The sequence below is a fragment of the Halonotius aquaticus genome, from assembly GCF_003605575.1.
GTDB lineage: Archaea > Halobacteriota > Halobacteria > Halobacteriales > Haloferacaceae > Halonotius > Halonotius aquaticus.
In genome coordinates this window covers 111,869-167,538 of sequence record NZ_QKNY01000005.1, presented here as the reverse complement: position 1 = coordinate 167,538, position 55,670 = coordinate 111,869, and the positions used below count along the sequence as shown (strand labels likewise).

The 55,670-nt window shown below is 62.3% G+C and carries 55 protein-coding genes, 1 tRNA gene and 1 pseudogene (2 of these 57 running past the window's edge); 20 read left to right on the top strand and 37 right to left on the bottom strand.

The genetic code is table 11. The annotated features are described in order from the left end of the window. A protein-coding gene (locus DM826_RS03935; protein WP_120101701.1) for a deoxyhypusine synthase crosses the window boundary here: on the top strand, positions 1-775 show its 3' portion. It extends 218 nt beyond the left edge of the window; only the last 775 of its 993 coding nucleotides appear in the window; the start codon falls outside the window, past its left edge; its stop codon occupies positions 773-775. Here DM826_RS03935 and DM826_RS03930 read toward each other — a convergent pair. After that, positions 772-2,463: a sensor histidine kinase gene (locus DM826_RS03930; RefSeq protein WP_120101698.1), complete on the bottom strand. Its 1,692-nt coding sequence runs from the start codon at positions 2,461-2,463 to the stop codon at positions 772-774. The two genes, DM826_RS03935 and DM826_RS03930, sit on opposite strands and share 4 nt — an antisense overlap. Positions 2,464-2,629: 166 nt before the next feature. Between DM826_RS03930 and hisF the strand changes: the two genes are divergently transcribed. Next, a complete protein-coding gene (hisF, locus tag DM826_RS03925; RefSeq protein ID WP_120101696.1) occupies positions 2,630-3,445 on the top strand; it encodes an imidazole glycerol phosphate synthase subunit HisF in 816 nt (271 codons plus the stop codon). Here hisF and DM826_RS03920 read toward each other — a convergent pair whose 3' ends face one another. From DM826_RS03920 to DM826_RS03905, 4 genes are all read right to left on the bottom strand, one after another. Continuing rightward, positions 3,446-3,730 (bottom strand): DNA-directed RNA polymerase subunit L, encoded by a 285-nt coding sequence (locus DM826_RS03920; RefSeq protein ID WP_120101693.1) that lies wholly within the window; start codon positions 3,728-3,730, stop codon positions 3,446-3,448. Between the two features lie 372 nt (positions 3,731-4,102). Continuing rightward, positions 4,103-4,738, bottom strand: a complete 636-nt coding sequence (locus DM826_RS03915) for a uracil-DNA glycosylase family protein (protein WP_120101691.1) — start codon at positions 4,736-4,738, stop codon at positions 4,103-4,105. Between the two features lie 47 nt (positions 4,739-4,785). Beyond that, positions 4,786-5,262, bottom strand: a complete 477-nt coding sequence (locus DM826_RS03910; protein ID WP_120101689.1) for a DUF5793 family protein — start codon at positions 5,260-5,262, stop codon at positions 4,786-4,788. A 139-nt stretch (positions 5,263-5,401) separates the two neighbouring features. After that, positions 5,402-5,596 (bottom strand): cold-shock protein, encoded by a 195-nt coding sequence (locus tag DM826_RS03905; RefSeq protein WP_120084710.1) that lies wholly within the window; start codon positions 5,594-5,596, stop codon positions 5,402-5,404. Between the two features lie 252 nt (positions 5,597-5,848). On the opposite strand from DM826_RS03905, the gene DM826_RS03900 reads away from it, so the two are divergent. Continuing rightward, a complete protein-coding gene (locus DM826_RS03900) occupies positions 5,849-6,106 on the top strand; it encodes a type II toxin-antitoxin system HicB family antitoxin (protein WP_120101687.1) in 258 nt (85 codons plus the stop codon). Between the two features lie 39 nt (positions 6,107-6,145). Here DM826_RS03900 and DM826_RS12785 read toward each other — a convergent pair whose 3' ends face one another. From DM826_RS12785 to tuf, 6 genes are all read right to left on the bottom strand, one after another. Further along, entirely contained in the window at positions 6,146-6,871 is a 726-nt protein-coding gene (locus DM826_RS12785; protein WP_133304630.1) for a hypothetical protein, read from the bottom strand. Positions 6,872-7,046: 175 nt separating this feature from the next. After that, positions 7,047-7,118: transfer RNA gene (locus DM826_RS03895), tRNA-Ala, on the bottom strand. A 49-nt stretch (positions 7,119-7,167) separates the two neighbouring features. Further along, entirely contained in the window at positions 7,168-7,731 is a 564-nt protein-coding gene (locus tag DM826_RS03890; RefSeq protein ID WP_120101685.1) for a rhomboid family intramembrane serine protease, read from the bottom strand. A gap of 462 nt (positions 7,732-8,193) precedes the next feature. Continuing rightward, a complete protein-coding gene (locus DM826_RS03885) occupies positions 8,194-9,228 on the bottom strand; it encodes a hypothetical protein (protein ID WP_120101682.1) in 1,035 nt (344 codons plus the stop codon). Between the two features lie 119 nt (positions 9,229-9,347). Next, on the bottom strand, positions 9,348-9,656 hold the full coding sequence (rpsJ, locus tag DM826_RS03880) for a 30S ribosomal protein S10 (protein ID WP_021060477.1): 309 nt from the start codon (positions 9,654-9,656) through the stop codon (positions 9,348-9,350). Beyond that, positions 9,657-10,922 carry a translation elongation factor EF-1 subunit alpha gene (tuf, locus tag DM826_RS03875; RefSeq protein ID WP_120101680.1) on the bottom strand — a complete coding sequence of 422 codons (1,266 nt, stop codon included), beginning with the start codon at positions 10,920-10,922 and terminating at the stop codon, positions 9,657-9,659. A 201-nt stretch (positions 10,923-11,123) separates the two neighbouring features. Between tuf and DM826_RS03870 the strand changes: the two genes are divergently transcribed. After that, on the top strand, positions 11,124-12,278 hold the full coding sequence (locus DM826_RS03870; protein WP_120101678.1) for a helix-turn-helix transcriptional regulator: 1,155 nt from the start codon (positions 11,124-11,126) through the stop codon (positions 12,276-12,278). A gap of 130 nt (positions 12,279-12,408) precedes the next feature. Beyond that, complete coding sequence (locus DM826_RS03865; RefSeq protein ID WP_120101676.1) at positions 12,409-13,353, top strand: hypothetical protein; 945 nt, start codon at positions 12,409-12,411, stop codon at positions 13,351-13,353. Between the two features lie 39 nt (positions 13,354-13,392). Here DM826_RS03865 and DM826_RS03860 read toward each other — a convergent pair whose 3' ends face one another. The 3 genes from DM826_RS03860 to DM826_RS03850 all read right to left on the bottom strand — a co-directional run bounded on the left by DM826_RS03860 (position 13,393) and on the right by DM826_RS03850 (position 17,270). Continuing rightward, positions 13,393-14,352 carry a homoserine dehydrogenase gene (locus DM826_RS03860; protein ID WP_120101674.1) on the bottom strand — a complete coding sequence of 320 codons (960 nt, stop codon included), beginning with the start codon at positions 14,350-14,352 and terminating at the stop codon, positions 13,393-13,395. Continuing rightward, complete coding sequence (locus tag DM826_RS03855; RefSeq protein WP_120101672.1) at positions 14,349-14,879, bottom strand: amino acid-binding protein; 531 nt, start codon at positions 14,877-14,879, stop codon at positions 14,349-14,351. The genes DM826_RS03860 and DM826_RS03855 overlap by 4 nt, the downstream gene beginning before the upstream one ends. 204 nt (positions 14,880-15,083) lie before the next feature. Next, positions 15,084-17,270, bottom strand: coding sequence for an elongation factor EF-2 (locus tag DM826_RS03850; protein ID WP_120101669.1), 2,187 nt, complete (start codon positions 17,268-17,270; stop codon positions 15,084-15,086). Between the two features lie 381 nt (positions 17,271-17,651). On the opposite strand from DM826_RS03850, the gene DM826_RS03845 reads away from it, so the two are divergent. Then, on the top strand, positions 17,652-18,389 hold the full coding sequence (locus DM826_RS03845; RefSeq protein ID WP_120101667.1) for a DUF5781 family protein: 738 nt from the start codon (positions 17,652-17,654) through the stop codon (positions 18,387-18,389). A 20-nt stretch (positions 18,390-18,409) separates the two neighbouring features. Here DM826_RS03845 and DM826_RS03840 read toward each other — a convergent pair whose 3' ends face one another. The 12 genes from DM826_RS03840 to DM826_RS03785 form a co-directional block, all read right to left on the bottom strand. After that, complete coding sequence (locus DM826_RS03840) at positions 18,410-19,711, bottom strand: hypothetical protein (RefSeq protein WP_133304629.1); 1,302 nt, start codon at positions 19,709-19,711, stop codon at positions 18,410-18,412. 144 nt (positions 19,712-19,855) lie between these two features. Further along, positions 19,856-20,485: a 30S ribosomal protein S7 gene (locus DM826_RS03835; protein ID WP_120101662.1), complete on the bottom strand. Its 630-nt coding sequence runs from the start codon at positions 20,483-20,485 to the stop codon at positions 19,856-19,858. Next, on the bottom strand, positions 20,485-20,913 hold the full coding sequence (locus DM826_RS03830) for a 30S ribosomal protein S12 (RefSeq protein ID WP_021040854.1): 429 nt from the start codon (positions 20,911-20,913) through the stop codon (positions 20,485-20,487). The genes DM826_RS03835 and DM826_RS03830 overlap by 1 nt, the downstream gene beginning before the upstream one ends. A 187-nt stretch (positions 20,914-21,100) precedes the next feature. Further along, positions 21,101-21,520, bottom strand: a complete 420-nt coding sequence (locus DM826_RS03825) for a NusA-like transcription termination signal-binding factor (protein ID WP_120101660.1) — start codon at positions 21,518-21,520, stop codon at positions 21,101-21,103. Between the two features lie 2 nt (positions 21,521-21,522). Continuing rightward, positions 21,523-22,731: a DNA-directed RNA polymerase subunit A'' gene (gene rpoA2 / locus DM826_RS03820; protein ID WP_120101657.1), complete on the bottom strand. Its 1,209-nt coding sequence runs from the start codon at positions 22,729-22,731 to the stop codon at positions 21,523-21,525. Continuing rightward, entirely contained in the window at positions 22,724-25,639 is a 2,916-nt protein-coding gene (locus tag DM826_RS03815) for a DNA-directed RNA polymerase subunit A' (protein ID WP_120101654.1), read from the bottom strand. The genes rpoA2 and DM826_RS03815 overlap by 8 nt, the downstream gene beginning before the upstream one ends. Before the next feature lie 12 nt (positions 25,640-25,651). Then, positions 25,652-27,478 carry a DNA-directed RNA polymerase subunit B gene (gene rpoB / locus DM826_RS03810; protein ID WP_120101651.1) on the bottom strand — a complete coding sequence of 609 codons (1,827 nt, stop codon included), beginning with the start codon at positions 27,476-27,478 and terminating at the stop codon, positions 25,652-25,654. Positions 27,479-27,481: 3 nt separating this feature from the next. Then, positions 27,482-29,050, bottom strand: a complete 1,569-nt coding sequence (locus DM826_RS03805) for a DNA-directed RNA polymerase subunit B'' (protein ID WP_120101648.1) — start codon at positions 29,048-29,050, stop codon at positions 27,482-27,484. Continuing rightward, positions 29,047-29,274 (bottom strand): DNA-directed RNA polymerase subunit H, encoded by a 228-nt coding sequence (locus DM826_RS03800; RefSeq protein WP_120101646.1) that lies wholly within the window; start codon positions 29,272-29,274, stop codon positions 29,047-29,049. The genes DM826_RS03805 and DM826_RS03800 overlap by 4 nt, the downstream gene beginning before the upstream one ends. Before the next feature lie 217 nt (positions 29,275-29,491). Then, positions 29,492-30,562, bottom strand: a complete 1,071-nt coding sequence (locus tag DM826_RS03795) for a phosphotransacetylase family protein (protein ID WP_120101644.1) — start codon at positions 30,560-30,562, stop codon at positions 29,492-29,494. Beyond that, a complete protein-coding gene (locus tag DM826_RS03790; protein WP_120101641.1) occupies positions 30,559-32,652 on the bottom strand; it encodes an acetate--CoA ligase family protein in 2,094 nt (697 codons plus the stop codon). Before DM826_RS03790 ends, DM826_RS03795 begins: the two co-directional genes overlap by 4 nt. Positions 32,653-32,809: 157 nt before the next feature. After that, positions 32,810-33,094 carry a DUF7545 family protein gene (locus tag DM826_RS03785; RefSeq protein ID WP_120101639.1) on the bottom strand — a complete coding sequence of 95 codons (285 nt, stop codon included), beginning with the start codon at positions 33,092-33,094 and terminating at the stop codon, positions 32,810-32,812. A gap of 92 nt (positions 33,095-33,186) precedes the next feature. On the opposite strand from DM826_RS03785, the gene DM826_RS03780 reads away from it, so the two are divergent. The 4 genes from DM826_RS03780 (at position 33,187) to DM826_RS03765 (ending at position 37,935) form a co-directional block, all read left to right on the top strand. Then, positions 33,187-33,729, top strand: a complete 543-nt coding sequence (locus tag DM826_RS03780; RefSeq protein WP_120101636.1) for an SRPBCC family protein — start codon at positions 33,187-33,189, stop codon at positions 33,727-33,729. Positions 33,730-33,825: 96 nt separating this feature from the next. Beyond that, a complete protein-coding gene (trkA, locus tag DM826_RS03775; RefSeq protein WP_120101634.1) occupies positions 33,826-35,163 on the top strand; it encodes a Trk system potassium transporter TrkA in 1,338 nt (445 codons plus the stop codon). Beyond that, positions 35,163-36,665 (top strand): TrkH family potassium uptake protein, encoded by a 1,503-nt coding sequence (locus DM826_RS03770; RefSeq protein WP_120101631.1) that lies wholly within the window; start codon positions 35,163-35,165, stop codon positions 36,663-36,665. Before trkA ends, DM826_RS03770 begins: the two co-directional genes overlap by 1 nt. Positions 36,666-36,801: 136 nt before the next feature. Then, positions 36,802-37,935 carry a CBS domain-containing protein gene (locus DM826_RS03765; RefSeq protein ID WP_120101629.1) on the top strand — a complete coding sequence of 378 codons (1,134 nt, stop codon included), beginning with the start codon at positions 36,802-36,804 and terminating at the stop codon, positions 37,933-37,935. 9 nt (positions 37,936-37,944) lie between these two features. Here the strand turns inward: DM826_RS03765 and radB are convergent, their stop codons facing one another. From radB to gap, 4 genes are all read right to left on the bottom strand, one after another. Next, positions 37,945-38,637 (bottom strand): DNA repair and recombination protein RadB, encoded by a 693-nt coding sequence (gene radB / locus DM826_RS03760; protein WP_205738789.1) that lies wholly within the window; start codon positions 38,635-38,637, stop codon positions 37,945-37,947. A 92-nt stretch (positions 38,638-38,729) separates the two neighbouring features. Further along, the gene (locus tag DM826_RS03755) at positions 38,730-39,233 is read right to left on the bottom strand and encodes a metallophosphoesterase (protein WP_120101624.1); all 504 of its coding nucleotides are present in this window, start codon (positions 39,231-39,233) and stop codon (positions 38,730-38,732) included. A 54-nt stretch (positions 39,234-39,287) separates the two neighbouring features. Beyond that, positions 39,288-40,508, bottom strand: a complete 1,221-nt coding sequence (locus DM826_RS03750; RefSeq protein ID WP_120101621.1) for a phosphoglycerate kinase — start codon at positions 40,506-40,508, stop codon at positions 39,288-39,290. An 85-nt stretch (positions 40,509-40,593) separates the two neighbouring features. Continuing rightward, positions 40,594-41,649: a type I glyceraldehyde-3-phosphate dehydrogenase gene (gap, locus tag DM826_RS03745; protein WP_120101619.1), complete on the bottom strand. Its 1,056-nt coding sequence runs from the start codon at positions 41,647-41,649 to the stop codon at positions 40,594-40,596. 231 nt (positions 41,650-41,880) lie between these two features. Between gap and DM826_RS03740 the strand changes: the two genes are divergently transcribed. Continuing rightward, complete coding sequence (locus tag DM826_RS03740) at positions 41,881-42,240, top strand: Hsp20/alpha crystallin family protein (protein WP_120101616.1); 360 nt, start codon at positions 41,881-41,883, stop codon at positions 42,238-42,240. Here DM826_RS03740 and DM826_RS03735 read toward each other — a convergent pair whose 3' ends face one another. The 3 genes and pseudogenes from DM826_RS03735 to nucS form a co-directional block, all read right to left on the bottom strand. Then, a complete protein-coding gene (locus DM826_RS03735) occupies positions 42,241-43,143 on the bottom strand; it encodes an ATP-grasp domain-containing protein (RefSeq protein WP_120101614.1) in 903 nt (300 codons plus the stop codon). 43 nt (positions 43,144-43,186) lie between these two features. Further along, a complete protein-coding gene (locus tag DM826_RS03730; RefSeq protein WP_120101612.1) occupies positions 43,187-43,717 on the bottom strand; it encodes a 50S ribosomal protein L16 in 531 nt (176 codons plus the stop codon). Positions 43,718-43,973: 256 nt separating this feature from the next. Further along, positions 43,974-44,696 (bottom strand): annotated as a pseudogene (gene nucS, locus DM826_RS03725) (endonuclease NucS); the annotation flags it as partial. Between the two features lie 92 nt (positions 44,697-44,788). On the opposite strand from nucS, the gene DM826_RS03720 reads away from it, so the two are divergent. From DM826_RS03720 to hemH, 4 genes are all read left to right on the top strand, one after another. Further along, complete coding sequence (locus tag DM826_RS03720; RefSeq protein ID WP_120101608.1) at positions 44,789-45,223, top strand: SRPBCC family protein; 435 nt, start codon at positions 44,789-44,791, stop codon at positions 45,221-45,223. Positions 45,224-45,350: 127 nt separating this feature from the next. Next, positions 45,351-46,670: a protoporphyrinogen oxidase gene (gene hemG, locus DM826_RS03715; protein WP_120101606.1), complete on the top strand. Its 1,320-nt coding sequence runs from the start codon at positions 45,351-45,353 to the stop codon at positions 46,668-46,670. A 110-nt stretch (positions 46,671-46,780) separates the two neighbouring features. Beyond that, positions 46,781-46,936 carry a rubrerythrin-like domain-containing protein gene (locus DM826_RS03710; RefSeq protein ID WP_120101604.1) on the top strand — a complete coding sequence of 52 codons (156 nt, stop codon included), beginning with the start codon at positions 46,781-46,783 and terminating at the stop codon, positions 46,934-46,936. Positions 46,937-47,111: 175 nt separating this feature from the next. Continuing rightward, complete coding sequence (gene hemH / locus DM826_RS03705) at positions 47,112-48,179, top strand: ferrochelatase (protein WP_120101602.1); 1,068 nt, start codon at positions 47,112-47,114, stop codon at positions 48,177-48,179. Here hemH and hemE read toward each other — a convergent pair. Next, complete coding sequence (gene hemE / locus DM826_RS03700) at positions 48,176-49,180, bottom strand: uroporphyrinogen decarboxylase (protein ID WP_120101599.1); 1,005 nt, start codon at positions 49,178-49,180, stop codon at positions 48,176-48,178. The genes hemH and hemE overlap by 4 nt on opposite strands. A 141-nt stretch (positions 49,181-49,321) precedes the next feature. Here hemE and DM826_RS03695 point away from each other — a divergent pair, with 141 nt between their 5' ends. Then, positions 49,322-49,774: a hypothetical protein gene (locus DM826_RS03695; protein ID WP_120101597.1), complete on the top strand. Its 453-nt coding sequence runs from the start codon at positions 49,322-49,324 to the stop codon at positions 49,772-49,774. Between the two features lie 32 nt (positions 49,775-49,806). Here the strand turns inward: DM826_RS03695 and DM826_RS03690 are convergent, their stop codons facing one another. Further along, positions 49,807-50,505 carry a metalloprotease family protein gene (locus DM826_RS03690; RefSeq protein ID WP_120101595.1) on the bottom strand — a complete coding sequence of 233 codons (699 nt, stop codon included), beginning with the start codon at positions 50,503-50,505 and terminating at the stop codon, positions 49,807-49,809. Positions 50,506-50,762: 257 nt separating this feature from the next. Between DM826_RS03690 and lrp the strand changes: the two genes are divergently transcribed. Continuing rightward, the gene (gene lrp / locus DM826_RS03685; protein WP_120101593.1) at positions 50,763-51,224 is read left to right on the top strand and encodes an HTH-type transcriptional regulator Lrp; all 462 of its coding nucleotides are present in this window, start codon (positions 50,763-50,765) and stop codon (positions 51,222-51,224) included. On the opposite strand, the gene DM826_RS03680 is transcribed toward lrp, so the two are convergent. Both DM826_RS03680 and DM826_RS03675 read right to left on the bottom strand, forming a co-directional pair. Then, positions 51,225-51,746, bottom strand: coding sequence for a magnesium transporter (locus DM826_RS03680; RefSeq protein WP_120101798.1), 522 nt, complete (start codon positions 51,744-51,746; stop codon positions 51,225-51,227). It abuts the gene before it with no gap. Between the two features lie 91 nt (positions 51,747-51,837). Beyond that, positions 51,838-52,410 (bottom strand): magnesium transporter, encoded by a 573-nt coding sequence (locus DM826_RS03675; protein WP_120101590.1) that lies wholly within the window; start codon positions 52,408-52,410, stop codon positions 51,838-51,840. A gap of 87 nt (positions 52,411-52,497) precedes the next feature. On the opposite strand from DM826_RS03675, the gene DM826_RS03670 reads away from it, so the two are divergent. The 3 genes in view from DM826_RS03670 to cruF are tightly spaced (at most 56 nt apart) and all read left to right on the top strand, a layout consistent with a single transcriptional unit that may run on beyond the window. Beyond that, positions 52,498-54,039 carry a phytoene desaturase family protein gene (locus DM826_RS03670; RefSeq protein WP_120101588.1) on the top strand — a complete coding sequence of 514 codons (1,542 nt, stop codon included), beginning with the start codon at positions 52,498-52,500 and terminating at the stop codon, positions 54,037-54,039. Then, on the top strand, positions 54,039-54,926 hold the full coding sequence (locus DM826_RS03665) for a prenyltransferase (RefSeq protein ID WP_120101586.1): 888 nt from the start codon (positions 54,039-54,041) through the stop codon (positions 54,924-54,926). Before DM826_RS03670 ends, DM826_RS03665 begins: the two co-directional genes overlap by 1 nt. Positions 54,927-54,982: 56 nt before the next feature. Next, on the top strand, positions 54,983-55,670 hold the 5' portion of the coding sequence (gene cruF, locus DM826_RS03660; RefSeq protein WP_120101796.1) for a bisanhydrobacterioruberin hydratase. Its footprint extends 218 nt past the window's final position; 688 of the gene's 906 nt are visible here — the first part of the coding sequence; the start codon lies at positions 54,983-54,985; its stop codon lies off the right edge, out of view.

The window sequence follows — 55,670 nt, the reverse complement described above, 5'->3', positions numbered from 1 at the left end:
CACCTGCACCTCAAACATCATCTCCTCGGGGCTGCGGGAGGTCGTCGCCTCGCTGATCCGCGAGGGCTACGTCGACGTGCTGATCACGACCTCCGGCTCGCTGACCGAGGACGTGATCAAGAGTGCCCGCCCGTTCAAGATGGGCGAGTGGGAGGCCGACGAGGCCGAACTCCGCGAACAGGGGATCAACCGCTTGGGCAACCTCTACGTCCCCTCGGATCGCTACGTCTGGCTCGAACAGTACCTCTATGACTTCTTCGATGACTTCTTCGCCGACGAGCAGGTGCGCACGCCGACCGCGTTCGCCCGCGAGCTGGGCGAGCGACTCGAAGACGAGGATTCGGTGCTGAAACAGGCCGCCGATCACGACGTGCCCGTCTACTGTCCCGCGCTGACCGACGCCGAGGTCGGCAACTTCCTCTACTACTACCGGCAGGCCAACGATGTCGACATCGGCATCGAGATCCTCGACGACTACGACAAGCTCATCGAACAGGGCTTGCTGGCCGACACAACCGGCCTGATCTCCGTCGGCGACGGCGTCCCGAAACACCACGCGATCATGACGAACCTGTTCCGCGGCGGCGCGGACTACGTGGTCTACATCTCGACGGGGATGGAGGGCGACGGCTCGCTGTCGGGCGCGCCGCCGGACGAAGCCGTCTCCTGGGGGAAGATCAAAGAACAGGAGACCAACTACACCCAGATCGAAGCCGAGGCGACGCTGGTGTTCCCGCTGTTGGCGGCTGCGGCGTTCCACAACCGCGACGATTAGGCTGGCGACCGATTGAGTCGCAGCGTGATTGTGGTGCCGTCGTCGCCGGTATCGTAGGTGATCGTCCCATCGATCTCTTCGACGACCATCGTCACGATCCAGAGGCCAAGCCCGCTCCCATGGGAGAGAACATCCTCCCGACCGCGCTCTAGCACGGTGAGCTCATTTGCTGGGATGCCGGGCCCGTTGTCGGCGATCGTGAGCACCACGGCGTCAGCCTGCTGATCGAGCGTTACCCGCACCTCCGCGTCGGCCGCGGGGTTGTGCTCGGCGGCGTTCTCGATGAGATTCTCCACGGCGGGTTTGATATCCGGTGTCACCTCGACCGTACACGCTGACGGGCAGTCGACGACGAAGGTTGTCTCGGGATACTGCTGGTCGTACTCGGCGACCGTCTGGCTCAGTAGCTCACACATCGCCACCGGGGTTGTGCGCCCGCGGTGTTCGGCGACATCCTTCATCGTCCGCGCCTTGGTGCTGATCGAAAGCAGATCATCGGCGGCCTCGAAGGCAGCGCGGGCCTGTGTTTCTTCCGTCCCATCAAGCTGGTCGATCAGGGCTTGGCTGTTCGCTTGGACGATGTCGACCTTGTTGCGGATGTTGTGTCTGAGCGCACGGGTGAGGATCTGCTTGAGGAGTGCCAGGTTTTCCTCTCGACGACGCTGAGTGGTGATATCCCGAACCGTGATCGCAACACCGTAGCTGTCGCCAAAGGAATCCAGCGGTGCGGCATACAGCCGATGGACTCGCTCATCGCCGTCACGGCTGAGGGTCACCTCGGTGTCGGTTGGGGCGGTGAGATCAGCAGGCACCGCATCGATAACCGCCGTCGGTAACACCGCATCAGCGCGCTCGCCGGCGGCCACCGCCGGAAACATCGCCGCCGCTGAGGCGTTAAAATCCACAATCCGCTGTTCGGGGTTGAGAACGACCACCGGCGCGGTGATCCCATCGATCACATCGGACATATCGACCGGCGTGTAGCCGAACAGATCATAGCGGTAGAGTCCGACCACGTAGGAGACGCCAACACCGGTCACGGCTATCGCCGGATAGTCGACCCCGGAGACCGCGTGTGGGATCGACGATTCGACCACCTCAACGAGGATCGCGCCGGACGTTGCGGCAAAAACGAGGGCGATCTGCCAGGCCTGCACGTAGTTTGCGGTCAACAGCTTATAGAGGATCAGCCCGGAGCCGATCGCAAACGCTGCCAGCGCAAGCACCTCGACAATCCCCGAGAGTGCGGTATCAGTCCAGGTGACGAACGCAAACGGCTCTTGGATGGTCGTCGGATCTGTGTTTGTCCGTGCTGCGATCGGTGGAAACGACTCCACGGCAAGCATGCCGATCCCAACGGCGGCCAGCGGGGAGGCGACCGATCGCCGCATGAGTACCGACCGGTAGCCGGCGTAGACCGCGGCGAAATACAACCAGACGAGGGTCATCAACACTTGGAAGAACTGCTCGATGAGGTGGAGTTCCCAGCCGAGGGCGACCGAACCGACGATCCTGAGCAGTACGGTCGCATTCCACGCGACGGTGACCCCAAGGAACAACAAAAATGCCTGTGCAGCGTGTTGGTCGCGGCGGTGGTACGTCCAGATGGCACTCCCAAGCCCGAGCACACACGCGAGACCGAACGCAAGCACGTGCCAGAAGAGCACGCTACCGAATTCGAAGAGCATTGGACGTAGTGGAGGGCGGGCTGTCCGATCGTACTTACTGCCGGTGTATAATTCCAGTCCTTTCGCAAATCGACGAGACGACGACCCTCCCCCGAAGACCTGCTGGTGGCAGTTCCCCCCGTTGCAGACGATTTTTACCCGGTGGTTGCGTAGGCGTTCGTATCAGATGACGCTCACAAAACGAATCATTCCCTGTATCGACGTCGACCTCGACGACGACGGCAACGCCGCCGTCTACACCGGGGTCAACTTCGAGGATCTCAAATACACCGGCGACCCCGTCGAGATGGCGAAAGCCTACAACGAATCCGGGGCCGACGAGTTCGTTTTCCTCGATATCACCGCCTCCGCCGAGGGACGCGAAACGATGCTCGAAACGGTCTCGGCGGTCGCCGACGAGTGTTTTATCCCACTGACGGTCGGCGGCGGCATCCGAACCAAAGACGACATCAAGGAAACCCTCCGCGCTGGCGCAGATAAGGTCTCGATCAACACCGGCGCGCTGGAGCGCCCGGAACTCATCACCGAAGGCGCCGAGGCCTTCGGCAGTCAGTGTATCGTCATCTCCGTCGACGCCCGCCGCCGGTACGACGACGAGGGCGAGCATTACGTCACCGTCGACGGCGAAGAAGTCTGGTTCGAATGCACCGTCAAGGGCGGCCGTGAGGGAACCGGTCGCGACGTGATCTCGTGGGCAAAAGAGGCCGAAGACCGCGGTGCGGGCGAGTTGTTCGTCAACTCAATCGACGCCGACGGCACGAAAGACGGCTACGATATCCCGCTGACGAAGGCGGTCTGCGACAATGTTTCGACGCCGGTGATCGCCTCCTCAGGCTGTGGCGGCCCGGAGGATATGGAGGAAGTCTTCGTCGAGGCTGGTGCGGATGCGGGGCTAGCGGCCTCAATCTTCCATTTTGATGAGTACAGCATCGCCGACACAAAAGCCTATCTCGCCGACAAAGGCCTCCCGATCCGGCAGTAACTACGCTGCCGCCTCGAAGGCGTCTTTGAACGCGTCGGTCGTCTCGCGAACCGCGCTCGCGCCGTCGGCCAAGGCGTCCAGCGGGTCGCGGCCGTTCTCGGTCGTAATCGACAGGACGGGTTCGGTCTGGCCGCCGGACTGCTCGGGGTTCATGTTGTAGGTCGCGGCGGAAACGCCGTCGGCCTCAAGCAGTTCCCCTTTCAGGACGTTCATGAAGGTGTGATCCTCGCCGGCGATCTCGATCCGCAGCTCCGTGTCGGTTTTCTCGATAACACGCAGTTCCATAGTCGTCGTTTGGGCGGTCGCCGTTTTACGCTTTCGTTGTCCGAGACGGGTGATCGAGAATAAAAAGACGTGCAGTCGACGACAGTCCGACGACACCGCAGGGCCGTGGCAGTTCACCCGCGGAAGGCGGCCCGCGAGGGGCCGTCTGACTGACCAAGCCACTGTGGGAGCACTAGTCCACAGCGTGTCGGCGACGCTGACGCGTCAACGCCAGTTCGCCGATGGGTGATTGCACGGATGGGCGCAAAAAGGCTTCCGACGGGCTAAATTTCGCCAGCCGACCGTGTAATTCTGGGCAAATACATATCCAATAACCAATATAGCGTGAACTGTCGGATTCAACGGCGGCTTGTCGGACGTTCGTCCGCTCGGCTATCGAACGTAGTAGGGATCACTGCCGGCGATAAACCGCCCGAGGTCGCTTTCCCGACGGAAGTCCGTCGCTTGGAGCCGATCAAGCGCGGTTTTCAACGCGTCGCCGTCGTCGGGGCCCCAGTCGGCCGGTTCGGCGATCGGCACCACGAGCCAGCCGCTGCCGCGGATCTCCGTCGCATGGAGGTCAGCCATCTCGGTTGCCGGCGTCCACGGGCGGGCGGTACAGGTTTCGAAGACGTGGCGGGTCGCCCGCTCACCGACCGGGAGCAGGACGTGGGCCGCGATCGCGCGGAGTTCGGCGTCAAAAAACGGCTCCAGCTCGGTGTACTCGCGGTCGGTTGGCTGGCCATCGGCCGGGGGAACACAGAGATGCAGATACGAGAGGTAGGTCGCGTTGACCGTCGGTCGATCACCGGTCGTTTCGAGCAGCCCGGTCGCTTCCAGGACTGATTGGAGGGCCTCCGCACCCGGCGTCTCAGTGAACGGCACGCCGGTGTCAACCCCGCCGTGGATGCCCGGATGGTCGCCGATCACGTGAAAGTCAGCGTTGGCATCGCCGTATCCGGGGACGAACCGCTCACAGGGCGGGTGAAAATCAAAGGGATTGCTCGTCCGGTCGGTGACATTGCGCACGGGAATCGGTTAGATGGAGGACGCTAACTGTCTATTGGTTTCGGTCGCTACAACTCAACGCCGGAGGGGATCAGACTCTGGCTGCGCAGCAGGTCACCCTCATCGTCATAGACGAGGAAGGTGCCCTTGTCGTAGGTCATCGTCTTGCCGTCGGCCAGCGAGAGCCGGATCCGGTAGCGGGCGTCGGTCGCGTCGGTCGACTGGCCGTACTCCCGAGCCGCGTGGATGAACTGGAAGACATCCTCGGCGTCCTCGTTGGTCTCGAAGATGAACTCGCCGGTCAGTCGGTTGGTAACGGCGACAACACCGGTGGCGTCATCGCTGTCATCGAAGGGATCGCGGAGTCGAAAGGCGACATCGATCTCCTCGCTGTCCAGTGGCGTCCCGTCGACGCCGGTCAGGCGGTCGATCAGCTCCTCGGCCGGCCCGGAGAACTCGATCAAAGCGAGTGGCTGTTCGGGGTCGCCGTCAGCCTCCACCCACTCAAGGTTGCGCACGTCGAGGTCGAAGTGTTCACGCCGCATTCGATACCTGCGTTTCGGTTTCCGTGGGTATCAAGCTGACGCCCGGTGACCACAGCAGCACCGCTGGACGGGTGAGAAATCAGGAAAATCTGATCGCGTCGATGCCGCGACGCTCGTTGCTGCGCGATTGGAGGCTGCCTTACAGGCGCTCGAGGTTCGTCGCTCGTGGGCCCTTCGGGGACTCTTCGATGTCAAACTCGACGTCCTGGCCCTCTTCGAGGTCCGGGCCGCCAACGTCTTCCATGTGGAAGAACACGTCGTCGTCAGCATCGTCAGTATCAATGAATCCGTAGCCGCCAGTGTCGTTGAAGAAGTCAACCGTACCGTTTGCCATTGCAACTTGACCGAAGAGCCGGAGGTATGTAAATCCCCCGTGAGAGTCGATAGCTCGGAACGTATGACAGCGCGGGACGATGCGAGCGGAAGCGACAGCAACCAAGCCAGACCACGCGAGCCGCTTATCGATCAGCAGCGCTGTCTGTGGATGCTGAACTCCGCGGTGTATGAGTAGCCAGTCTGCGTAGTCCAGGACGAAAGCGGCGGCGGCCGAACCCTTATTCCGGATTCCGACATAGGGTGCAGTAACATGGCCAGTACCACACGCGACAACCGCGCCGATGGGGTCGAATTCATCTACGAGGACGACGGCCGGATCACCGCCCGAGACCTCGAAACCGGCGTGGCGTCCTACGGCGAGACCAAAGCCGAAGCACTCGTCATGCTCGCCGAGGCACTGTCGCTCCATACTGGCGAGGGGGAGCCAGTGACCGACGAAACGCTCCGGGAGTTCGGACTCAACCCAGAGAACACGGGCGACGAGTCGCTCCCAGAATTCATGCAGTAGATGGTGCGGACGAATTTTCCGGAGTTGTGATAAAAATACTTAATCAATATTTGGGTAGATGGGCTCGCCACGATCCTGAATTAGTCCGAAATCGTCACATTTTGTGAGGTCAACATCTGATCTAAAAATCGTCTTGTAATCAGTCGCACCTGTTGCATTATTATATAATACTCTCATGACAACTTCCACTCTTTCATTGCCTCCATTTTGTATACTCCACATAATCTCTGTAGGCGTTAGAAATTCTCGTGCGTCTTCCTCTACTACCCACTCATCAGGTATTTTCTCTTTTGGCACCATGAACTGACAATTAAGAAATACATCTCGTTCCTCAGCACCAATCACGCCACCATCTTCGCTAAACGCTATTGGATCAATATGACCACCGTGGTCGAAAACTGAAGTTATATGTAGCAGTGCATCTTCCGTGTCGAAAACAAGTTCAGCACGAAGTCCATCGGCGGGCCCTTTGCCAAAATTAGATACTATTGCTAATAAAAACCCGCGAGGCTGGTATGAATTAGGATTCAAGTCTTCTTGATTAAGTACTTGTTCAACATCTGCACCAGAAAATAGTTGATAGTCTTCTATTCTAAGAATAGGTCTCTGTTGATTCTCTGTGAGTTCTGTTTGTTTAATCTGAATATCATGCTGTAATTTGTATAAATAAACCAGACCAACAGTAAGAACTAATGAGCCAAGTCCTGAAATAACAGAACTCCAATTTCGCAGCCAATCCAGTATGAGGTTAATCGCAGTTTCCACCGTTAGTTATCGAATGTTGTGGCAGTTCTCAAAAAGTTGAGGGAGTATACGAAGAAATATCGCTCCCTAATATTACAAAAGAGTATAACGGATGGACTCGTCGGGACTCCCGCGAGCGAACGCAGTGAGCGAGTGGGAGTAAGACGAGTCCACGAACCGAGCGAAGCGAGGTGAGTGGACTCGTCGGGATTTGAACCCGAGGCCTCTTCCTTGCGAAGGAAGCGATCTACCGCTGATCTACGAGCCCGCACTCTGTTTGAGCCCTGCAGCACACTTGTAGCTTCTGTTTCGCCCGACTACGCGTCAAGGACGCCCGCCGCACCAGCCACCAATCCGACGAACAGCCCGGTGAAATGCGCGACAAGTGCGACCCCCGGTCGCCCGGTCAACACCGTCACCGCCAGCGCAGCCACCGCGTAAAGGGCCACCTGCACCCGCGGAGAAAGCCGTAGCCGATCCAGCAGCGTCGTCGACACCGTGTTGCCGGCCAGCAGATAGCCGACCAGCCCGAAGACCGCGCCGCTGGCCCCGAGCACCGATGTCGCCGGGCCAACCAGTCCGCTGACGACGACCTGGGCAACCCCCGCGAGCGCGCCAACCACGAGGAAAAACAGATGAAAGCGTAGCCACGTCGTCCGGTGTTCGACCGCGATCCCGGCGACGACGAGGACGACGCTGTTGGCGATGAGATGCCCCAGCGAGGCGTGGGCGTAGATACTGGTAACGATCGTCACCGGATCGGCGGTGATCGGCGGTGCGAGGACGAACAGGCCGCCGAGGCCGACGAACGACAACGGCACCTGCAGGAGGAAGACGACCAAGACGACCCCGAGTGTGTCGATCGTCGGACTCCGACTCATAGGTGGTATTTAACGAGGGTGAACAAAAGGGGACTGTCAAGGGAGTAGTTAGCTACAGAACTGCGTGGAGAGGAGATACGTAGAAAGTCCTCGGCTCTCTCGGCTCCCGGGACTCGCTGCGCGTGGTTCGAGAGAGCTTGCTCTCTCGTCATCACGAAAATCTTCGATTTTCGCAGGCCGCCAGGAAATCGGTTTGTCGGTCGATTCGTCTGCTTCTTGTTCGTCTCTCTGCTCCATCGCCGACACCACGCTTTTCACCGTGCCAGCTAATATCGCGTCCGTGACCGAGTCACCCGTTCAGTGTCCCATCTGCGGCTGGACAGGTGCCGTATCGGATCTCGACACCACCGACACCGAGCCGGAATGCCCGGTCTATGAGGAACCGGTATCGCCGTAGCCATCACGGCGAGGGTGGATGCCTCACCGTGCCAGCGGTGGTCGTGGTGATCGATTCGCTTCGAGTCAGTCCCACTCGACCTCGTTCACATCGTCAGTGTCTCGTAGAATGAACGGGCCGATCGACAGCGTGTGTTTTGTGACGGTTGCGATCCGCATCACGTAGGCGATCAACAGCATAAACGGCAACAGGGCGAGCGTCGTCGCGGCCGCCACGGCGACGACAACGATGTCGATCCCGGCGAGAGTGCCGGCGTAGTCGGCGACATCGAAAAAGGCGATCATCACCGCCGAGACAAGCAGTGCGGGCACGGAAACCGCGAGAATCTGTCGGGAGAGGTTGATCAGATCCCACTGGAAGTACAGCGTTTTGAAGTGTTCCCGCGCCGGCCCAAAGAGCTTCAGCACCCCGATCAGTTCGTCGAGGGCGTCGCTGGCATCGGCATCAAGGCTGTCGTCGTACCGTTCGTTGATCCGGCGGGCGGCGAAGATTTTCCATGAGTAGTTGAAATTGAGTGCCGCAGACACTACATCGAAGCTGCCGAACTGCGCGCCATCAAGGCTGACCGACACCCGGTCGGCGTTGTCGGTGAGGCTATCGGTGAGCTCGGTGATCGCTGTCTGTAGCTCCGGATCAGGTGTGTCCGAGACAGCGTCGCGGAGCGCACCAGCCCGTTTGCCGGCCACATCGACAAGCGCGCGGAGGAACTGCGCGGGACGGGCGGGGCTGACCGCTGTGCCGATCTCCGTGGCAACGTCATCCCGGAACGTCATCGCGCCGTCCATGCGTTCGCGCTGATCGCCGACAGCACCGAGCTCCTGGGATAACACCAACTGGTTCAGCGTGAGCACGAGCGTAACACCCGTGATCGTCGCCGTCAACAACCCCTGAAACAGCGTTTCAACCGGATCACCCGAGCGAACCGCAGCCGCACCGCCCGGCGTGAGCGTCCCAACACCGACGAGCACACAAAAGACACCACCAAGCAACAGCCCCGTGACAAGCCAGCGGTCGGCTTCAAGCAACAACCACTGTTTCAGCCGGCTCCCTGCGACGCGGTCGCTCATGCGGTCGCTCGGCGTGTCGGCGTCGGCTGACATACGTCCGCTCCCGTGGCGATGATAAAAAGTCCAGCGACCACGGCAGCAGTGTTGTGACTAGCCAATCAAAAACAAGCGAAAACGATGGGCCGCGAAGGCCTTAGCGCGGCGACCGTGGCTCAGTCTTCGAGGACGATCTCGATGCTGACTTCGTTGGGCACCTGCACACGCATGAGCTGGCGAAGCGCGCGTTCGTCGGCGTCCAGATCGATCAGCCGCTTGTGAACGCGCATCTCCCAGTGCTCCCACGTCGCAGTGCCTTCGCCGTCAGGCGACTTCCGCGAGGGGATCTCCAGCGTCTTCGTCGGCAGCGGGATCGGCCCGCTGAGCGTGACGCCAGTTTTCTCGGCGATTTCCCGCACGTCGTCGCAGATGTCGTCGAGATCCTCGGGGTGGGTGCCGGCGAGGCGGACTCGTGCTTGCTGCATTTATCGCTCGTTGACTTCGAGGACTTTGCCGGCCGCGATGGTCTGGCCCATGTCCCGAACCGCGAAGCTGCCGAGCTCCGGAATCTCGCCGGAGGGCTCGAGGCTGAGCGGTTTCTGCGGACGCACCGTCACGATGGCGGCGTCGCCCGACTGGATGAAGTCCGGGTTCTCCTCGGCGACTTCGCCCGTCGAGGGGTCGAGCTTCTGGTCGATGGACTCGATGGTACAGGCGACCTGCGCCGTGTGGGCGTGGAAGACCGGCGTGTACCCCGAGGTGATCACTGACGGGTGCTGCATGACGACGAGCTGGGCCTGGAACGTCTCGGCGACGCTCGGCGGGTCGTCGGCCGGGCCACAGACGTCACCGCGTCGGATGTCGTCCTTGCCGATGCCGCGGACGTTGAAGCCGACGTTGTCACCGGGGCCAGCGCTCGGCACCTCTTCGTGGTGCATCTCGACGGTCTTGACCTCGCCGCCGACATCCGAGGGCTGGAAGGAGACATTGTTGCCCGGTTCCATCGTTCCGGTTTCGATCCGTCCGACCGGGACGGTACCGATGCCGGAGATGGTGTACACGTCCTGGATCGGGAGTCGGAGCGGCGCGTCCGTCGGCGGCTCGACTTCCGGCAGGTCGTTGAGGGCTTCCAGCAGCGTGTCGCCGCTGTACCAGCCCGTGTTGTCGGAGGCCTCGGCGATGTTGTCGCCCTCGAAGGCCGAAATCGGGATGAAGCTCGCGTTCTCGGTGTCGAAGCGAACCTGGTTGAGGAGGTCGGTGACCTCGTCTTTGACTTCCTCGTATTTGCCTTCCTCGTAGTCAACGAGATCCATCTTGTTGACGCCGATGATGAGCTCGTTGATACCGAGGGTGCGGGCGAGGAACACGTGCTCGCGGGTCTGGGGTGCGACACCGTCGTCGGCGGCGACGACGAGGACGGCGTTGTCGGCCTGACTCGCGCCCGTGATCATGTTTTTCACGAAGTCGCGGTGGCCCGGACAGTCGACGATCGTGAAGTTGTACTCGTCGGTGTCGAACTCTTGGTGGGCGATGTCGATGGTGACACCACGCTCTCGCTCCTCGGCGAGGTTGTCCATCACGTAGGCGAACTCGAAGCCGCCTTTGCCTTTCTCTTCGGCTTCTTCTTTGTGCTGTTCGATCACGTGCTCGGGGACGGAGCCTGTCTCGTACAGGAGGCGTCCCACAAGCGTGCTCTTGCCGTGGTCAACGTGGCCGATGATGGCCAAGTTCTGGTGTAGTTTGTCGCTCATGGGTAAAGTCACGCGCTAAGGCGTTCTGTGAGGGTTCTTTCGACAGTTCCCCGTAAAACCATTACGATACGTCGGCCGGGGGATACCGCTGCCTTCTTGCGGTTTGTGGGAGCACGTACCATGCCCAGTGGGTCACAGCCGGCGGCCCACACCGGAGCCGGACAGCAGGGGTATTAACTCATCAGCGGCCAACGACCCCCTATGGAACCGCGAACCGGGCTGTGCGTGGTGCTGCTCGTCGCTGCCGTGGTCGGTGCAACGACCGTCGCGGCCACACCGGTCAGTGGGCAGACAGGAGTGATCGCCCAACAGAGTGCCGTCGACGCCGACGACGTTCGGATCACCGTCACCCTCGGCGAGGACGGCACCGCCGAGTGGCGCCTCGCCTTCCGAAGCGTCTTGGCGAACGACGACGAGCAGGCTGCCTTCGACTCCCTGCAAGCCGATATCGCCGACGATCCGGCGGCCTACACCGATCCCTTCGCCGAGCGCATCCGCCGGACGGTCGCCACCGCCGAAAACACGACCGACCGAGAGATGGCCGCCGACTCGTTCAGCGTCGACACCGAAACCCAATCGCTCGGCCGGGAGTACGGCATCGTCACCTACCGCTTCACGTGGGAGAACTTCGCAACCACAAGCGGCGACACACTCCGGGCCGGCGACGCCATCGACGGCTTCTTTCTCGACGACCAAACCCGGCTTCGGATGCAGTGGCCCGACGGCTACACAGTCGACACAGTGTCGCCCGCGGCCGACGAAACACCGGACAACGCCGTCGTCTGGGACGGCGAATCAACCGATTTCGTGACAGGTGAGCCCCGAGTTGTCGTTGCCGCGAGCGGGAGTGGGCTCACCCCCGGCATGCTGATCGGGATCATCATCGTCATCCTGCTGGCCGGCGTCGGCGGCTGGTTCTACCAGCGGCGACCGAGCGACACCGACGACGACCCGCCAACAGCTGCTGTAGACACCGACGTCGGCACAGAAACCGACGCCGACATCGAGACCGATGTCGACACAGAGACCGACGCCAGCACCCACACCGATGCGAGCTCCACCGAGTCGGATACTGATACAGCCGCGTCGACAGCCGCCGCAGCCGACGATGAGCCCGATCCGGAACTCCTAAGCAACGAAGAACAGGTGCTACGCCTGCTTGACGACCACGGTGGTCGCATGAAACAGAAACAGGTCGTCGAGGAACTCGACTGGACCGATGCCAAGACGAGCAAGGTCGTCAGCGGGCTGCGGGAGGACGGAACCATCGACTCCTTCCGGATCGGCCGGGAGAACGTCCTCACCTACCCTGACGAGAGCCTGACCGGCGATGACGATGACGAGGCCGATGAGTAGCCGCTCAGGGCAATAAAGCCAAATCCCAGCAGTCGTCGCGGCGAACCGGTCGTAACTCGGCGAAAACGGCGGTAATTCGGCGACAGCACCGGCGGTTTATAAGCAGTACAGTCCCCTATGAGCAACTGTCATGAACCGACCCACGATCCTGTTTGGCACCGCCCTCCTTGCGACCCTGGTGGTGCTGGCGACTCTCGCTGGTGGCGTGACCGCCGCAGTTGGGCCAGCAGCGACAGCCCCGCAGGTCGCCGCAAACGAGACGACAACGACAGAAAATGCGACTGCACCGGGCGCACAGCTTGCCGGCGTCGTCGGGGTTCAACAGGCCGAGGTCGACGGCGATCTCGACAACCGAACCTTCGGCCTCAGGGTTGCCAACGCCGACAGCGACGCAGAGCGCGCCGCGATCATCGCCGAGCGCCAGAACAGCACGCGGGCCCAGCTAGCCAGCCAGACTGATCGGCTCGCTGACCTCCGGGAAGCGCGGGCAAACGGCACCATCTCGAACGCCGAGTACCGCGCCAGAGTCGCCACCGTCGCCGCGCAGGCTGCCGACACCGAACGCGACGCCGACCAGCTGAACCGTACCGCCCGCAAGCTTCCTGACGCGGTCAGAGAGCGCGCCAACATCAACGTCTCCGCCATCGAACAACTCAGAACCAACGCGCGTACGCTTGGTGGCCCTGAAACCGCCGCAATCGCCCGGTCGATCGGCGGCACCACCGCCCGAAACCCGATGGCCGGCGACACTCGTGGCCCGCCGATGGGGACACCAGGGAAAGAGCAGGCGGCCCCTAGCGGTTCGGGGCCAGTCGGTGAGCGCGGTGGACAGGCTGATCGCGGCCCCGCAAGACAGGGGCCAGCAAACACCAGTGAGCAAGCGCAGACACCAGAGGAAACCGGGAGAGATCGCAACGCGACCCCGGCTGAAACCGACGACCGTAGAGGAGGCGGGAACAACGAGAACGCCGGAAGGGACGATGACAGCGACGATACTGATGGTAGCAGGAGTAGCGACAACGCCGACAACAGTGGAAACAGCAACAACGCCGGCGGCGCGGCGAACAGACCGTAGCTATCTCAGAAACTCACAATCGAAGCTGACGCAGCCGACTTATTCAGTCAGCCGACTCACATCCGACAGCACCGCGGTCGCCGTTTCGGGGCCGCCGGCACCGCGGCCGCTGATGTTGAGTCGGCCGGCATGCGTCGTCTCCAGTTGGACGATGTTGAGCGTCCCCGTCACCGATAGCGGGCCGTCGTCGGGGACGAGTCGTGGGCCGACGCTGACGCCGTCCGGCGTCGCCTCGCCGATCAGCCGGATCGTCCGGCCGTCCTCGGCGGCGAGTTCGAGCGCGGTACCGGGAATGTCGGTGATTCCCTCAACCGTCGCGTCGTCGAGGGTGTACTCCTCGTCGCCGTCGGCCAGCACGTTCGAGAGGATGACGAACTTGAGGGCGGCATCGATCCCCTCCACGTCGAACGTTGGGTCGGCCTCGGCAACGCCGAGATCCTGGGCCTCCGCCAGCACGTGGTCGTAGTCCAGCCCCTCGGCGGCCATCCGCGAGAGGATGAAGTTCGCGGTGCCGTTGAGCACGCCGCGGGCGGCGGTGATGTGGTCGGGGCCGAAGTCGTCGATCGTCGAGCAGATCGGGATCGCACCGCCGACGGTCGCCTCAAAGCGGATCCGACCGTCGCTGTCGGCTTCCAACTCGCGGAGATCGCCGTACCGCTCGGCGACCGGCCCCTTGTTAGCCAGCACGGCGTGTTTGTCGCGGTTGAGCGCGTGGGCGACGTGGGAGAAACCCGGTTCGGCGTCGCCGAGCGTTGTCGGCGTTGCCTCGACCAACACGTCGTAGTCGGCATCGAGGGCGGCATCGGGATCGGCGTCACCGACGACGCCCTCGTCGGCTTTGCGGTCGAGGACGGCTTCGGTGTCGATGCCGTCGGGGTCGATGGCAGCCGACGACGAGTCGGCGACCGCGGTAACGGTGTGGCCGTACTCGTCAGCTAACTCGACGACTGAGCGACCGACCGCGCCGACGCCGAGGACGGCGAGTCGCGCGCCAGTCATTGGGTGCCCTCCGTGAGTGGTTCGATGACATGGAGATCCTTGCCGTCGGCGATCTCCCGCAGCGTGGAGAGCACCTCGTCGGTGGTTCCCGATTTGGTTTTGAGGCGTACTCGGGCACTCGAACTGTCGTCGTTGCCGCGGGGCGCCGACAACGAAAGATCGGTCAGCGATGCGTTGGCGCAGGCTTCGACCTGTTGGAGAGTATCCGAGAGGTCGGTGTCGACGAGGTGGCCGACCAGCAGGACGACCAGTTCTTCGTCGTATCGCTCGGAGCCAGCCTGAATCACGTTGACGCCGCCCTCTCGCAGGGAGTCGACGATCCGATCAAAACGATCCGGCGCACAGGAAACGTCGACCTCGACGGGGATGTGGCCCCGTGGGGTGACGTTGCCGCGCTCGTGGTAGATCGACATGAGGTTGCCGCCGGCTTCCGAGATCGGTTCGAGGGCTCGCAGCAACTCGCCGGGTTCGTCGACGAGTTCGAGCCGGATAGTGTGGGTTTGCACCTCGCTTGCGGTGTCGCTCATCGGCGACCACCTCCATGTGTGGGTGGACACGGTGTCGGTGTCGATCCCGACAGAGAGCCGCGGCTCCGTCGTGCGATACTGATCGGTCGGGAACGTGCCGTGTCCGTCGGCATACAGATGTCACGTTTTGACGGACGGTATAAGACTGCATCGAAGGCGGCTCTCTGACAGCAGATCAGCAAAAACAGCGCGTCGGCAACGACGTTAGATGTAGTCGATACTCGGCGGGAGTTCCTGCTTCATTCCCTTGCGCTCCCGGATCTCGCTGATGATCTCAGGCTGGAGGCTGTCGACTAGCACACGGAAGCCAGCGTTTTCGGTGTTCCAGGAGGCACGACCCTCGGTGGCCGAGCGGATGTCGGAGGAGAAGCCGATCATCTCTTCGACGGGGGCGATCCCCTCGATCACCATGAGGTCACCCTCTTGGTACATGTCATCGACGCGGCCGCGGCGACCCTGAATCTCGCCGGAGGCATCGCCCATGTACTCGGAGGGCACGTCGATGCGGACGTCCTGAATCGGCTCCAGCATCTTGATCTTCGCGTCGATCAGCGAGCGGTGGACTGCGTCGCGGACGGCCGGGATGACCTGTGCCGGGCCACGGTGGATGGTGTCCTCGTGGAGCTTGGCGTCGTGGAGGCGCAGCAGCGCGCCCTGGACAGGTTCGGCGGCGAGTGGGCCGTCTTCGAGGGCATCTTCGAGGCCTTCGATTACGAGCTCCATCGTCTCGTTGAGGTGCTGAATCCCTTTTGTCTCGTCGATGAGAACGTTGGTGTTGAAGATGTGTTCGACGTTCTGTGATGTCTCTTTGTCCATGCCGGCTTCCTGCAGGGCCTCACGGCGTTCGAGCTCCGGCATGTCCATCGAGGCCTTCCCGAGGTGGATCGCATCAACGATGTCCTGATCCATCGGCTCGGCGGTGATGTAGAACTTGTTGTGGCGGTTCGGCGAAACACCCTCGACCTCGCGGGATTCCTCCTGCGGTTGCTCCCGGAAGACGACGATCGGTTCGCCGGTGTGGACGTCGATGCCCTGATTGTCGCGGATCCGGTGGGTGATGACTTCGAGGTGCAGCTCGCCCTGGCCGCTGATCAGGTGTTCGCCGGTATCCTCGTTGATCTCGATCTGGATCGTCGGATCCTCTTTGGCGACCTGCTGGAGCACTTCGATGAGCTTCGGCAGGTCGTCCATCGTCTTCGCCTCGACGCTCTTCGTGATGACGGGCTCGGAGATGTGTTCGATCGACTCGAACGGCGTCATCTCGACGCTGGAGACGGTCGAGCCGGCGATCGCATCCTTCAGGCCGGTGACGGCGGCGATGTTACCGGCGGGGACGGAGTCGACCTCCTCGCGTTCGCCACCCATGAAGATCCCGACCGACTGGACGCGGTTGGTGCCCGCAGTCCCGGAGACATAGAGGTTCTGACCCTTTTCGATCGTTCCGGAGAACAGTCGTCCGGTGGCGATCTCGCCGGCGTGGGGATCCATCGAGATATCCGTCGACATGAAGACGACCTCGCCGTCCTCGTCGACCATCCGCATGCTTTCGGCGAGATCGGAGTCGGCGTCGCCACGCCAGACCGTCGGGATACGACGGGGCTGGGCGTCGACAGGGTTCGGGAAGTGCTCGGCGACCATGTCGAGAACGACGTTCGACAGCGGGGTTCGCTCCTGCAGTTCCATCCGGCCTTCCTCGCCGCTGCGTTCGAGCTCCATGATGTCGCCGAAGTCGATGCCGGTGCGCTCCATCGACGGCATCGAAACGCCCCACTTGTAGAGCGCGGAGCCGAAGCCGACGGTGCCGTCTTCGACGGAAACCGTCCAATCGTAGTCCTCCTCTTCGGTCATCCCGCGGATGAGCTCGTTGACATCGGAGATCACCGACAGCAGCCGCTTCTGCATCTCTTCGGGGCCTTCCTGGAGCTCGTTGATGAGCCGGTCGACCTTGTTGATGAAGAGTGCGGGTTTGACACCCTCGCGGAGTGCCTGTCGGAGGACGGTCTCGGTCTGCGGCATCGCGCCCTCGACGGCGTCGACAACGACGAGCGCGCCGTCGACGGCACGCATCGCTCGGGTCACGTCGCCACCGAAGTCGACGTGGCCTGGCGTGTCGATGAGGTTGATGAGGTGGTTGGTGTCCTCGTACTCGTGGGTCATCGACACATTTGCCGCGTCGATGGTGATCCCGCGTTCCTGTTCGTCCTCCTCGGTGTCCATCGCCAGCTGCTGGCCGGCGGTCTCGTCGGAGATCATGCCCGCACCTGCGAGCAGGTTGTCTGTCAGCGTCGTCTTCCCGTGGTCGACGTGGGCGGCGATGGCGATGTTCCGGATGTTCTCCGGCTCGTCCATCAGCCGCTCACACTCGTTGACGATCTTTTTTCGTCGGCCCATTATACAGACGCGTACCGGCAGGAGGGTGAAAAGCATAGTGTTTCTCCTCGCGGGGATTCGCCCGCATACGACGTTCAGGGGCCGAAAACCGACGGCTACGTGTGTGGTGGGTTGCCACAGGGTGCCGACGTCATGATGAGAGTCGATAGCGACAACAACTGAGCAAGCCACGCCCCTGGCGGACTGAAAGGGCGAGGCTCTCTCGACGAACCCGGACGACGCAAGCACTGCAGGAGCGAGCACCGCGAGCGACGAAGCGCGCAGCGAGTCCCGGGAGTCGAGAGAGCCGAGGGCTTTCTATCATAATTCGTTAGCAGTGACCATAACACGGTATTGGCCGCGAAACACCCATATAGCTGCCAGCCTTTGGTACAGTTACACATGGATGTCCGAGTACAGGGCACGGTCGCCCCGGATCCGTTTTTGAGCGCGGCGGATCTCCTCGAAACCGAATACAGCCTCTCACGACCGGTCGAGGTGCACATCCGCGAAAACCCCGATGAGCGAACGTGGGCGGCTCACTATGACGACCACCACATCCTCAATATCTCCCGACAAGCAGCCACCAGCGTCCTCGCACGGGAACTTGCCTTACACGAGTTTGCGCATATGGCCCGCTACGAGCAACGCCACGCCTCCCACACCCAATCGACCGAGGAGGCCCTGTTTCTCGCCTTGGCTGGCGAGTCGGTCGAACGTCAAAAGCTCGCCCACTGCTATCAGATCGCCAACCACATGAAGGACATCTACGCCGACGACATCACCCTCTCGCTTGCGCCCGCGAGCAAGCTTGTGGACTTTTTCGCCTCGAAGCTCGCAACCTCGATTTCCGACCACAACAGCGACGACAACGGATTTTCTCCAGTCGAAACAAAGGGGGTTGACCCGGAGATGACCGTCGTCAACGCCGCCTTCGCCTTAGCGTTGGTTGAGCGGCACGGACTCGTTGACGCCGAACATCGGCTCTATGAGCTGGCCGACACGGCGGCTGACGCCGCGCCAGGAGTCGATCTCTCTGCCTTCAAACGGCGATTCAAATCGCTGAGCGACGATCCGACCGAAAGTGAGTATCGGAAATCGCTGGTGGAGATGACGCGGGCGTACGCGACAGCGGAGTAACCAAAGAGACACAGATCGCCTCAGATCGTGAACTTGACGTCATCGGTGACCGTATCCTCGCCGTTGAGCGTAATCGTTGCAGTATGTTTATCCTTGCCACCGTTCTCGACACCGGTACCACTGGCTGAATCCCCGATTGTCACCGACAGCTCGCCGGCTAGATCGGTGTTGTAGTTGCCACTGAGATCAAACGTTGCTGAGGAACCAGTATAGTTGCCACTGTTGACATCAATCTCACTTTTGTCAATGCCATCGCTTAGTTGTCGCTCCATGACAACAGTGATATCAGCATCAGTCAGCCCATCGAGACTGAACCCTTTGTTGCCACCAGGGTAATCAACGGTAATCGTATCAACCTCGCCACTGTAGTTGACATACCCTGATTCCCACGTGTGGACCGAGTTCTTTTCGTTCTGTTTTGGCGGATCAAGTGTGATGCTAAACGCATCGGCGATCGTGACCGTTTGAGACGCTGTATTGTCGTCGCTGGCAACGACCACGTCAACACTGGGTGCATCGGTCTCTTCGGTCGTGTAGCTGAATGTATCAGAGCGTGAGTCGGTTGGAGCGAGGGTAAAGCTGTCAGAGCCGATTTCTGTAGTGTCAACACTCCAAGTGACGGTCTGAGTGTCAGTCGCGTCGCCGGTGTTTGAAACCTCAAAGTCGGTGCTGAAGCTGTTACCGGCGGACACAACATCTGGCGCACTGAGGATATCAACCGCGAAGAACGCTTCGCCGGTGTCAGTTGTTTTCAACTCTGCCGAGAACGTTGCTTCATCGCCACTGTCGGTAATGAATCTGAGCGTCGGTTCATACGTTCCTGCGCTTGGATTCTGGATGCCAGCGGTGTCGACACCGATTGTAATCACGGCACGGTCGTTGATCGTACGGTCGTATCCGCCGTCAAGATCAAATGTTGCTGTAGTACCGCTGTAGTCGTCGTTATTGATCCGAATATTTTTCAGATTATTGTTATTTGGGTTTTGCTCGAATTCAACAGTAACTTCATCATTGCTCAGGCTACCAAATCCCGCCCCATCAGTGCCAAAGTCATAATCCGCAACAATGCGGTCGACATCCTCAGTTGACGTGATATTATTGATCTCCCAGGTGTGGATCGACTCCACGCCAGCACTTGCAGGATTGGGAGTCAATGAGACGGTGTAGTCGGCTTGTTCAATAACTCGAAAATCACTCACTGCCGAAACGGCATCCTGTATTGCTGCGTTTGTCGCGGTCGCACCGAGACTCAGGCTTGCCAACAAGCCGCCGCCAAGGAGGAACGTCCGGCGTTTCATATGTAGAGTAGTGATCGTCTGCAACAGCCCGAAGCAGGCGTCTGCAGAGTAATCACTTGAGTAGCTATTATTTTGGCTGTGTCTACAAAGCTTTTTGCGTCATCTTTCGACCGACAAACCAGATCGCTGCACCCTGTCGGTTCGAAAACCCAGATTGGGTATTCCGCGTTAGCGGGCCGCGGCGGCGACGCGTTCGCGCTCTTCTTTCTGCGTGATCGCGTAGCTTTCGACATCGTTGTCGGCCGCGCCCATCAGTTGGCGGGCCAATGCCTCGGAGGCATCGGTTGCGGATTTGTAGCTGCCGTTGTGGGTGCCCTGGGCGATGAACTTCAGTGCCTCATCGACCCGTCGCTGGGGCGCCACGTCGACGGCTTTCGGCACGGAGATGCCACCGTATTTCAGGCGAACCGTCTCCTCTCGGGGGGCGGCGTTTTCGACCGCGGTCACGAGGATCTGCACCGGATTTTCCTCGGTCTGCTCGTGAATCGTCTCGAAGGCGTCTTTGACGATGTTGGCCGCCTGCTGTTTCTTGCCCGTGTTGTCCTCGGTCTGCATCAGCCGGTTGATCAGCCGCTCGGCGATCGAGATCTCGCTTTTCTCAAACTGCTTGGCGGCGTGGCGACCCATCGTGTGGGCGATCGGCGTCACGTTGATGTACCGTTTGGTCGAGGGATCGTTGTACTCGATCTCCGCGATCGACCAGACACCGAACAGTTTCGCGCCGTCGTCGATCTCGTCGGCCTCATCGGCCTCGTCGGCCGCCGCCTCGTCGTCAGGTGTGGCTTCGCTCTCAGACATTATCGGACGGGTTTCTCGGCGTTACCGCGAACGAGTTCGATCATCGAGACGCCGTTGACCTTCTCGACTTTGTAGTTGACACCCGAAAGGTCGCCCATTGCGCGACCCTTCGCGCCACCGATCCCCGCGATCGTGACCTCGTCGTGTTCGTCAATGAACGAGATCGCCCCGTCACCAGGACAGAACGCGGTGACCTGTTTGCCGTTTTTGATCAGCTGAACCCGGACACATTTCCGGATCGCGGAGTTCGGCTGCTTTGCCTCGATGCCGACCTTCTCAAGGACGATGCCGCGGCCCTGCGGCGCGCCCTCAAGCGGGTCGGACTTCTTTTTGAGCCCGCGCTCGCGTCGAGCGTACTCGGAGTCAGACCAGCGTCGCTGCTGCCGGTCTTTCTTGAGCTTACGGGCGGCGTATTTGCCGTTTGCCATGTATCCGCCTTTCCAGATGCGGCTACTTAAGCATCCCTTTTTCGAGCGGCGAAACGGGCTGAGATCGCTCCGCAGGGGTCGCTAATCGGATCTGCGACCGTTTCGGAACACTGTGTTGACGACCGGAGAATGGCGCGGAGTGCGTAAGCACCGCTTACACCGAGTTATCGAGCCGCCCAGACAGCCATCAGGTCAGCTTGATATCGTCGATATCGTAGTGGCGCTGGGCCAGTTTGCGGGCGGTTTCGATCCGCCGCCCGTCGCTGCCGATGGCGATCCCACGATCAGCCTCGACGACCTCGGCGTAGGCGATGCGGTCGCCCTGCTCGGAGATCGTCACCCCGCGTACTGCGGCAGGGGCAAGCGCGCTGGCGACAAACGCCGCTGGGGTGTCGGCGTTTTCGACCAACTCGATCTTCCGGCCCAGTTTCTCCTCAACGCGGTCGACAGTGTGGCCGTCCGGGCCGATCGCATCGGCCATCTCGCCGGCCGGGATCAACAGGACAACGCGGTCGCCCTCAATGAGGCAGTCCAGTGGGTTGATGTCGGTTTCCTCGGCGAAGAGCCGAATGTACCGCTTGGCGTCTGCCGACAGGGTGACCCGCATCGTCAGTCGTCAGCCGGCGACGTCTCCATCGACCCCATCCGGAGCTTCACGTCGCCGGTGCCGATCGAGACCGGTTTGCCCGCGATGACGTTCTCGATGATCCCGTTGAGATCGTCGCTTTCGCCGTGGATCGCGGCATCCAGCAGGTGGTTGACCGTGACCTCGAACGCAGCCCGGGCCAACACGGAGTCCTTTGAACCGGAGATACCGTGGCGGCCGATCGACTCGATAGTGCCCTCGTTGGTCATGATGTCAGCCACAAGCATCAGATGGCGGATGTTCACGTCGTCGAGCCCCTGTTCGCGGAGCGTGTCGATCGTCTCGTTGATGATCGCCTCGCGGGCAGCCTCGATCCCGAGTTCCTCGTGGATCTCGTGGATGTTGTTACAGGTCGAGCGACTGGCATCGACGCCCTCGATCCGGAGCACATCGCCGAACGCCGATCCCTCAGTGTAGAGGACGAACTCCTCGCCGTCGTCGAGTTCTTCCTTGCGGATGACGACGCGGCTGATCTCCTCGATCCCTTTGAAGACGATCTCCCGAAGCTCCTCGACCAACTGGAGCAGCTCCCGGTAGCTCGGTTCGCTGGGGCCGAACTCGATGGCCATCCCCTGATGACGGGTGTCGACGCCAAGAGCGTCTTCGATGGTTTCGGCGATCTCCGCGGCGACGGGTTCGGCGGCGTCGGCGGTCGGCCACCGCTCCAACAGCGTCTCCTCGTTGAGGTCGATCCGGACGACCATGTCGGCGACATTCGTCGACACATCACCCAACGCGAGGATCTTCGTCGCTTCAAGCGCCCACACGACCTCGCGGGCTTTCTCTCTGTCCTCGGCGTACTCGTCTTCGAGATACACCGTCATCATCGGCGTATCCGGCTCCTTGCGGGCGTCGACGAGTTCGATCAGCCGCGGAAGGCCCTGTGTCACGTCGATCTCGGCGACACCGGCGTAGTGGAACGTGTTCATCGTCATCTGGGTGCCAGGTTCGCCGATCGACTGGGCGGAGACGGTGCCAGCAGGCTCCAGTGGCTCGATCCGGGCGTCGAGATACTCTGCCTCGGCGGCACGAGCGATCTCATCGGCCTGCTCGGTGGTAACGCCCTCTCGTTCCTCGATGGAGTCGTAGACGCGCCGCCGCAGGCGACGCGGCAGTTCGGTGTCCTCAACGACGGCTTTGATGTCGTCGGTGACGTGGTCGTACTCAGTCATCCGACTCCACCTCCGAGGACAGCGCGGTATCAGTGTGCTCTGAGAGGTTCGTCGGCGACTCCGACGGCGTGAGGAACGCCTCTTTCTCGCTGTCGTTGTCGAATTCGGCGTCCAACACGCGGTCGGTGATCCCCTCAACGTCGACCTCGAAGTCCTCACTGGAGGAAACCTTCACCGGCGAGGTGCCGTCCTCGCCGAACTCGAATTGGACGACGCGATCGGAGGTATCCCGAACTGTCCCGTCGTACTGCACCTCAAGCTCAGACAGTGCGTTGATCAGGCGTCGCTGGAGGTAGCCGGATTTCGAGGTACGGACGGCCGTATCGACCAGCCCTTCGCGGCCACCCATCGCGTGGAAGAAGAACTCCCGCGGGGTCAGCCCGCCGCGGTAGGAGTTTTCGACGAAGCCGTGGGCCTCCGCCGAGAGATCGTTTGGCTCGTAGTGGGCCAGCGTGCGATCCTCGTAGCCACGGTTGATCCGCTCACCGCGAACAGCCTGTTGGCCGACACAGCCGGCCATCTGCGTGAGGTTCAGCATCGACCCACGCGCCCCGGAGCGGGCCATCACGACCGCCGGGTTGTCGTCGGCGAAGTGATCCTCGGCGATCTCACCCGCCGAGTCGCGGGCCTTACCGAGCGTCTGCATGATCTTCATTTCCAGCGTCTCATCGACCGTTCGGCCGGGCAGCGATTCAAGATCGCCGGCCCGGTAGGTCTCGATCAACTCATCGATGCGGCCGTAGGCGTTGTCGATGGCCTCATCGACCTGCTCGTCGGCGACCGGCGGAATCGACTCGTCGTCGATCCCGATCGAGAAGCCGAAGTGCATGATCGCCCGCATGGCGAGGGCCGCGACCTCGTTGATGAAGACGCGAGCACGGGTTTCCGAATACTGTTTGACGATCGTATCGACGATCTCGCCGCCGAAGGCACCGACGGCGTCCTCGTCGATCGTCCCTTGGAGGTGGTGGCCATCCTCGATGATGACCGTGTCGCCAGCCGACGAATCAAATTCGAGATCAAGCCCGTCCGGCAACAGCAGCGAGAAGACGGTGCGGCCGGTCCAGTAGGGGCCGGTCTCATCTTCACCGTCGGGTTCCGGCAGCTCATCGACCTGCGTTGCCCGCAGCAGGTCGAGCGCCTGGGTCTCGGTGAAGTGGGGGTTGTCGTGGGTGAGCAGATACGTCCCCGAGATGTGATCCTGAATCGCGCCGATGATGTTCTCACCGAATCGCGGCGAGAGAATCTGTTCTTGGACACGCATGAGCACGCGCGCCTCAGCCCGGGATTCCTCGGTCTGGAGGGCGTGCATGTTCATCTCGTCGCCGTCGAAGTCGGCGTTGTACGGCGGACAGACCGTCGTGTTGAGCCGGAACGTCTTGTACGGCATCACGACGACCTCGTGGGCCATAATCGACATCCGGTGCAGCGACGGCTGGCGGTTGAAGATCACGATGTCGCCGTCGATCAGATGGCGGTTGACCTCCCAGCCGGCATCGATCTTCGTTGCCAACTCTTCACAATTTTTCTCAGTTACCTTCAGCCGGCGGCCATCAGGTCGTTTGACGTAGTTCGCGCCGGGGTGGGTTTCCGGCCCGTTGGCGACGTACTGTTTGGCCTCCTCAAGGGTGCGGTCGGTGACGTTGATCGTGATCGTCATCTCGCTGGCGACGCGGTCGGGAACCCCAACCTCGTTGAGACTCAGCGTCGGATCCGGGGAGATGACCGTCCGCGCCGAGAAGTTGACGCGTTTGCCGGAGAGTGAACCGCGGAAGCGACCCTCCTTGCCCTTGAGTCGCTGGCTGAGGGTTTTGAGGGGTCGTCCCGAGCGGTGTCGGGCCGGCGGCGTGCCGGAAATCTCGTTGTCAACGAAGGTGGTGACGTGGTACTGCAGCAGTTCCCAGAGGTCTTCGATAATCAGTTGGGGCGCGCCAGCCTCACGATTTTCCATAAACCGCTGGTTGATCCGGATGATGTCGACCAGCTTGTGGGTGAGGTCGTCCTCGGATCGCTGGCCGTTGTCCAGCGTGATCGATGGCCGAGCGGTCACCGGCGGCACCGGCAGCACGGTCATGATCATCCACTCCGGTCGGGAGCCCTCGGCGTCGATCCCGAGGACTTCGATATCCGAATCAGGGATCTGCTCGAACCAATCCCGAATGTCGCTCGGCATCAGCTTGTTCATGTCCTCCTCGGTGAGGTCGACATCGAGCGCTTTCTCAAGGGCGCGACGGCCATCGTCCCGTGGCCGGAACTCGCCGCCGAGGATCTGGTTGATCCGGTCGAGTGGGATGCCCGTCTCATCCGAAAGGGCCTGTGGGCTCATCCCCTCGTCGTCTTCGTCGTCCTCGTCGGGCTGCATCGCCTCGGCGATGATCTCGGAGTACTCGCCCGACAGAACGTTTTGGACCTCGTAGTAGGTTGTCGGCTTTTCGTGTTTGATGTCGGCCTGGGGTTCCGCACAGTGCGGACAGCTGCCGGCCTTGCGGGCCTGTCGGACAGCCGCTTTGAGCACCGTATCGGGATCCTTGCCGAGATCCTCGGCGCGGTCGAGTTCCTCGCGGTACTCCTCCATCTCCATCTCGGTCAGCGTCAGCCGACCGCACTCCCGGCAGGTCGCCCGGAGCAGTCGCCGGATAAGCGTCGTAAAGCCGACGTGGATGACCGGCGCAGCGAGTTCGATGTGGCCGAAGTGACCAGGACAGGAGCCGGAGTGTTGCCCACAGGTACGACATTCAAGACCGGGGTCGATCACGCCGAGTCGTGGATCCATCAGCCCCATGTCGATTGGGTAGCCGTCGTCGTCGTAGGTGTCGGCCGTGATCACTTTCGTCGCCGAGATGTCACGGTACGTCTCGGGATCCATCAGTCCGAAGTCGATCCCGCCGAGCTGTTTTGGTGTTTGCATTGACATTGTAGCTTAGACCGCGTCTTCGAGTTCGAGGGTTGGTCGGATGCCGAGCGCCATCATCTCATCGAGGAGGAGCTTGAACGCGTAGCTCACGTCGAGTTCGTGGATGTTGTCCTCGCTGCCGGTCGCCGGATCATACACCCGGCGTTGCTCTCTGTCCTCGACGGCGATCATGCCGGTGTCCTCAGAGACGTAGACCGTCTCCTTGTCAGAGGACTCAAGCAGGCGTTCGTTGAGCACCATCGACGCGCCGTGGCCGATGATCGTATCGCGTTCCATCTCGCCGACACGGAGGCCACCCTCGCGGGCACGCCCCTCGGTCGGCTGCCGGGTCAACACCTGCACCGGCCCGCGGGAGCGGGCGTGCAGCTTGTTGGAGACCATGTGGTAGAGCTTGTGATAGAAGATCGTCCCAACGAAGATCTCCGCGTCGATCTTCTCGCCGGAAACGCCGGAGTACATAACCTCCTTCCCGGAGGATTTGAAGCCGTGTTCCTCCAGTGCGCCGCGAAGCTCCTCTTCGTCTTCACCCTGGAACGGCGTGCCGTCGACACGGCGGCCTTCCAGCGCGCCGACCTTCCCGCCAAGCATCTCCAAGACGTGGCCGACGGTCATCCGTGAGGGCAGCGCGTGGGGGTTCATCACGAGGTCAGGGACGAGCCCCTCCTCGGTGAACGGCATATCTTCCTGTGGGGCAAGGTGGCCGATAACGCCCTTCTGGCCGTGCCGGGAGGCGAACTTGTCGCCGAGTTCGGGGATGCGTTCGTCACGCACCTTCACCTTCGAGAGCATCGAGCCATCCTCGTTTTCCATGACGGTGACGGTGTCGACGACGCCGTCCTCGCCGGAGCGCATCGTGACGGAGGTTTCGCGTCGTTTCTGGGGGCTGAGTCCGCCCATATCGTCTGGTTCTTCGAGGAACCGCGGCGGGCTCGTTTTGCCGAGCAGCACCGAATTTTCGTCAACAACCGTTTCGGGGTTGACGAGGCCGTCCTCGTCGAGGTGGGTGTAGGCATCCTCACCGCGGGCACCGCGAACGTCCTGATCGGGGATCTCGAAGCGATCCTCCTGGCCGCCGGGGTAGCGTCGCTCCTCACCCTCGTAGGTGCGGAAGAAGTGCGACCGCATCAGCGCGCGCTCGACGGAGCCCTTGTTCATCACGAGGGCGTCCTCGATGTTGAACCCCTCGTAGCTCATGACGGCGACGACGAAGTTCTGGGCGGCGGGGCGGTCGTCGTAGCCGATCTGTTCGGTCGTCTGGGTTTTGACCATCGACAGCTGCGGGTAATGCAGGAGGTGCTGGCGGGTGTCAGGCCGGATGCGGTAGTTCGCCGACGGCAGCCCGAGTGACTGTTTCATCATCCCTGCGCCCATCGTAATCCGGGGACTGGCGTTGTGTTCGGGGTACGGGATCATCCCCGCGCCGATCCCGAAGATCAGCGAGGGGTCGATCTCAAGGTGGGTGTGTCGCTCGGTGAGGTCGTCCTCGTCGACGCCGACGAGGATGTCTTCCTCTTCCTCGGCGTCGATAAACTCGACGTAGCCGCGGTCGACGAGATCCTCGAACTCGAGGTCGTCGGTTTTGAGCGCCTCGATCTCCTCGTCGCCGAGCAGCGGTTCGCCATCCTCAACGACGATCAGCGGGCGGCGGGCCCGACCGGCATCGGCGTTGATGATGACCTCTTGGGTGCGGCCACGCACGGAGACGTTGACCATATCGGAGACGTCGCCGCGGCGGCGGGCGTCTCGTATCTGTTCGGCAAGCTGTTCCGGATCCGGATGGGTGCCGACGAGGCTCCCGTTGACGTAGACTTTTGCTTCTCGTGATTGAGCCATTGGTTAGTCGTCCGCAGGGGTTGTTCGTTCAACGCCGTCGATACCTGGGATCCCCTCGACTCCCATCGACGATAGTTCGCGCTTCAGTCCTTGCTCGTCCTCGATGTCCTGACTCAGCTCCATCGCCTGAGCGAAGTTTTTGACCAGCCCACAGTTCGGCCCTTCCGGCGTCTCGGAGGGACAGATGCGACCCCACTGGGTCGCGTGGAGGTCACGCGCTTCGAAGTGTGGCTGCGATCGGCTGAGCGGCGAACGGAGTCGCCGGAGGTGGCTGAGGACACCCATGTGGTCGGTGCGGTCGACCAACTGAGAGACACCGGAGCGGCCACCAACCCAGTTGCCGGTGGCGATCGGGTGTTCGAGCCGTTCGGTGAGTACGTCCGAGCGGACGACCGTGCTGACCGAGAGCTCACGATTCCGCATGTTGGCGCGTTCAAGCTGGTATTTCACATCCCGGGCCAGTTTGTTCAGCGCGGTGCGGAACAGATCGGTCATCAGATCGCCGGAGACCTTGAGGCGTTTGTTGGCGTAGTGATCCTTGTCGTCGGCTTCGCGTCGGCCGAGAGCGAGTTCGAAACAGGCCTCGGCCATCCGACAGAGGTAGTAGGCCTTGTTGGTGCGAACCTCCTCCTCGTCGACGCCTTCCTCGTGGAGGTGCGGCAGGAGGTAGCGGTCGATGACGTAGTTGGCGCGTTTGAGCTGGTAGTTTTTGCCCTGCCCGGAGGCGACGCGCTGACCGAGGGTTTCGATGGCGGCCTCGGTGGTCTGGACGTCGGCTTCCTCCAGATTCTCCAGCATGAACTTCACGATCTCTGGGTCATCTGAGACGCGGTGGACGATCTCCTCGTCGGATTCGAGTCCGAGCGCGCGAACGAGCGTGACGAAGTTGACGCTGCCCGACACCGATGGGAAGCTCACCTCAAGCAGCCCCTCGCGGTTGCGCTCACAGAGGACGAGCGCGCGGTAGCCACGTCGCTGGCTGAACGTCTTGGCGACCTGGATGTCGTCGTCGTATTTGGTGTCGTGTTCGGCGAGGATCTTGTTCGGCGCGAGATCTTCGCTGGTCATCAGCACCCGCTCGGAGCCGTTGACGATGAAGTAGCCACCGGGGTCGGCGGGGTCTTCGCCGATCTCGATGAGCTCTTCATCGGAGAAGTCGGCGATGTTACATTTGTCGGAGCCGACCATGATCGGCATGCGGCCGACCTTCGTCTCCGTGGAGTCGACGACGGTTTCGGGTTCCTCGTCGCCGCCGCGGATGATCGACATCTCCATGAACACCGGCGCGGCGTAGGTGATGTTGCGGAGTCGAGCTTCCTGTGGGAACAGCAGCTCCTCACTGCCGTCGGCTTCGCGCACACGTGGTGTCAGAATGCGGATGTCGCCGAGTTCGACGTAGACGGGCTCTTGACCCTCCTTGTCGCCGATGTCGGTCTCGATGGTTTCCTTTTCGACGGCGACCTGCTGCATGCCGCGTTCGAGAAAGGCGTTGAACGAGCGGAAGTGGTGTTCGGCAAGGCGATCCTCTGAGAAGTACTCTCTGGATACGTCGCGTCGATCTTGTCGGTTCATTCGACCACCAGCCGGTAGGAAATCGATGTGTCTGCTGTCCGGGAATCACGGACGATCTTGATGACATCGCCCGTCTCAGCCTCCTCCGGCAGAGCCGGGTCGTTGGCTTTGATCTCCGGAAGATCGGTACGATCCAACCCATACTCCTCGAGAACCGAATCGAGTTCGGCTCCCTCGATGGGGATGTGCTCGGGTACGAGTTCGTGTTGGCTTACGTCTACCATGGATACGTTGGGTTTCGGGTTGAAGAAACTACTATCACGAGATACTACAGTCGGTTACAAAACGAGGCCAGTTAAGGATTGCTAACTCGGGGTGAGCCCAACGGCTCATCGACCCCGGCTGTCCTGATACCCGTGTCAACGGACGACACCAATAAAGAGTTTGTGGCGGGGGTTCGCGACAGCCAGCAGCGGGCCAAACAGATGGCGACGACCGCGATCAGTCCGCGTCAGACGCACCCAACAGCGCGTCAAGGTCGACCCGCTCGGTCAGCAGGTCGGCCATTGTGTCGACGGTCTCCGCATCGCGGGTACGACCGCTGCGAACGACCGATTCGGCGCGCTCGACGGCGGTGAGGGTGTCGGTGTTGATCTGTAGGATCGGGGTGTTAGCCTCCTCGGCCCGGCCCAACACCGCCGACGACGGCCGGTGGCCGCCGGTCAAGATGAGACACTTCACGCCGGAGGCTTCCAAGGCGGCGGTGTGGATATCCGAGCGGTCGCCGCCGGTGATCGCCGCGGCGTTACGGGCCCGTCGGAAGTATCGGAGGGCTTCGTCGCCGCCCATTGCACCCACAAGGAAGCGTTCGACGTAGGCATCGGTCGGCGTATCGGTGAGCACATCCGCGCCGAGTTCCGCCGCGAGATCCTCGATGGTCACGCCGGCCAGCCGCTGTTCTTGCGGCACTGCACCGAAGACCTCGACGCCGCGACTCTCAAGGAACGGGATCACGTCGCTGTCGAGTTCCTCGAAGGCACTATCGGAGATGCGGTTGAAGACGACACCCGCCAGTCGATCCCCGAGTCGGTCGATCGCGCCGAGCAACCCATCGATATCGCCGGGCTGGGTGTAGTCGGCGACCAAGATCGCCTTCGCATCCAGCAGCTCGGCAACCTCCGGATCGGTCAACCCGACGATGCCGCCGGTCGACAGCGAGCCGCCGCCTTCGACGATCATCGTATCGCGGTCGGCCGCCAAGGCGTCAAACTGCGTTTTGACCTGTTGGCGAAGCTCGTCGGGATCCTCCTGGCCGCGGATCGCCCCATCGATGAACGTCGGCGAGTAGACAACGGGTTCGAGTTCGTGCATCTCGGCGTCGAGATCGAGCAGCTCCCGGGCCAACATGGGATCCTCGTCGAGGGTTTTGCCGACGTTGCTCTGCAGGCGGGTGCCTTTTGGCTTCATGTAGCCGACCGAGTGGCCACGGTCGCGGGCGATCGTCGCCAACGCCAGCGCGATGGCGGTCTTACCGGTGCTTTCTTCGGTTGCGGTGATGAGTAGTGTGTTCATAGGTTCTCGGGGTCGACGGTGAGTCTGATATCGACGGCGGCGACGCCGTCGGGCGTTGCGACCAGCGGGTTGATGTCGAACTCCATGATCGCCGGGAAGTCAGCGACCAGTTGGGAGAGCCGCTGGATCGTCTCGACGATGCCATCGAGATCGGCGGGATCGCGCCCTCGTGCGCCACGTAGGAGCGGTGCCGTCTTGATTTCTTCTGTCATTTCGCGGGCTTCGGTCTCCGAAACCGGGGCGACACGGAACGTCGTATCTTCCAGTACCTCGACGAAGATGCCACCCAGGCCAAACATCATCAGCGGGCCGAACTGCGGATCGCGGTTCATCCCGACGATGGTTTCGGTGCCCGAATCGAGATCGGCCATCTCTTGGACCTGGACGCCAAGCAGGTTGGCGTCAGGTTGGTAGTTGCGCGCGCGTGTGATCAGCGTCTCGTAGGTGTCGGCAACCTCGTCGTCGGCGACACCGACCGCGACGCCGCCGATATCGGATTTATGCAGGATATCGGGGCTGACGATCTTCATCACAACATCGCCGTCGATTCTCTCGGCGACCGCGCGGGCATCTTCGGGCGCATCGACGATCTCGCCGTCTGGCATCGGAATGCCGTAGGCCTCCAACAGGCCCATCGCCTCAACGCCAAGCCGGTTGTCCGATCGATCCTCAACGCGTTCAAGGATCTCTCGGGCAGCGTCTTTGTCCACGTCGAAGTCAGCGGGCTCCTCGTAGGTTCGCTGTTGGATGCCGCGGTACTCCCACAGCGAGTCGAGCGCCCCGATCGCTCGGGAGGGATCGAAGTAGTTCGGGATGCCGGCGTCGCTGAGGATCGCCGCCGAGTCGTCGACGCTCTCGCCGCCCATAAAGCAGGCCGCGACGGGTTTCCCGTGTTTTTCCCGCAACTCGACGGTTTCGGCGGCCAACTGCTCGTAGTCGAGGACGGCAGTCGGACACGACAACACCATCGCCGAGCCGACGTTTTCGTCGGCTAGTGCGATATCGAGGGCGTCGCGGAACCGCTCGACATCGGCGTCGCCGACGATGTCGACGGGGTTGTAGATGTTACCCTCCGGCGGAAGTTGCTCGGAGAACTTATCGAGGGTTTCCTGTTCGAACGACGCCATCTCCAAGCCCGAGTCGCCGACCGCGTCGGTCGACATCACGCCGGGGCCGCCGGCGTTGGTGATGACGGCGATATCGTTGTTCTCCGGGACTGGCTGATTGGCCAACATCTGGGCGGCATCGAACAGATCCTGTACCGACTCCGCTCGGAGGACGCCGGCCTGATCGAGGCCGGCCTCGTAGGCCTGCTCGGAGCCAGCGATCGTGCCGGTGTGTGAGGAGGCCGCCTGCGCACCGGCGTCGGTGCGGCCGGATTTCACGAGGACGATCGGGGTGTCTTGGGTCACCTCGCGGGCGGTGTCGATGAACTCTCGCCCCTGGCTGATCCCTTCCAGATAGCCGATGATCACGTCGGTATCGGGATCGTCGCCCCAGTGGTCGACGAAGTCGGTCTCATCAAGGACGGCTTTGTTGCCAAGCGAGGCAACATCCTTGAAGCCGACATCCTCGTCGTTGGCCCAATCGAGGACGGCCGTAATGAACGCCCCCGACTGGCTCATAAAGGACATGTTGCCGGCTTCGGGGCTGTCGGGCCCGAAGGAGGCGTTCATGCCATTGGCTGTCGACATGATGCCGAGGCTGTTGGGGCCGACCAGATTGAGGTCGTACTCGGCGGCGATCTCCTTCAGTTCGCGTTCTCGGCTCGCGCCGTCGCCGCCGGTCTCGCCGAAGCCGGCGGTAATGACGACGACATTTTCCACGCCGGCCTCGCCGGCCTGCTCGATCGCCGGGAGCACGATCTTTGGCGGGACAACGATGACGGCCATATCGGCCGCCGCCTCTCCGATCTCGTCGACACAGGAGAGGCCCATCACCTCCTCGTAGTTGGGGTTGACCGGGACGACCTCGCCGTCGAAGGCCGGCAACAGATTGTCGGTGACGGCGCGGCCGATCGACCCCTCACGTGCGGTCGCACCGACAACAGCGATGCGATCCGGCGCGAATAGTTCCGTTAGGGTGCCCATCACTCCGAACGTAGCCGCCGGATCTTCTTAAACGCCGGTGTGCCTGTCCTGACATGCCACACAGTCACACACCCCGGCGGCTGCTGGCGATTCGGTGAGTCACACTAGAGACAAGCCACCACACAAAACCGAATCGGGACGCTGTGAGCGGTGCCGATCAGTGACTGTGGCCCATCGCGTCTTCGAGGCTCATGCCGAAGCGCTCCTCGAAGAGTTCCTCGACGGCCTCGTTGAGTTCAACAAGTTCCGGCGACGGCTCACCCTCAGCGTGGTGGACAAGCGAGTGGGCGTGCTGGGCGAGGGCCTGCACGACGATATCGCTGATCACCGTCGTTGGCTCCTCGCCGGGTTCGGCGAGCGTCTCGACCAGTCCGGCCGGGACATCGAGCGTTTCACTGGAACCGTCCGGCCCTTCGATGGTGTAGGCCTCCGTATCAACCATACCGGGAGGTACGGCCGCAGCCATAAGGCCGTGTGGGTTCGACGCGGTGACTGACCTGCGGGCTTATTAGCCTCCCGGCCGAACAGCGGGGCGTGGATACGATCGTCGTTCGAACAACGGTGTACGCCGACGCCGAGGAGGTCTATGAGTTCTTGCTCGATTTTCCGGGGTATGCAAACTACTCCAAGTACCTCACCAACGTGCGGGTGCGAACCGGCGACGGCGGCGTCGGCACCCAGTATGCCCTGCGGTTTGCCTGGTGGAAGCTCAGCTACACCGCCCACTCGGAGGTTGTCGCTGTCGACCCGCCCGAAGAGATCGACTGGCGGATCACCAAGGATATCGACGCCAACGGCCAGTGGGCGATCGACCCGCTTGAGACGCTGCCCGCGGATGCCCCCGACGATGCGACGGCAGCCTGTCAGGTAACCTTCCAGGTCGCCTTCGATCCTGACTCCGCCGACGCCGGCGTGTTGAACCTGCCCGCGCTCGTCTCCTTCGGCTGGGTGCTCGAACGGGCGATCCCGTTGATCCGCGGGGAGGCCGAACGCGTCGTCCAGCGGGCGGTCGCCGACCTCGAAGCCCGCAACCGACCGGTCGACCTGACGATCGAGACTGACTCACGGTATCTCTGAGCGCTGCCCAGCCGACGAATCGACGCGGAACTCACCCAACAAGGGAATACCTAAACCGTCGCCGTCGATACCCACCCCCATGAGAGGGACAGGCCGATGAACGTCCTCATCGTTGGCGCGGGCCAGGTCGGCGAAAGCATCGCGGCTGATCTCGCCCCCAGCCACGACGTGACAGTCGTCGACCAGCGAAGCGACCGAACCGAGGAACTCACCTACGGCTACGACGTCCTGACCGTCACGGGCGACGGCACAGATATCGACGTCCTTGAGGAGGCCGGCATCGAGAGCGCCGAGATGGTGATCGCCAGCACCGACGACGACGAAACGAATATCGTCGTCTGTTCGACAGCCGCCGCGCTGTCGGAGGCGCTCACGATCGCCCGGATCAAACACACAAAGTATCTTGAGACGTGGGAGCGCGCCGACCGCGTGTTCGGCGTCGACTACATGGTCTGTACGAATCTGCTGACCGCCCGATCGATCGGCCGGGTCGTCGGCCTGCCGGCAGCGATCGATGTCGACCCCTTTGCGGGCGGACGCGTCCAGATGGCCGAATTCGAGATCAGCGAGCAGTGCCCGATCGTCGACCAAACAGTCCAGGAAGCCGATCGGTATGACTCCCTGACGTTCGCCGCGGTCATCAGAGACGACGAGGTCATTGTCCCCGACGGGAGTACTGTCATCACCGCCGGCGATCGCGTTGTCGTCATCGGCAGCCCCGAAAGCGTCCACAACTTCGCCGACGGGCTTGATCCCGACCACGGGGCCGGTGCCGACGAGGAAGTCGCCATCTTCGGCGGCAGCGAGATCGGCTACCACGTCGCCCGGCTGCTGAGCGAGCGGGGCTTCGGCCCGCGGCTGATCGAGCAGGATCCCGATCGGGCCCGCGAACTTGCCGAGGAGTTGCCGGCGGCACAGATCATGGAGTCCGATGCCACCGACATGGAGTTTCTCGAACGCGAGCACATCGACGAGGCCGATGTCGTTGTCGCCGCCCTCGAAAGCGACGAAAAGAACCTGCTGGTGTCGCTGTTGGCCCGCCGCCTTGGGGCCGACCGAACGATCGCTGTCATCGATACGCCGGCCTACGTTGATCTCTTCGAGGCCGTCGGGGTCGATGTGGCGATCAACCCACGGGTCGTTGTCGCCGAGGAGATCACCCGCCTTACACAGTCAGATAAGACCGAAAACGTCGCGCTCATCGAAAGCGACAAAGCGGAGGTCATCGAGATCGAGGTCGACGCCGACAGCGTGCTGGCCGGCCGGCCGATCCAGGAGTCGATCGCCGATCTGCCGGCGGGCGTCGTTATCGGGGCGATCACACGCAAAACCGAGTTTGTGACACCGCGCGGTGACACCGAGATTCAGCCGGGCGATCACGTCGTGCTCTTTGTCGGCGCCGCGGCCATCGAGGAGACAACAGCCGCGCTCTAATGCACCGACTTCGCGTCAACTGGCGGGTGAGTCTTCGCTTGCTTGGTGGCGTGTTGAAATGGCTTGCTGTCCCGCTTGCGATCCCGCTTGTGGTCGCGGTCATCGATGGCGACCCGCTTGTCCCGTTTCTCGCACCGATCGCGGTGACGCTGGCGGCCGGCGTTGGCCTCGAACAGCTAGAGACCGAGAAAAACATGTACACCCGGGAGGCCTACCTGATGGTCTCGCTGTCGTGGCTCTGTGTGGGGCTGGTCGGCGCGATCCCGTTTGTGTTGGCTGGCAACGGGCTGTTGGCGGCGCCAAGCAACGCCATCTTCGAGAGCATGAGCGGGATCACGACCACCGGTGCGACGATCATCGACGATTTCGGCGCACACTCGCGGTCGATCCTGCTGTGGCGGCAGGTGATCCAGTGGCTCGGTGGCCTCGGCATCTTGGTGTTGGCGATCTCGATCCTCTCACAGCTGTCTGTCGGTGGGGCCCAACTGATGGAGACCGAATCACAGACCCAGGATGTCCAGAAGCTGACGCCAAAGATCGCCGGCACCGCCCGGCTGATCTGGCGGCTGTATGCGGGGATCACGCTGCTTGCGACCGGCGGGCTGTTCGCCCTCGGAGTCGCCGGGATCGCCCCGGGGATGGATCTTTTCAATGCGGTGTCCCATGCGATGACGGCGGTGGCGACCGCAGGGTTTTCCCCACAGCCCGACAGCGTTGGCGCGTTTGCTCCCGCCGCGCAGTGGCTGCTTGTCCCGTTTATGTTCATCGGCGCGACGAACTTCATCCTCCTGTACTTCTTTGTCAACGGCGATTGGGGCCGGCCGCTCCGCAACGAGGAGTTTCGGTTTTACCTCGCCCTCGTTGTCGGCGCGTCCGTGTTGATGACGCTGCTGTTGCTCGTTGATGCCGATGTCGCGACCGGTGGCCTCGAAGAGACGGTGCGGGTGGCAACGTTTCAGATCGTCTCGCTTTTGACGACAACCGGCTTTGCGACCGTCGACTTCAACACGTGGTCGCCGGCGGCCAAACACCTGCTGTTTGCCTGTATGTTTCTCGGCGGGATGGCCGGCAGTACGACCTGTTCGATCAAGCTGCTGCGGTGGCTGATCGTCCTCAAGGCGTTTCGCCGGGATTTGTTTACGACGATCCACCCGGAGGCGATCACGCCGGTTCGACTCAGCGGCACCGCTGTCGACGAGGCGACGATCCGGGATATCTACGCCTACACGCTGTTGAGTCTCGTCATCTTCGCGCTGGCAACGCTTGTCGTCGTCATCGACAGCGCGCGGGTCGGACTGGAACTTTCGGAGTTCGAGGCGATGAGCGCGGCGGCGGCGACGTTTTTCAACATTGGCCCAGCCTTCGGGATTGCCGGCCCGTTCAACAGTTACAGCCCGTTTTCGACCGTCACGAAGGCGGCGATGACGCTCCTGATGTACGTCGGCCGGATCGAGATTATCCCGGTGGCGGTGTTGTTCACCCGGTCGTTCTGGCAGTCCTGACCGGGCGGTCGAGCCGGCCACCGCACGATCAAGAAGCCGGCGACGAGGGGGCGACGGTGCAACCAACAGCCCACGATACGTCGGCCGGACTGTAACAACGTTAAATACCCCCGCCGGTGTAGGTTCAGGATAGACCATGGATATTACTGACATAGTCGCCGAGGAGTTCGTCGAGGTCGACGCCGACGAACGACTGGCGAAGGTTCGTGCGGCGTTCGATCAGGCAAACCCGAAAGGCGTTATCGTCACCGAAGACGGCGACTACGCCGGGGTGATCGGCGAATCCGAGCTGGTAAAATCCCGGATTCAAGATGACACGAAAGCCTCGGTGCTGATGACCTCCGCACCGCGCGTCGACTACCACGAGGATATCCGCGAGACCGCGCGGCTGTTGGTCGAAGGCGATGTCAACGTCGCGCCGGTGTTCCGCGGCGAGACCCTCGATGGCATCATCACGACCGACGCGATCCTTGAAGCCGTCCTCGAAAACCTCGATGCACTGACCGTCTCCCAGATCTACACCGACGAGGTGATCACGGAGACGACGGCAGCCACGGTCGGCCAGGCGATCAACCGCTTGCGGGAGCACGGCATCTCCCGGCTCCCGATTGTCGACGACGCCGACACGCTAACTGGCGTCATCACGACCCACGACATCGTCAACTTCGTCGTCCGCGACGAAAACCGCCAGGAGAAAGGCGACCGCAGCGGCGACCACGACCGCATGCTTGATCTCCCGGTTGAGAATCTGATGACTTCACCAGTGTTGACCGCCGAACTGGAGGATTCCGTCGACGGGGCCGTCGAGGTCATGTTCGACAACGACATCTCCGGGTTGGTCGTTACCGACGACGACGGCGGCGTCAGCGGCATCATCACGAAAACGGATGTCTTGCGCGCGCTGACGTTCACCGAAGAAGAGTCGATGGACGTTCAGATCACGAACGTCAAACTGCTCGACAGCATCGATCGGGCGGAGATCGTCGAGTCGATCACCCAGGTCGTCGACAAATACCAGGCGATGAACGTGATCCACGCTCACGTCCGGTTCCACGAACACAAAGAAAAGCTGCGTGGGACGCCGCTGATCCAAGCACAGATCCGCCTCCGGACGAGCCACGGCCAACTCGCCGGCTCCGGGGAAGGCTACGGCGCGAACCACGCCTTCCACGTTGCGCTCGATAAGCTCGAACGCAATGTCTTAGAGCGGAAGGGTGTCAACGCCGACGCCAAACAGCGCGGGCAACTCATCCAAAATCTCGAACTGTAGGCGCGGCGGTCAAAACTCGTCGACGCCGGTAATGCCGGCGTCAGTAATCTCGAAGGTCGCCGTCTCGCCGGCGGCTTTCGCCCGGTGTTTTTCTACGGTCGCGCGGCGTTTCCCACCGCGGAACCGATCTAACCGAACAACGACGCCCGTCCAGTGTTCCAGCGTGTGGCCACCCAACGCGCGTACCCGATCGGCGTCGGGGTCGGTGTACACCTGGTTTGTGATCACGACCGCGATATCGTGTTTGCGCGCGATCGACAGCAACTCCGTGATCTGACGAGCGACCGCCCGCAGGGAGTCGCCGCCCTCCTCGTCGCCGGCGCGGTTGAGCCGGTAGAAGCCGGTCGCGCTGTCGAGGACGATCAACTCGACGCGCTCAGCAAAGTCGGCAGCATCCCGAACCGCTTCCTGTTGTTCGTCGAAATCGACGGCATCGGAGATGATGAGCCGCGAGGCAACAGTGTCGAGGGCCTCGTCGGTGCTGTGTTCGATCAACTGCTGGAACCGATCGACCGACAGCCCCTCGGTGTCGATATACAGCGCGCTGTCGCCGGCGACGGCAACCCCGACGGCAGCCGACAGCGCGATGTTTGTTTTGCCGGCCGCCGGCGGCCCATACAGTTGGGCGACGGTGCCGCGTTCGAACCCGCCGCCGAGCAGCGTATCAAGGGCGTCACAGCCGGTTGAGACTGGCTCCGTCACAGGCATCGATTGGCATGGTCGGCGCAAAAGCCCCGCGGTCTGTGACAACGCCCCGAGTGGTACTCAAAACAGCACCCGGACATCGGCTATCGCTAGTCGAGTTGGTGGTGGGTAATCGCGTCCGTTCCCGACTCCTCGGTGTCGAGAATGGCGACGTGGAACGCGTCGTCAGCCCCTTCGATCGGCAAGCCGCCGGGATTGACGCGAACCGTGTCGCCGTGGGATGTGATCGTTCGTTCGTGGGTGTGGCCATGGAAGACGTAGTCGTAGGTGCCCGCCTCGGCCAACGCCTCCCGAAGCACCGTGTTGGTACCGTGGTAGACCGCGATCTCAACACCGTCAAATGTGAGTTCGCCACACTGGCCGAGATACGTGCCAAGCTCGTCGACAACGTTGCCCAGAGCCCACTCGCCGTCGTTGTTGCCGCGGACAGCTGAGAACTCGAAGCTGTCGGTGTCGAACGGCGTTGCCGAAAACGGCGCGATGATGTCGCCGCAGTGAATGACGTGGTCGACGCCTTCGAGTTCGAACAGCGAAACCGCTTGCTGGACGTGTGCGAGGTTGTCGTGGGTGTCGGAAACAATGCCGAGTTTCATGGCTGACAGATCGGGAGCGACGAGTAAGAAAGTACCGCGGAGGGGGTAGTGCGATTAGTTCGCGGCGTCGATCAGGAGTTCGACGCCCGGCAGGTCGTCGCCCGTGAGCGCGCGGATGTACGCGCCGCCGGCGATCGAGACGTGGTCGAAATCGTCTTCGTCCATCCCGTACATCTCGATGGATCGGGAGGTGTCGCCGCCGCCGACCACCGAGAAGCAGTCGGTTTCGGCGATCGCTTTCACCGCGCCGACTGTGCCGGTCGAGAAGATTTCGTCCTCGAAGACGCCGAGGGCTCCTTTGAGGAAGACCGCATCGGAGTCCCGAATGATCGGATCGTATTTCTCGACCGTGGCCTCGGAGATATCCATGTAGTCGTAGTTGGCGGCGTCGAGTTCCTCGTTGGTGTGCTCGGCTCGCTCGCCATCGTCGTCCTCATAGGCGAGGCCTTCGGGGAGTTTGATCTGGTCGCGTCGCTCCTCGTAGAGCTCCTGGATGATCTCCTCGTTGTTCTCCCACTGAGTGTCGTAGAGATCCAGATCCTCGTGGCGATCGTAGCCGACATCGTAGCCCGCCGCTCGGAGGAACAGGTGGCTGGCGATCCCGCCCATACAGAACGTGTCGATCTTGTCGCCGAGCGTCTCCATGACGCCGATCACGTCGGTCGCTTTCGTGCCGCCGACGACCATCGTGACCTGCCCGTCGAACTCGCGGTTGGCGATGGCGGTGTTGGCCTCATACTCGGTTTCCATCACGCGACCCGCAAAGGCCGGCAACACGAGCGGGAAACCGACCAGCGAGGCGTGTTTCCGGTGGGCCGCCGAGTAGGCGTCGTTGATGTAGGCGTCAAAGTGCGGCGCGAGCGTTTGGACGAACTCGGTTTCGGCCTTGACCTCGGGGGCTTCCTCGGGCAGTTCGTCATCGCTCATCCGGGTGTTTTCCAGGAGGAGCACCTCGCCGGCCTCAAGGGAATCGATCGCGTCGAGGGCGTCGTCGCCGTAGATGTCGTCGACAAACTGGATCTCGCGGTCGATGTAGCCGCCGAGAATGTCGGCGTGCTGGTCAAGGGAGACGAAGGTGTCGTTGCCGGGCCGGCCCTGATGGGCCATCAGCACGACGCGATGACCTGCTTCAGCGAGTTCTTTGACCGTTGTCGCGTGGCGCTGAAAACGGCGGTTGTCCTGTACGTCGCCGTCCTCAACCGGTGAGTTGAGATCGAGGCGGACGAGGACGCGCTGTGCGTCGTCGAGATCGTCGATGGTGTTGAAGGATGCCATTGGTGTGTCGGAAATCGGGTGGGTCGGTGAAAAGGTGCGTGGGTCGCCAGCCCTGCTGGCGGCCGGCCGGGGGTCGCTGGTCGGCTTAGGATTCGTCGACGAGGAACTCGGCCATATCGAGCATGCGGTTCGAGAAGCCGTACTCGTTGTCGTACCACGTCAGGATCTTCACGAGGCCGTTGTCGCCGATGACGTTCGTGGAGTTGAGGTCGGCGTACGAGGAGAACGGCAGGCCGACGATATCGCTGGAGACGACCTCGTCGTCGGTGTAGCCGAGCACGCCGGCGAGTGGGCCGCTGTCGGCGGCATCGCGGAAGGCGTCGTTGATCTCCTCAGCGGTCGGCTCGGCGGCGAGATCGACGACGAGTTCGGTGATCGAGCCCGTCGGGACGGGGACGCGGATCGCCATCCCGTCGAGTTTGCCCTCAAGCTGTGGGAGCACCTGGGTTGCGGCCTGGGCGGCACCCGTCGAGGTCGGGACGATGTTTTCGGCGGCGGCGCGGCCACGGCGGGTCTTACCTTTCGGCGCGTCGATGAGCGTCTGGCTGCCGGTGTAGGCGTGGACGGTCGTCAGCGTGCCGGTCTCGATGCCGAACTCCTCGTCGAGCACCTTGGCGACCGGCGTGACGGAGTTGGTTGTACAGGAGGCGTTGGAGATGATGTCCTCGCCGTCGTAGTCGTCGGCGTGATTGACACCGTAGACGAGCTGTGGGACGGGTTTCTCGCCTTTCGGCGGCGCGGAGATGACGACCTTGTCCGCGCCAGCCTCAAGATGTTGGGCGGCGTCGTCTTTCGTTCGGAAGATGCCCGTACACTCGAAGGCGACATCGACGTCTTCCTCGCCCCACGGCAGGTCAGAGGGACTCTGAACGTTGTGCAGCGACACCGAGGTACCACCGATGGTGAGCTCGTCGCCGTCGAGTTCGAGTCCATCGAGGGTGCCCATGATGGTGTCGTACTTGCCGAGGTACCGCATCTGCTCGAAGTCCATCACGTCGTTGATACCGACGAGTTCAACCCGTGGATTGTCGAGAATCGCACGGAACGTGTTGCGACCGATTCGACCGAATCCGTTCAGGCCGACACGAACCACGTCGTCTTCGGCGACTTCCGCACCAGCATCTAGATATGATTTACTCATACGCGAATAGCGATTCTACAGCTACTTAAAATAGCCCGGATCGTCGCGGCGTGTGTGAACAAATCACAATAAATAGCTCCTGAGCTAGCAATAGCTACCCGGTGACAACGACCACACACGGCCCTCGGTGGCGATCCCGAGGCAACAGCTGTCATCGGTATAGTGCAAAACACACATTTCTGCTCAGCGGGGACAGAACGCTTTTGTCGAGGGGGAACGATACATTGGTGTATGCATAGCGACGACCGCGACGACCCGTTCGGCGATATCTTCGATGAGATCGAGCGGATGATGGGCGAAATGAACGGCCCCGATGAGGCGGGGGCCGACACGCACATCGATGTCTATGAGACCGACGACGCCGTCCGGCTCGTCGCGGATCTCCCCGGGGTCGACAAAGGCGATCTCACACTCCAGTGTGACGGCACGACACTCACGATCCAAGCGACAACCGGCCACCGAGAGTACGACGAGCGCGTCCGCCTGCCGGCGACGGTCGACGAACACTCCGCGGACGCGACGTTCAACAACGGCGTCTTGGAGGTCACGTTTGATCGGGCGGAAGCGTCTGCGGCGATCGACGTCGAGTAGTTACGACCTGTTTTCGGCAGTCTCACGAATGCGTTCGGCGAGTCGATCATAGAATCCATCGTCGTACTTATCGGCGGTATCGATCGTTGGGCGGGCGTTTGTTTCGTTGACGACGAGTCGCTCGTCGGTTGCCAACAGGTCAACACCAAGATACGGGATGTCGAGTGTGGCAGCCGCTCGTTCGGCACGCTGGCGGTGAGCATCCGGCAGGTCGACACCGGTGGCCTCGGCCCCGCGGTGGACGTTGTGTTTCCATCGACCCTCAGCGAGGTCGTCGGGCAGGCGACGCTGGACGCCGCCGACGCAGTCGCCGTCGATCACCATCGCCCGGTAATCACGGGCGTCGGGCAGATACTCCTGAATGAGATAGGATTTGTCACCGGTGGCGCGAAAATCGTGGATCAGATCGAGATAGTCGACGACGCCGAGCAGCGAGTCGATGTCGCTGGCTTTGGCGACACCGACACCGCGGGTCGCCGAGTTTGGTTTGACGACAACCGGGAAGGAGAGCTCGGCGACAGCGTCGACAACGGCCGACTCAGCGACCGGATTCGAGAGCATTACCGAGTGGGGAACCGGGATGTCGGCCGCATCGAGGGCGGCGAGAACACCGCTTTTGTTTCGGGAGGTGAGGACAGCCTCTCGGCCGTTAACCCACGGGATGTCGAGTCCGGCGGTGATCGCCGCCCCCTCCATCAGCCGGCCAGGATAGACAAGCCCAACGTCGAACTCGGTGACAGCGGTGTCGTCGTCAGCCGCAGGGGTGGCAGCGACAGCATCGTCGGTCAGTGGGATCGCCCGTTCTTTCGCCTGGAGATGAGCGGCGGCGATCCCGCGGTCAGCCAACGGCTCACGCAGACGGTGGAACGTTTCAGCAGTTGTCGTGACCGCCAGCCGAAGCATACGCTGGCGTTAGTGAGAACAGCGAAAAGGGGTGTCGATCCGCTTAGGAGACGAGCAGTTCCTCGCCGCGTTCAACGTTGATCCGGCATGGCGGGGAGATCTTGTTGTACGCGCGACGGAACGCTTCCTTGACGACCGGCGCCTGCTCGGCGGTACAGTAGGCGGTAAAGATCGGCTCGTCAGCGCCGATGCGGGCGGCGGTGCCGACGATCTTCCCGAAGGACTGTCGCATCCCGTCGGAGACACGGTCGGCCCCGGCACCGGTTGCCTGTTTGTTCTCCCGGATGACCTGGTGGGGGAACTTTCGGAGCTGCATCTTGTACTCGCCCTCCCCGAGTTCCTTCAACAGGTGGCGGTTCGCCGAGAGCCGCGAGGACTCAAGGGAGCCGTGGCGAAGCTGGACAGATTCCTCGGATTCGAGGGTGATCTTGACCGGGTAGTCGTCCGGATCAGCCTGCAGGTCACCCATATCGTGTTGGGCGATCTTCGAACCTGGAATCCCGGTGATGTACTCACGTCGTGTGTACGAGGGCTTGTCGATATCCCTGTACATCGAGGCTGGTTTCTCTCCCATGGTTACTTGTCGTGGCGAACGCCGCTGGCCCGAATAAAGCCTTCGAATACAGCCCACTGGCGACGTCTGTGAGGCGTTGACACGGCCAAATTCGTCAGTTTGACTCCTCGTCGGCGGGCACCGTTCCAGCGGCCTCGCTCTCATCGTTCCCAGTAGCGTCGCCAGCGGAGTCGTGTGCGGAATCGTCGACAGCGAGGTCGAAGGCGTTGGTTTCAGCAGGTTCGGTGTCGAGGGTGTTATTTTCACCAGCGTCGCCAGTCGACGACGGCGGTTCGACAGCAACAAACTCCAACTCGTGTTCCGCAAGCAATCGCCGAGCCCGATCGGTCACCGACGGCGCGACCAAGATCCCTCTCACCGCGGCGTTATCGCCTTCTTCACGCTCAATGGCCGCGACGTATCGCTGGAGTTGACTCGCGGCGCTCGGACCGACCCGGCGGCGTTTGAGTTCGACGACAACGGGCCGGCCATCGCTGTCGCGGCCGAAGAGGTCGATCGGGCCGGCGTCGGTCGGCCGCTCGGTCGCCAGCGGCTCGAAGCCGGATTCGATGAGCGCGGGGCGATCGAGCAGGGCGTTTCGCAGGTCGGCCTCGCTGCCAGTGACGGAGAGGTCGCGGCGGCCGCTGACCGACATCGCTGACAGCTGTTCGACCGTCTCGAAACGGACAGCCAGCGTTTCGTCGGGTGAGGTGTGGACGCTGCGAACCCGAAGTCGACCATCGCGGACGGCAGCGTGGTGCTCCGATCCCGGCGGCTGCCAGTTGACCGGCTTTTGATTCTCGTCGGTGTGCACCAGCGCCGTCCCATCCGGTTTGAGGACCAGCAGCCGACGACCCACGCCGAGTGAGGAAGCTGCTCGGCCGTCGTACTCGACGGTGCAGCGGCCAAACACCGTGATGAGGTCGCCGCGCTCGAAGGCGTCCTCAAGCGCCCAGAGGGCTTCCCGGTGGGTCGGCTGGTGGACGGTCGTCGCGGTCACTGCTGACGATTACAGCCGGGAGGGACAAAAACGGCCGGGCGACGGCGACAGACGCACGGAATCACTAAGGCCTGCCTCGTCGTAGGGTCGCTATGGTAGCGGTAAGCGATGGGATCGCGATCGACGCACCTCCAGAGACGGTCTTCGAGTACCTCGATGAGCCGGCCAACCACCGGACGATCACGCCGGCGATCACCGGGATCTCTGATATTGAACCCCTGGACAACGGCGGCAAAGAGCTTGATTTCACCTATCGGATGGTCGCCGTCGAAGTCGAGGGGCATCTCGTCCAGACCGTCCACGAGCCGCCGACCTGCCACCGGTTTGCGATGGACGGCGGGCTCTCGGGGGAGCTGACCTTCGATATCGAGACCACCGACGACGGGAGTTGGGTCACCTACACCGCCGAGTACACGATCCCCGGGCAAGTGATCGCCAAGGTCATCGAGCCGTTCGTCCGGCGGTACAACAAAGGCGAGTTGGAGTCGACGCTGGCGAATCTCAAAGCCAAGATCGAAGCGGCGTGAGCGCCCCAACGCGGAAGCGTTATTCGCCGAGCGCGGCTAGCGTCCCCACAATGAATCGACAGCCGTGGACATATCTCGGCCGCGCTGGCCGAGCGGCCGACCGACGCCGGCCACGAGGAAGCTGACAATGCGGGTCGGCGTTGTCGGTGCCGGCATCTCCGGGCTCACCCTCGTCGATGCGCTTGTCGACCGCGGGGTCGACGTTGTCGCCGTCGAGTCACGCGCCGAGGCCGGCGGCATCGTTCGCAGTCAGCGAATGGATGGCCGGGTCGTCGAACTCGGCCCCCAGCGGCTCCGGCTCACCCCAAGTATCGAAGCGCTGGTCGACGACCTCGGTCTCCGCGAGGGGCTTCGCATCGGCGACGACGACCAGCCGCTGTACATCTACCACGACAACGCCCTCCGGGTCGCGCCGCTGTCGACCAGGGAGGCGGTGACGACGAGCCTGTTGAGCCCACTGGGTAAGCTGCGGATTCTCGCCGAGCCGCTGACCGCCCCCGCCAAGCCGGGCGAGACGGTCGACGAGTTTCTCGTTCGGCGGTTTGGGAAGCAGGCTGCCCGGCGGTACATGGGCCCGCTGTACAGCGGCTTGTACGGCACCGATCCCCGCGAGATGCTGCACGAATACTCGCTGGGGCGGGCACTCGACAACGCAGGCGTTGGCCGCAGTCTGCTGTGGTGGGTGGCGAAACGCGTCGTCGACGGGCGAGAGGCCCCGCCGATCTGTACGTTCGACGACGGGCTGGGCACGCTGACCGACGCGCTGTACGAAGCCCACAGCGACGTGATCGACCTCGACACCGCTGCAGTCGAAATCAAGCCCCACGGCGGTGGCGTCGACAGCAGCGGAGAGGTCAGCAGCGTTGACAACGACGACCCCAGCGGCTTCGAGATCGTCACCGACGCCGGCAGCGAGATCGTCGACGAGGTAGTGGTGACGACACCGGCACCAACGAGCGCAAAGTTGGTCGACCCACTCGACAGCGACCTCGCAGCAACACTGGAGGAGTTCCGATACAACCAGATCACGATGGTGTTTCTCGATTCTGGCTTCGATCAGGAGGGGATCGGCGCGTTGGTGCCGCCGGACGGCGAACTACCGATCAGTGGCACCACCTGGAACGCGAGCTTTCTGGATCGAGACCGGCTGTTCACCTGCTATGTCGACCCGAACAGCGATCCGGAGCTGCCGAACCGCACCGACGAGGAGGTCGGCGAGTTGGCTGCCGACGCCTTCGAGGAGTTGACCGGCGCGGCGGCGACACCGATCGGCGTCCACACGTGGACACCGGGGATGCCGGCCTACGACGGCTCCTGGACAGCGATGGACGACCTTCAGCCGCCTGACGGACTGCGTTTCTGTGCGAACTTCGTCGGCCGACCCGGGATTCCCGGGCGAATCCGCAGCGCGAAGCGAATCGCCCGCGAGATCGACGAGCGTGAGTGAGTAGTACCGGCAGGGCGGCGCCGTATTCCGCAGAAGCGGATAGAATCGAGGCGCGTATATATTCCCTATTACAATTAATATTATATTCCTTCGCGGCATATCGCCGGTGCATGCCTCAGGGAAACGACGTTGAACATTCGAACGACCCCGAAAGCGCATCTACGTATGAATGCCTCCAGTGCGGTGCAATCGTTGAGTCGGACGCACACCCGAATACGTGTGAATGTGGTGGGCAGTTCACCAATCGCGCGAAATCACTCGAATAGCGGGCGCGGTCGGTTCCGCGAACCCATCGAATAAATTAGCACAACACAGCCCGACCGCAACGCGACGCTGACACCCGCTTATTTTTGTGCCACAAAAGCAGGGCAAACGCCGTGACAGCAGTGGTACAACTGTCACATGCGAAGTTGCTTTACCGGCGACGCCCCAACCGCTCGTATGGCAACTGCGATTGTCCTGTTAAACTTCGGTGAGCCAGCAGACCCCGACCGAGAAACCGTCCTCGAATACCTGACGCGGATCTTCTACGACAACGCCTCCCTAGAGGATGCCGAATCCGAGGAAGAAGCCTGGGAGCGCTCCCGCGAACTCGCTCAGCGCCGCCTCCCCGGGCTGATGGAGGAGTACGAGGAGATCGGTGGCTCGCCGCTGCAAGGCCAAGCAGGCGACCAGGCCGACTCACTGGAGGCGACGCTGGCCGATCGTGGTCACGACGTTGAGATCTACCACGCGATGCAGTTCATGGAGCCGCTGATCGACGACATCCCCGCAACGCTGGCCGACGACGGTATCGACGAGGTCATCGCCCTGCCGATCTACCCGCTGTGTGGCCCCTCGACAACTGTCTCGTCGATCGATTCCCTGGAAGAGGCCATCGACGACCACGACGACTACGACCCCGCATTCAGCGCGATCACCGGCTGGCACCGCGCCCCGACGTACAACCGAATCCGCGCGGAGTCGATCGGCTCGTTCCTTGAGGAGAACGATATCGACCCGAACGATCCCGACACGGCGTTTGTCTTCTCGGCGCACGGCACGCCGATGAAATATCTCGACGAGGGGTTCAGATACGACCAGTATGTCGAGGAACACGCCGAGGCCGTCGCCGGGATCGTCGGCATCGACGACTACGAGATCGGCTACCAGAACCACGCCAACCGTGGCATCGAGTGGACAGCCCCCGAAACCGAAGAGGTCGTCGAGGGACTCGGCGAGGACTTCGAGCGCGTGGTCGTCGAACCGATGAGCTTCATGCACGAGCAGTCGGAGACGCTCGTCGAACTCGATGTCGACCTCGCCGAGGATGCCGCCGAGGTTGGCCTTGACCTGTATCGAGTGCCTGTCCCCCACGACGATCCGCGGTTCCCGGAGCTGCTGGCGGATATCACCGAGCCGTTCCTCTCACAGTTTGCGCCGTCGTACTACCAGCTCCGGCAGTGTCAGTGCCGCGACGAGGAAGGCACCTACTGTTTCAACGCCGAGCTGCCGCCACAGGACGCCTAACGCGACTCTTTTGCGGTTTCGAAAAAGGCCGCGACGTTTTCGACCGGCGTGTTGCGGTCGACGCCGTGGCCGAGGTTGAGAATGTGACCGGTGTCGCCAGCGGCGTCGATAACCTCCCGGGTTCGCTCACGGACAGTTTCGGGGTCGCCGTAGAGCAACGCCGGATCGAGATTGCCCTGGATCGCCACATCGCCGAGTTGGTCGCGGGCAGTGTCGATGTCGACTGTCCAGTCCAGTGAGACCACGTCCGCGCCGCTGTCGGCCAGCAACTCAAGATTGCCGCTCATGTTGCGGACGAAGACGATCGTCGGCACGTCGACCGCGTCAAGGATGCGCTGATGGCGGGGGACGATGTACTCGGCGTAGTCGGTCGGCGACAACAGGCCGGCGTAGGTATCAAACAGTTGGATCACGTCGGCACCGGCGTCCTCCTGATACTGACAGTACTCGATCAACACATCGGTAAACGCATCGAGCAGTCGCTCGAAGGCCGCCGGGGCCTCCGCCCGGAGCCGGCGGACAGCCATGAAGGATCGAGAGGTGCTGCCCTCACAGGCATACGCCGCCAGCGTAAACGGGCCGCCAGCGAAGCCCAGCACGGCCGCCTCGTCGCCGAGGGTGGCGGTCAGCCGCTCAATGAGTTCGCCGACATACCAGAGTTGCTCCCGCACGTCGCCGACCTCGCGGTGGGTATCCGCCGGCGACGAAACCGGATTTTCGATCACCGGGCCGACGCCGGATTCGATATGGTAGCTGAACCCCAGCGGTTCGAGGACGGTGAGGATGTCGGAGTACATGACGACCCCGTCGGGCTGGAACCGCTCGTAGGGCTGCAGCGAGATCTCGGTGGCGATATCGGGCGTCGAGATGGCCTCCTGAAAGGAATGCGACTCCCGGATCTCACGGTACTCCGGAAGATACCGGCCGGCTTGGCGCATCATCCAGACCGGCGGGCGGTCAACCGGCTCGCCCCGTACCGCCTTCCGGAAGAGATCGTTCATGGGTGGGCATACGCCGAGTGGCCGCCTAATACTTGTGAAAGGGGCCGACTGAATCCGGGGGCGACACCGGGAGGCCGCGGCAGCGACACCACGGGGACGGTGGCACCAATGCTTTTGCTGGTGTCGACCGTTCGATCAGCCATGGCACAGTCAGGGTCACCGGGCGACACCCTACCTCCTGAACAGGGGACGGGGTACGGATCGAGCCGGTGGCTCACCATCATCGGCGTCGGGCTGTGGCTCGTGGTGCTCGCCGCATTTGGGCTGTTGGTCTTTACTAACGTTGGCGGCAGCGACACCGGATCTGTCGTGTTGTTGATCGGGGCCACAGTGGTCGCAGCGACGGTGGTACTCGTCGTCAGCGCCACGCTCTATATGGTTTTCGAGCGGCTGAACCTCGGCGGCGGGGCGATAACCCTCTTGGTGGCACTGATCGCTACGATCGCCGTCCCGATCGGGGTGCTGTTTCTCCTGTCGCAACTCGGCGGGAGCGGTGGCGGCTCGCTGCTCGGCGGGCTCATCGACAGCCTGCCGGTCGGCGACAACCTGCGTCGAACCGCTGGCCCGGTGCTTGAGGGGCTGCTCGGCGGCTGAAGCCGGGCGTGGGCCACACAGATCGACGGGAGTTATGAGACGTACATAAACAGACCCATTGCTCGAAGTCGATCAAGAAGGTCGAGAAGCACCATCGAGAGCACCGCCCCCAGCCGTGGCGAGCCGTCCCAACAGCCCCACTGACCGGCGAGAACACAGTCGAGAAACGCGGCCGGCGACAGGTCATGAAGGGCGATCATCCCGACGAGCGCAACAAGCGACAGCGGGACGGTGAGTCGGTAGGTGCCAACGACGCCGGCCAGCCGGCGGAGCGCGTACAGCGGGCCGACGACGACCGCCAGCGGAAGCCGATACCACCGCGTGGTGGTGGCGGCCCACACCGTCCCGAGATCGGTCGAACTCGGGAGGCTATGGATGAGCGCGGCGACACCGACCCACCACAACAACGCCCCGGCGGCGACCGCGTCGATACCGCTCCCGGTGTAGGTTGCCAGCGAGTATTCGAGCAGCACGGCTGCAACGCCGACGTTGACACCCAGTGGCGCCAGCGCGATCAGCGCAGTTGTCGACCATCGGCTCGGCGTCGCATGCTGGACATAGCCGGGCGGCCCCGTCAATTGAAAATACACGGCTGACTGCACCGGCACGCCCGCCACCAGACAGGTGAGGCGATGGGCGAGTTCGTGGAGGACGATCCCCGGTGCTGTCGCCAGCCGAAACAGCAGCGAGCGTCGCCGGCGTCCCAGCACACCGAAACCGCGCCCAGTCATCGACCGATGCAACCGCCTCGGGGCACATGAACGTACGGCTCCAAACGACGGAACAGCGCGCGGGGAGAGCAGCCATCACAAAACAAGACGTTTGTTTTGTTTTTCAGTATATGAAAGACAATCGTTTACCCACAGTCCAAAACCAGCAGCGTGGAGTGTCCTGTTGTGACCACGATTGACAGCAGATCACTCACTATGAGCCGAGCGTGCTGTTTGAAGCTAGTATTTTAAGTTCAACACCATACCTACGCGAAGACATGACGTATGAAAATCTTGATGCGGAGTTGCTGAACGAACTCCTTGGCGATGGGCGGGCGAGTCTCCGAAGTCTTGGGGAGGAGCTCGATGTTTCGGTGACAACCGTCTCAAATCATCTTGAGGCACTCGAAGCCGAGGGGATCATCGACGGCTATACCCCGATCATCGACTACAACGAGCTTGGCTATGACGTGACCGCGATCATCCACCTGAAAGTTGAGGGGAGTGCGATGACGGCACTAACAGATCGCCTCCGAGAACAGAAACAGATGAGCAGCGTCTACGAGGCGACCGGCGATTACGACATCATCGCCGTCGGCAAGTTCGAAGACACCGACGGGATGAACGAACAGATCAAGAGCCTGCTGGCCGATGTCGACATCAACGAATCAAACACGAGTGTCGTGCTCAACGCGGTGAAAGAACACGAGCAGTTCGAACTCGATAGCGACGCGGCGTGATCAGCCCACCAGCACCCACCGCGAGACGGCAAGGAAGACGAGCATCCCGAAGACGTCGACGACGTTGGTGACGATCGGGATCGTGGTGTCGTCGGGATCGATCCCGAGTCGGTAGGAGCCATAGGTGGCGACGACGCTGGCGACGACGGCGATAGCGGCGACCGACAGCCCGCTGAGAAGCGAGATTACAAGCAGTTGGCCGAGCGTCAGCGAAGCTCCGACGACCATGCCAAACAGCCAGACGGTAACCGCCAGGGCAGTGAAAATCGTCGCCGCCAGCGCGAAGATAGCCGCCACATTCGCCCACAGCAGCCGGTCGGTCGGATCGAACGTCGTCGTGCCGAGATGGAGCCGCGTCGAGAGCCGCGCGCTCAAGATCGAGCCAAGGTTGCCACCCATCCCGATCATCGCCGGCACCATCACCGCCAATAGCCCGTAGCGATCCAGCAGGTCGCCGGCATCTTCCAGGGTGATCCCGGCCCAGAGGACAATCGCACACAGCACGACCAACAGCGGGAACATCGTCCGGACGATGTGACCGGTTCCCCAACTGCCGAGGTCGGCGTCGGTCAGCAGCGCCACCAGCGACCACCTCCTCGTTGGTGGGATCGACTCACGAGACAAGCACCTCGACAATCAGCACCGCAAGAAACAGAAACGCCATCCCGAAAACATCGCCCAGCGTCGTCACGATCGGGCCGACAAGGTTGTCCGGATCGCGGCCGGCCTTGTAGCCGGCAAACAGCAGTGTGAGCAGCCCACCGATCATCACAACCGCGGTCAACAGGCTAGCGATGAGTACGATCCCAACGAGCACGCGCAGTGGTGCCGGCTCCCGGCCAAGCAGCGTCAACACGCCCCATGAGAGCGAGCCGATGACGATCGAGATGCCGATAGCGTTGATTCCCGAGGCGATGATCGCGTTGACCAAGCGGTCGTTCCACTCGAAACGGGGCTGAATGAGACCTTGATGGAGCCCGGTGGCGATCCGACCGCCAAGCGAGCCATAGACGTTGCCCCGGGTTGCCAGAAACACCGGCACCATCACCAACAGACCCGGAAAGTCGGCGACGCTATCGAGTAGCCCCGACAGCACAAGGCCGGAACAGAGCCCACCGAGCAGCGCGATGGCCAACACCGGCAGCGCCTCCCGATAGATCGACCAGAAGACGCCGCGTGGCTGCATGAATACTCTTGGCGAAGCCACAAGTAAAACTACTGCGCCCGCCGAGTCCGTCCCTTTATTTGACTGACGACCCTCTAGAGAGGTAGTATGGCGACCGCCAGCGACGACGACACAGCAGTGACACACGGCGGCGACGAGGGCCGCTACGACGGCGAAATCCCGGTCGACGGCGACGATATCGTGATCGTCGGCAGCGGCTTTGGCGGGCTGTCAACGGCCTGCTATCTCGCCGACGCCGGCGCGAACGTGACGGTCGTCGAAAAAAACGAACAGCTTGGCGGCCGGGCCAGCCAACTCAACGCGGAGGGGTTCACCTTCGATATGGGCCCCTCGTGGTATCTCATGCCCGACGTCTTCGAGCGGTTTTTCGGCCACTTCGGCAAACAGCCGAGTGACTACTACGAGCTCACACAGCTCGATCCCCACTACCGCATCTTCTTCAAGGACGGCGATCAGGTCGATATGGTACCCGACCTCGAAACGAACAAGGAGATCTTTGAGGGGTATGAACCCGGCGCAGGCGACGCCCTAGATCGGTATCTCGACAAATCTGAGTACACCTACAACGTCGGGATGGAACACTTCGTCTACGAAGATCGCCCCCGACTGCGAGATTACATCGATACCGACGTGTTCCGCTACTCGTGGGGGCTGTCGCTGCTCGGGAAGATGCAAGGCCACGTTGCAGACTACTTTGAGCACCCCAAACTGCAGCAGATCATGCAGTACACCCTGGTCTTCCTCGGTGGCTCGCCAAGCAACACACCCGCGCTCTACAACCTGATGAGCCACGTCGATTTCAACATGGGCGTCTACTACCCAGAGGGTGGGCTTCGGTCACTGGTGGACGCGATGGTTGAGCTCGGCGAGGAACTCGGCGTCGAATACATCACCGACCAGCCCGTCACCGAAATCGCCGGCCGAAAAGGCGGCTTTGCGGTCAGAACCGAACACGGCGAGGAATACCTCGCCGACTACGTTGTCTCGAACGCCGACTACGCCCACACCGAGCAGGAACTCCTGCCGGCCGAAAAACGGCAATACAGCGAAGACTATTGGGAAAGCCGCACCTACGCGCCCTCCGCCTATCTGCTCTATCTCGGTGTCGAAGGCGACGTGGAGCCACTCGAACACCACACACTCGTTCTGCCGACCGACTGGGACGACCACTTCGAAACCATCTTCGACGACCCACAGTGGCCCGACGATCCCGCCTACTACCTCTGTGTCCCCTCAAAAACTGACGACAGCGTCGCCCCCGAGGGCCACAGCAACCTCTTTGCGCTCGTCCCGATCGCCGCAAACCTCAACGATACGCCCGAACTCCGTGAGGAGTTCCGCGAACTCGTCCTTGACGACATCGCCGCCAACACCGGCGTCGAGCTGCGCGACCGCATCGTCTTCGAGGAATCCTTCTGTGTCAACGACTTCAGCGACCGCTACAACTCGATGCACGGCACCGCCCTCGGGATGGCCCACACCCTCCCACAGACCGCCCTCCTGCGGCCGAACCGCAAATCGACGGAGGTCGATGGGCTGTATTTCACCGGCTCGTATACGACGCCGGGGATCGGCGTCCCGATGTGTCTGATCAGCGGCCAACACACCGCCGAAGCGATCGAGGAGTGATGACCGCCGTGGGCACCGACCAGTCGAACAGCACGGCAACCGACGGCCTCCGCTACCTGCTGATCCTCTCGCGGCCACGATTCTGGTTCTACCTCGCCGGCCCCGTCGTCGTCGGCGTCGCTGCGGCCGCCGAGACCGTGCCTGACCTCTTTTTGCCGGTCGGCTTCGCCTTATTCGGCTACTTCCTGCTGCCGGCGAACGTCCTGCTGTACGGCGTCAACGACATCTTCGATGCCGACATCGACACTGAGAACCCGAAAAAAACCGAGCGCGAGGCGCGCTGGCAGGGCGGCCCCGCCGTCATCGCCAGCGTCGTCGCCAGCGGGCTGCTTGCGGTGCCGCTGTTCGCCATCGCATCCACAGCCGCGTGGCCATGGATCGCCGGGTTCCTTCTGCTGGCTGTCGAATACAGCGCGCCGCCCGCGCGGTTCAAAACGACGCCACTGCTCGACTCGCTTTCCAATGGGCTCTACATCCTCCCCGGGATCGCCGCCTACGCCGCCGTCGCCGGAACCCAACCGCCCGCGATGGCGGTTGTCGGCGCGTGGCTCTGGACGATGGGGATGCACACATTCTCAGCAATTCCCGATATCGACCCCGATCGACGAGCCGGGATTCGGACGACAGCGACGTGGCTCGGGAAGCGACGTACCTACGGCTATGTTGCGGCCTGCTGGCTCGCCGCTGCTGGTGCCTTCGCGGTCGTTGATCTACGTCTCGGCGTGCTCATGGCTGTCTACCCTGTCTTTGTCGCGTGGGTGGCGACCAGTTCGGTCGCCGTCGACCGCGCCTACTGGTGGTTCCCCGCGCTCAACACGGCTGTTGGGACGCTGTTTACGCTCGGATTACTTTGGCGGATCGTCCCGCCAACGGAGGTGCTGCCGTGAGCAACGTTGCTGAGTCGTCCGCGGTCTCTAAGTCGCCGGCAGCCGAGCGACCGCAGATCACCGAAGCCGACGGGCTTGCCGATGCGGTCGCCGGGGTGCCGAAAAATCGTTGCGAGGTCGAACCGTGGCTTGACGCCCTCGTTGACGGTAACCGGTTTACGATCGCTGTCTTCTTCCCACTGGTCGGCGCGCTCATGCTCGTCGGCAGCGCGGAAGGCTGGGCGATGGTTCCCGAGCCGCTCCGGTTTAATCCGCCGTTCCTCGTGTTCGGAACAGTCGTGATGGCCGCGCCGATGCTCGTCGGCGTGCTCCCGACGCTCGGCCGCCGGGGCGTTGCCGGACTGGGGCTGCTGACGACCTACACCTACCTGATCGAGTACGTCGGCGTCACAGCCGGCTGGCCCTACGGCTTCTTCGAGTACGGTGTCAGTCTTGGCCCGATGGTCGGCGGGATCCCCGCCGCGCTCCCCGTCTTCTTCATCCCGCTCGTGTTGAACGCCTATCTGCTGTGTCTGTTGTTGCTCGGCGACCGGGCAGGCTCCCGGCTGGCGCGGCTGGCCGTGGTGATCCCGGCGGTCGTGACGATGGATCTCGTGCTTGATCCGGCGGCCGTCTCACTTGGATTCTGGACCTACGACGCCGGCGGCGTCTTCTACGACGTACCGCTGTCGAACTTCGCGGGCTGGGTGGTGAGCGCGACGGTCGCCGTCGGTGTCCTTGATTTTGCCCTCGATCAGTCGGGGC

Excerpts from the sequence above, each read along its gene's own strand:
- DM826_RS03930 (WP_120101698.1), bottom strand. The coding sequence starts at position 2,463 with ATGCTCTTCGAATTCGGTAGCGTGCTCTTCTGGCACGTGCTTGCGTTC.
- hisF (WP_120101696.1), top strand. The coding sequence starts at position 2,630 with ATGACGCTCACAAAACGAATCATTCCCTGTATCGACGTCGACCTCGAC.
- DM826_RS03920 (WP_120101693.1), bottom strand. The coding sequence starts at position 3,730 with ATGGAACTGCGTGTTATCGAGAAAACCGACACGGAGCTGCGGATCGAG.
- DM826_RS03910 (WP_120101689.1), bottom strand. The coding sequence starts at position 5,262 with ATGCGGCGTGAACACTTCGACCTCGACGTGCGCAACCTTGAGTGGGTG.
- DM826_RS03905 (WP_120084710.1), bottom strand. The coding sequence starts at position 5,596 with ATGGCAAACGGTACGGTTGACTTCTTCAACGACACTGGCGGCTACGGA.
- DM826_RS03900 (WP_120101687.1), top strand. The coding sequence starts at position 5,849 with ATGGCCAGTACCACACGCGACAACCGCGCCGATGGGGTCGAATTCATC.
- DM826_RS03890 (WP_120101685.1), bottom strand. The coding sequence starts at position 7,731 with ATGAGTCGGAGTCCGACGATCGACACACTCGGGGTCGTCTTGGTCGTC.
- DM826_RS03885 (WP_120101682.1), bottom strand. The coding sequence starts at position 9,228 with ATGTCAGCCGACGCCGACACGCCGAGCGACCGCATGAGCGACCGCGTC.
- rpsJ (WP_021060477.1), bottom strand. The coding sequence starts at position 9,656 with ATGCAGCAAGCACGAGTCCGCCTCGCCGGCACCCACCCCGAGGATCTC.
- tuf (WP_120101680.1), bottom strand. The coding sequence starts at position 10,922 with ATGAGCGACAAACTACACCAGAACTTGGCCATCATCGGCCACGTTGAC.
- DM826_RS03870 (WP_120101678.1), top strand. The coding sequence starts at position 11,124 with ATGGAACCGCGAACCGGGCTGTGCGTGGTGCTGCTCGTCGCTGCCGTG.
- DM826_RS03865 (WP_120101676.1), top strand. The coding sequence starts at position 12,409 with ATGAACCGACCCACGATCCTGTTTGGCACCGCCCTCCTTGCGACCCTG.
- DM826_RS03860 (WP_120101674.1), bottom strand. The coding sequence starts at position 14,352 with ATGACTGGCGCGCGACTCGCCGTCCTCGGCGTCGGCGCGGTCGGTCGC.
- DM826_RS03855 (WP_120101672.1), bottom strand. The coding sequence starts at position 14,879 with ATGAGCGACACCGCAAGCGAGGTGCAAACCCACACTATCCGGCTCGAA.
- DM826_RS03850 (WP_120101669.1), bottom strand. The coding sequence starts at position 17,270 with ATGGGCCGACGAAAAAAGATCGTCAACGAGTGTGAGCGGCTGATGGAC.
- DM826_RS03845 (WP_120101667.1), top strand. The coding sequence starts at position 17,652 with ATGGATGTCCGAGTACAGGGCACGGTCGCCCCGGATCCGTTTTTGAGC.
- DM826_RS03835 (WP_120101662.1), bottom strand. The coding sequence starts at position 20,485 with ATGTCTGAGAGCGAAGCCACACCTGACGACGAGGCGGCGGCCGACGAG.
- DM826_RS03830 (WP_021040854.1), bottom strand. The coding sequence starts at position 20,913 with ATGGCAAACGGCAAATACGCCGCCCGTAAGCTCAAGAAAGACCGGCAG.
- DM826_RS03825 (WP_120101660.1), bottom strand. The coding sequence starts at position 21,520 with ATGCGGGTCACCCTGTCGGCAGACGCCAAGCGGTACATTCGGCTCTTC.
- rpoA2 (WP_120101657.1), bottom strand. The coding sequence starts at position 22,731 with ATGACTGAGTACGACCACGTCACCGACGACATCAAAGCCGTCGTTGAG.
- DM826_RS03815 (WP_120101654.1), bottom strand. The coding sequence starts at position 25,639 with ATGCAAACACCAAAACAGCTCGGCGGGATCGACTTCGGACTGATGGAT.
- rpoB (WP_120101651.1), bottom strand. The coding sequence starts at position 27,478 with ATGGCTCAATCACGAGAAGCAAAAGTCTACGTCAACGGGAGCCTCGTC.
- DM826_RS03805 (WP_120101648.1), bottom strand. The coding sequence starts at position 29,050 with ATGAACCGACAAGATCGACGCGACGTATCCAGAGAGTACTTCTCAGAG.
- DM826_RS03800 (WP_120101646.1), bottom strand. The coding sequence starts at position 29,274 with ATGGTAGACGTAAGCCAACACGAACTCGTACCCGAGCACATCCCCATC.
- DM826_RS03795 (WP_120101644.1), bottom strand. The coding sequence starts at position 30,562 with ATGAACACACTACTCATCACCGCAACCGAAGAAAGCACCGGTAAGACC.
- DM826_RS03790 (WP_120101641.1), bottom strand. The coding sequence starts at position 32,652 with ATGGGCACCCTAACGGAACTATTCGCGCCGGATCGCATCGCTGTTGTC.
- DM826_RS03785 (WP_120101639.1), bottom strand. The coding sequence starts at position 33,094 with ATGGTTGATACGGAGGCCTACACCATCGAAGGGCCGGACGGTTCCAGT.
- trkA (WP_120101634.1), top strand. The coding sequence starts at position 33,826 with ATGAACGTCCTCATCGTTGGCGCGGGCCAGGTCGGCGAAAGCATCGCG.
- DM826_RS03770 (WP_120101631.1), top strand. The coding sequence starts at position 35,163 with ATGCACCGACTTCGCGTCAACTGGCGGGTGAGTCTTCGCTTGCTTGGT.
- DM826_RS03765 (WP_120101629.1), top strand. The coding sequence starts at position 36,802 with ATGGATATTACTGACATAGTCGCCGAGGAGTTCGTCGAGGTCGACGCC.
- DM826_RS03755 (WP_120101624.1), bottom strand. The coding sequence starts at position 39,233 with ATGAAACTCGGCATTGTTTCCGACACCCACGACAACCTCGCACACGTC.
- DM826_RS03750 (WP_120101621.1), bottom strand. The coding sequence starts at position 40,508 with ATGGCATCCTTCAACACCATCGACGATCTCGACGACGCACAGCGCGTC.
- gap (WP_120101619.1), bottom strand. The coding sequence starts at position 41,649 with ATGAGTAAATCATATCTAGATGCTGGTGCGGAAGTCGCCGAAGACGAC.
- DM826_RS03740 (WP_120101616.1), top strand. The coding sequence starts at position 41,881 with ATGCATAGCGACGACCGCGACGACCCGTTCGGCGATATCTTCGATGAG.
- DM826_RS03735 (WP_120101614.1), bottom strand. The coding sequence starts at position 43,143 with ATGCTTCGGCTGGCGGTCACGACAACTGCTGAAACGTTCCACCGTCTG.
- DM826_RS03730 (WP_120101612.1), bottom strand. The coding sequence starts at position 43,717 with ATGGGAGAGAAACCAGCCTCGATGTACAGGGATATCGACAAGCCCTCG.
- DM826_RS03720 (WP_120101608.1), top strand. The coding sequence starts at position 44,789 with ATGGTAGCGGTAAGCGATGGGATCGCGATCGACGCACCTCCAGAGACG.
- hemG (WP_120101606.1), top strand. The coding sequence starts at position 45,351 with ATGCGGGTCGGCGTTGTCGGTGCCGGCATCTCCGGGCTCACCCTCGTC.
- DM826_RS03710 (WP_120101604.1), top strand. The coding sequence starts at position 46,781 with ATGCCTCAGGGAAACGACGTTGAACATTCGAACGACCCCGAAAGCGCA.
- hemH (WP_120101602.1), top strand. The coding sequence starts at position 47,112 with ATGGCAACTGCGATTGTCCTGTTAAACTTCGGTGAGCCAGCAGACCCC.
- hemE (WP_120101599.1), bottom strand. The coding sequence starts at position 49,180 with ATGAACGATCTCTTCCGGAAGGCGGTACGGGGCGAGCCGGTTGACCGC.
- DM826_RS03695 (WP_120101597.1), top strand. The coding sequence starts at position 49,322 with ATGGCACAGTCAGGGTCACCGGGCGACACCCTACCTCCTGAACAGGGG.
- DM826_RS03690 (WP_120101595.1), bottom strand. The coding sequence starts at position 50,505 with ATGACTGGGCGCGGTTTCGGTGTGCTGGGACGCCGGCGACGCTCGCTG.
- lrp (WP_120101593.1), top strand. The coding sequence starts at position 50,763 with ATGACGTATGAAAATCTTGATGCGGAGTTGCTGAACGAACTCCTTGGC.
- DM826_RS03680 (WP_120101798.1), bottom strand. The coding sequence starts at position 51,746 with ATGTTCCCGCTGTTGGTCGTGCTGTGTGCGATTGTCCTCTGGGCCGGG.
- DM826_RS03675 (WP_120101590.1), bottom strand. The coding sequence starts at position 52,410 with ATGCAGCCACGCGGCGTCTTCTGGTCGATCTATCGGGAGGCGCTGCCG.
- DM826_RS03670 (WP_120101588.1), top strand. The coding sequence starts at position 52,498 with ATGGCGACCGCCAGCGACGACGACACAGCAGTGACACACGGCGGCGAC.
- DM826_RS03665 (WP_120101586.1), top strand. The coding sequence starts at position 54,039 with ATGACCGCCGTGGGCACCGACCAGTCGAACAGCACGGCAACCGACGGC.